At 47.7% G+C, this 57,428-nt stretch carries 57 protein-coding genes and 6 tRNA genes (2 of these 63 running past the window's edge); 34 read left to right on the forward strand and 29 right to left on the reverse strand.

Annotated elements, in window-relative coordinates; genetic code table 11:
* A protein-coding gene (mrcB, locus tag L4D06_RS04345) for a penicillin-binding protein 1B (RefSeq protein ID WP_429737961.1) crosses the window boundary here: on the forward strand, nt 1–1,739 show its 3' portion. The gene continues 604 nt to the left of window position 1, outside the view; 1,739 of the gene's 2,343 nt are visible here — the last part of the coding sequence; the start codon falls outside the window, past its left edge; it ends in the stop codon at nt 1,737–1,739.
* Nucleotides 1,740–1,872: 133 nt separating this feature from the next.
* Here the strand turns inward: mrcB and L4D06_RS04350 are convergent.
* Nucleotides 1,873–1,948, reverse strand: a tRNA-Thr gene (locus L4D06_RS04350).
* A gap of 73 nt (nt 1,949–2,021) precedes the next feature.
* Nucleotides 2,022–2,097, reverse strand: a tRNA-Phe gene (locus tag L4D06_RS04355).
* Nucleotides 2,098–2,466: 369 nt separating this feature from the next.
* Here L4D06_RS04355 and L4D06_RS04360 point away from each other — a divergent pair.
* The 12 genes from L4D06_RS04360 to L4D06_RS04415 are packed head-to-tail and all read left to right on the forward strand — an operon-like array spanning nt 2,467 to nt 14,414.
* Nucleotides 2,467–2,745, forward strand: coding sequence for an STAS domain-containing protein (locus L4D06_RS04360; RefSeq protein WP_274162872.1), 279 nt, complete (start codon nt 2,467–2,469; stop codon nt 2,743–2,745).
* A gap of 29 nt (nt 2,746–2,774) precedes the next feature.
* Nucleotides 2,775–3,134, forward strand: coding sequence for a response regulator (locus L4D06_RS04365; RefSeq protein ID WP_016959640.1), 360 nt, complete (start codon nt 2,775–2,777; stop codon nt 3,132–3,134).
* Nucleotides 3,135–3,154: 20 nt separating this feature from the next.
* Nucleotides 3,155–5,233: a chemotaxis protein CheA gene (locus L4D06_RS04370; RefSeq protein ID WP_429737962.1), complete on the forward strand. Its 2,079-nt coding sequence runs from the start codon at nt 3,155–3,157 to the stop codon at nt 5,231–5,233.
* Between the two features lie 9 nt (nt 5,234–5,242).
* Nucleotides 5,243–5,743, forward strand: coding sequence for a chemotaxis protein CheW (locus tag L4D06_RS04375; protein ID WP_274162870.1), 501 nt, complete (start codon nt 5,243–5,245; stop codon nt 5,741–5,743).
* Between the two features lie 9 nt (nt 5,744–5,752).
* A complete protein-coding gene (locus L4D06_RS04380) occupies nt 5,753–6,226 on the forward strand; it encodes a chemotaxis protein CheW (RefSeq protein ID WP_274162869.1) in 474 nt (157 codons plus the stop codon).
* Nucleotides 6,227–6,231: 5 nt separating this feature from the next.
* Nucleotides 6,232–8,622 (forward strand): aerotaxis transducer Aer2, encoded by a 2,391-nt coding sequence (gene aer2, locus L4D06_RS04385; RefSeq protein WP_429737963.1) that lies wholly within the window; start codon nt 6,232–6,234, stop codon nt 8,620–8,622.
* 2 nt (nt 8,623–8,624) lie between these two features.
* The gene (locus L4D06_RS04390) at nt 8,625–9,476 is read left to right on the forward strand and encodes a CheR family methyltransferase (RefSeq protein ID WP_429737964.1); all 852 of its coding nucleotides are present in this window, start codon (nt 8,625–8,627) and stop codon (nt 9,474–9,476) included.
* Between the two features lie 44 nt (nt 9,477–9,520).
* Complete coding sequence (locus tag L4D06_RS04395) at nt 9,521–10,162, forward strand: chemotaxis protein CheD (protein WP_429737965.1); 642 nt, start codon at nt 9,521–9,523, stop codon at nt 10,160–10,162.
* Nucleotides 10,162–11,205: a protein-glutamate methylesterase/protein-glutamine glutaminase gene (locus tag L4D06_RS04400; RefSeq protein ID WP_429737966.1), complete on the forward strand. Its 1,044-nt coding sequence runs from the start codon at nt 10,162–10,164 to the stop codon at nt 11,203–11,205. The genes L4D06_RS04395 and L4D06_RS04400 overlap by 1 nt, the downstream gene beginning before the upstream one ends.
* Entirely contained in the window at nt 11,198–12,364 is a 1,167-nt protein-coding gene (locus L4D06_RS04405) for a methyl-accepting chemotaxis protein (RefSeq protein WP_429737967.1), read from the forward strand. Before L4D06_RS04400 ends, L4D06_RS04405 begins: the two co-directional genes overlap by 8 nt.
* Before the next feature lie 8 nt (nt 12,365–12,372).
* On the forward strand, nt 12,373–12,672 hold the full coding sequence (locus tag L4D06_RS04410) for an STAS domain-containing protein (protein ID WP_274162863.1): 300 nt from the start codon (nt 12,373–12,375) through the stop codon (nt 12,670–12,672).
* A gap of 44 nt (nt 12,673–12,716) precedes the next feature.
* Nucleotides 12,717–14,414 (forward strand): SpoIIE family protein phosphatase, encoded by a 1,698-nt coding sequence (locus L4D06_RS04415; RefSeq protein WP_429737968.1) that lies wholly within the window; start codon nt 12,717–12,719, stop codon nt 14,412–14,414.
* A 281-nt stretch (nt 14,415–14,695) separates the two neighbouring features.
* On the opposite strand, the gene L4D06_RS04420 is transcribed toward L4D06_RS04415, so the two are convergent.
* From L4D06_RS04420 to mutY, 7 genes are all read right to left on the reverse strand, one after another.
* Nucleotides 14,696–14,771, reverse strand: a tRNA-Asn gene (locus L4D06_RS04420).
* Between the two features lie 53 nt (nt 14,772–14,824).
* A tRNA-Phe gene (locus L4D06_RS04425) sits at nt 14,825–14,900 on the reverse strand.
* A 36-nt stretch (nt 14,901–14,936) separates the two neighbouring features.
* Nucleotides 14,937–15,012, reverse strand: a tRNA-Thr gene (locus tag L4D06_RS04430).
* 47 nt (nt 15,013–15,059) lie between these two features.
* Nucleotides 15,060–15,135 (reverse strand) — tRNA-Phe (locus L4D06_RS04435).
* A gap of 136 nt (nt 15,136–15,271) precedes the next feature.
* A complete protein-coding gene (mltC, locus tag L4D06_RS04440; protein WP_274163010.1) occupies nt 15,272–16,414 on the reverse strand; it encodes a membrane-bound lytic murein transglycosylase MltC in 1,143 nt (380 codons plus the stop codon).
* Between the two features lie 91 nt (nt 16,415–16,505).
* Nucleotides 16,506–16,778, reverse strand: coding sequence for an oxidative damage protection protein (locus L4D06_RS04445; protein WP_028023027.1), 273 nt, complete (start codon nt 16,776–16,778; stop codon nt 16,506–16,508).
* A gap of 16 nt (nt 16,779–16,794) precedes the next feature.
* Nucleotides 16,795–17,886, reverse strand: a complete 1,092-nt coding sequence (mutY, locus tag L4D06_RS04450; protein ID WP_274162861.1) for an A/G-specific adenine glycosylase — start codon at nt 17,884–17,886, stop codon at nt 16,795–16,797.
* Between the two features lie 321 nt (nt 17,887–18,207).
* Here mutY and trmB point away from each other — a divergent pair, with 321 nt between their 5' ends.
* From trmB to L4D06_RS04465, 3 genes are all read left to right on the forward strand, one after another.
* A complete protein-coding gene (gene trmB, locus L4D06_RS04455; RefSeq protein WP_429737969.1) occupies nt 18,208–18,924 on the forward strand; it encodes a tRNA (guanosine(46)-N7)-methyltransferase TrmB in 717 nt (238 codons plus the stop codon).
* A 104-nt stretch (nt 18,925–19,028) separates the two neighbouring features.
* Nucleotides 19,029–19,949 (forward strand): glutaminase B, encoded by a 921-nt coding sequence (gene glsB, locus L4D06_RS04460; protein ID WP_429737970.1) that lies wholly within the window; start codon nt 19,029–19,031, stop codon nt 19,947–19,949.
* Nucleotides 19,950–20,005: 56 nt separating this feature from the next.
* A complete protein-coding gene (locus tag L4D06_RS04465; protein WP_429737971.1) occupies nt 20,006–20,767 on the forward strand; it encodes a DUF2884 family protein in 762 nt (253 codons plus the stop codon).
* Between the two features lie 118 nt (nt 20,768–20,885).
* Here the strand turns inward: L4D06_RS04465 and L4D06_RS04470 are convergent, their stop codons facing one another.
* The 8 genes from L4D06_RS04470 to L4D06_RS04505 all read right to left on the reverse strand — a co-directional run bounded on the left by L4D06_RS04470 (nt 20,886) and on the right by L4D06_RS04505 (nt 27,812).
* Nucleotides 20,886–22,859: a DUF3857 domain-containing transglutaminase family protein gene (locus tag L4D06_RS04470; protein WP_429737972.1), complete on the reverse strand. Its 1,974-nt coding sequence runs from the start codon at nt 22,857–22,859 to the stop codon at nt 20,886–20,888.
* Between the two features lie 68 nt (nt 22,860–22,927).
* Nucleotides 22,928–24,079 (reverse strand): radical SAM family heme chaperone HemW, encoded by a 1,152-nt coding sequence (gene hemW / locus L4D06_RS04475; protein WP_429737973.1) that lies wholly within the window; start codon nt 24,077–24,079, stop codon nt 22,928–22,930.
* A 5-nt stretch (nt 24,080–24,084) separates the two neighbouring features.
* The gene (locus L4D06_RS04480) at nt 24,085–24,684 is read right to left on the reverse strand and encodes an XTP/dITP diphosphatase (protein ID WP_429737974.1); all 600 of its coding nucleotides are present in this window, start codon (nt 24,682–24,684) and stop codon (nt 24,085–24,087) included.
* Between the two features lie 148 nt (nt 24,685–24,832).
* Nucleotides 24,833–25,270: a DUF4426 domain-containing protein gene (locus L4D06_RS04485; protein ID WP_274162855.1), complete on the reverse strand. Its 438-nt coding sequence runs from the start codon at nt 25,268–25,270 to the stop codon at nt 24,833–24,835.
* Between the two features lie 53 nt (nt 25,271–25,323).
* Entirely contained in the window at nt 25,324–25,638 is a 315-nt protein-coding gene (yggU, locus tag L4D06_RS04490) for a DUF167 family protein YggU (RefSeq protein WP_274162854.1), read from the reverse strand.
* Between the two features lie 3 nt (nt 25,639–25,641).
* A complete protein-coding gene (locus L4D06_RS04495; RefSeq protein WP_274162853.1) occupies nt 25,642–26,211 on the reverse strand; it encodes a YggT family protein in 570 nt (189 codons plus the stop codon).
* A gap of 9 nt (nt 26,212–26,220) precedes the next feature.
* Nucleotides 26,221–27,039 carry a pyrroline-5-carboxylate reductase gene (gene proC / locus L4D06_RS04500; RefSeq protein WP_429737975.1) on the reverse strand — a complete coding sequence of 273 codons (819 nt, stop codon included), beginning with the start codon at nt 27,037–27,039 and terminating at the stop codon, nt 26,221–26,223.
* Nucleotides 27,040–27,101: 62 nt separating this feature from the next.
* Nucleotides 27,102–27,812, reverse strand: coding sequence for a YggS family pyridoxal phosphate-dependent enzyme (locus L4D06_RS04505; protein ID WP_429737976.1), 711 nt, complete (start codon nt 27,810–27,812; stop codon nt 27,102–27,104).
* Nucleotides 27,813–27,838: 26 nt separating this feature from the next.
* Here L4D06_RS04505 and L4D06_RS04510 point away from each other — a divergent pair, with 26 nt between their 5' ends.
* Nucleotides 27,839–28,876: a type IV pilus twitching motility protein PilT gene (locus L4D06_RS04510; protein ID WP_274162850.1), complete on the forward strand. Its 1,038-nt coding sequence runs from the start codon at nt 27,839–27,841 to the stop codon at nt 28,874–28,876.
* Between the two features lie 2 nt (nt 28,877–28,878).
* Nucleotides 28,879–29,994, forward strand: coding sequence for a PilT/PilU family type 4a pilus ATPase (locus tag L4D06_RS04515; protein ID WP_274162849.1), 1,116 nt, complete (start codon nt 28,879–28,881; stop codon nt 29,992–29,994).
* Nucleotides 29,995–30,025: 31 nt separating this feature from the next.
* On the opposite strand, the gene ruvX is transcribed toward L4D06_RS04515, so the two are convergent.
* From ruvX to metK, 7 genes are all read right to left on the reverse strand, one after another.
* Complete coding sequence (gene ruvX, locus L4D06_RS04520) at nt 30,026–30,454, reverse strand: Holliday junction resolvase RuvX (RefSeq protein WP_274162848.1); 429 nt, start codon at nt 30,452–30,454, stop codon at nt 30,026–30,028.
* 10 nt (nt 30,455–30,464) lie between these two features.
* Nucleotides 30,465–31,028: a YqgE/AlgH family protein gene (locus tag L4D06_RS04525; protein ID WP_274162847.1), complete on the reverse strand. Its 564-nt coding sequence runs from the start codon at nt 31,026–31,028 to the stop codon at nt 30,465–30,467.
* 216 nt (nt 31,029–31,244) lie between these two features.
* Nucleotides 31,245–32,192 carry a glutathione synthase gene (gene gshB / locus L4D06_RS04530; protein ID WP_028023011.1) on the reverse strand — a complete coding sequence of 316 codons (948 nt, stop codon included), beginning with the start codon at nt 32,190–32,192 and terminating at the stop codon, nt 31,245–31,247.
* Nucleotides 32,193–32,239: 47 nt separating this feature from the next.
* Nucleotides 32,240–32,971, reverse strand: coding sequence for a 16S rRNA (uracil(1498)-N(3))-methyltransferase (gene rsmE / locus L4D06_RS04535; RefSeq protein WP_429737977.1), 732 nt, complete (start codon nt 32,969–32,971; stop codon nt 32,240–32,242).
* A gap of 107 nt (nt 32,972–33,078) precedes the next feature.
* Nucleotides 33,079–33,789, reverse strand: coding sequence for an endonuclease (locus tag L4D06_RS04540; protein WP_429738014.1), 711 nt, complete (start codon nt 33,787–33,789; stop codon nt 33,079–33,081).
* A 127-nt stretch (nt 33,790–33,916) separates the two neighbouring features.
* A complete protein-coding gene (locus tag L4D06_RS04545; RefSeq protein ID WP_429737978.1) occupies nt 33,917–34,408 on the reverse strand; it encodes a SprT family zinc-dependent metalloprotease in 492 nt (163 codons plus the stop codon).
* A gap of 106 nt (nt 34,409–34,514) precedes the next feature.
* Entirely contained in the window at nt 34,515–35,669 is a 1,155-nt protein-coding gene (metK, locus tag L4D06_RS04550; protein WP_429737979.1) for a methionine adenosyltransferase, read from the reverse strand.
* A gap of 357 nt (nt 35,670–36,026) precedes the next feature.
* Here metK and tkt point away from each other — a divergent pair, with 357 nt between their 5' ends.
* The 7 genes from tkt (at nt 36,027) to gcvH (ending at nt 44,624) form a co-directional block, all read left to right on the forward strand.
* On the forward strand, nt 36,027–38,024 hold the full coding sequence (tkt, locus tag L4D06_RS04555; RefSeq protein ID WP_429737980.1) for a transketolase: 1,998 nt from the start codon (nt 36,027–36,029) through the stop codon (nt 38,022–38,024).
* 230 nt (nt 38,025–38,254) lie between these two features.
* Nucleotides 38,255–39,295 (forward strand): erythrose-4-phosphate dehydrogenase, encoded by a 1,041-nt coding sequence (gene epd, locus L4D06_RS04560; protein ID WP_429737981.1) that lies wholly within the window; start codon nt 38,255–38,257, stop codon nt 39,293–39,295.
* Nucleotides 39,296–39,365: 70 nt separating this feature from the next.
* Nucleotides 39,366–40,529 carry a phosphoglycerate kinase gene (locus L4D06_RS04565; RefSeq protein ID WP_429737982.1) on the forward strand — a complete coding sequence of 388 codons (1,164 nt, stop codon included), beginning with the start codon at nt 39,366–39,368 and terminating at the stop codon, nt 40,527–40,529.
* A gap of 226 nt (nt 40,530–40,755) precedes the next feature.
* Complete coding sequence (gene fbaA / locus L4D06_RS04570; RefSeq protein WP_274162840.1) at nt 40,756–41,832, forward strand: class II fructose-bisphosphate aldolase; 1,077 nt, start codon at nt 40,756–40,758, stop codon at nt 41,830–41,832.
* Nucleotides 41,833–41,989: 157 nt separating this feature from the next.
* A complete protein-coding gene (gene mscS, locus L4D06_RS04575; protein ID WP_274162839.1) occupies nt 41,990–42,901 on the forward strand; it encodes a small-conductance mechanosensitive channel MscS in 912 nt (303 codons plus the stop codon).
* A 241-nt stretch (nt 42,902–43,142) separates the two neighbouring features.
* Nucleotides 43,143–43,976, forward strand: a complete 834-nt coding sequence (mscS, locus tag L4D06_RS04580) for a small-conductance mechanosensitive channel MscS (protein WP_274162838.1) — start codon at nt 43,143–43,145, stop codon at nt 43,974–43,976.
* A 255-nt stretch (nt 43,977–44,231) separates the two neighbouring features.
* A complete protein-coding gene (gcvH, locus tag L4D06_RS04585) occupies nt 44,232–44,624 on the forward strand; it encodes a glycine cleavage system protein GcvH (protein ID WP_274162837.1) in 393 nt (130 codons plus the stop codon).
* Between the two features lie 163 nt (nt 44,625–44,787).
* Here the strand turns inward: gcvH and L4D06_RS04590 are convergent, their stop codons facing one another.
* From L4D06_RS04590 to ygfZ, 4 genes are all read right to left on the reverse strand, one after another.
* Nucleotides 44,788–44,991: a DUF1107 family protein gene (locus tag L4D06_RS04590; protein WP_429737983.1), complete on the reverse strand. Its 204-nt coding sequence runs from the start codon at nt 44,989–44,991 to the stop codon at nt 44,788–44,790.
* Between the two features lie 214 nt (nt 44,992–45,205).
* The gene (locus L4D06_RS04595) at nt 45,206–46,132 is read right to left on the reverse strand and encodes a LysR family transcriptional regulator (protein ID WP_429737984.1); all 927 of its coding nucleotides are present in this window, start codon (nt 46,130–46,132) and stop codon (nt 45,206–45,208) included.
* A 5-nt stretch (nt 46,133–46,137) separates the two neighbouring features.
* On the reverse strand, nt 46,138–46,632 hold the full coding sequence (locus L4D06_RS04600) for an aminoacyl-tRNA deacylase (protein WP_274162834.1): 495 nt from the start codon (nt 46,630–46,632) through the stop codon (nt 46,138–46,140).
* Nucleotides 46,622–47,602: a tRNA-modifying protein YgfZ gene (ygfZ, locus tag L4D06_RS04605; protein WP_274162833.1), complete on the reverse strand. Its 981-nt coding sequence runs from the start codon at nt 47,600–47,602 to the stop codon at nt 46,622–46,624. Before ygfZ ends, L4D06_RS04600 begins: the two co-directional genes overlap by 11 nt.
* A 224-nt stretch (nt 47,603–47,826) precedes the next feature.
* Between ygfZ and L4D06_RS04610 the strand changes: the two genes are divergently transcribed.
* From L4D06_RS04610 to L4D06_RS04620, 3 genes are all read left to right on the forward strand, one after another.
* Nucleotides 47,827–48,087: an FAD assembly factor SdhE gene (locus tag L4D06_RS04610; protein WP_274162832.1), complete on the forward strand. Its 261-nt coding sequence runs from the start codon at nt 47,827–47,829 to the stop codon at nt 48,085–48,087.
* A gap of 25 nt (nt 48,088–48,112) precedes the next feature.
* Nucleotides 48,113–48,466 (forward strand): protein YgfX, encoded by a 354-nt coding sequence (locus L4D06_RS04615; protein WP_429738015.1) that lies wholly within the window; start codon nt 48,113–48,115, stop codon nt 48,464–48,466.
* A gap of 136 nt (nt 48,467–48,602) precedes the next feature.
* The gene (locus L4D06_RS04620; RefSeq protein WP_429737985.1) at nt 48,603–50,411 is read left to right on the forward strand and encodes a methyl-accepting chemotaxis protein; all 1,809 of its coding nucleotides are present in this window, start codon (nt 48,603–48,605) and stop codon (nt 50,409–50,411) included.
* 74 nt (nt 50,412–50,485) lie between these two features.
* Here L4D06_RS04620 and nadB read toward each other — a convergent pair whose 3' ends face one another.
* Nucleotides 50,486–52,102, reverse strand: a complete 1,617-nt coding sequence (gene nadB, locus L4D06_RS04625) for an L-aspartate oxidase (RefSeq protein WP_274162829.1) — start codon at nt 52,100–52,102, stop codon at nt 50,486–50,488.
* A 450-nt stretch (nt 52,103–52,552) separates the two neighbouring features.
* Here nadB and rpoE point away from each other — a divergent pair, with 450 nt between their 5' ends.
* The 6 genes from rpoE to lepB all read left to right on the forward strand — a co-directional run.
* Nucleotides 52,553–53,131 (forward strand): RNA polymerase sigma factor RpoE, encoded by a 579-nt coding sequence (rpoE, locus tag L4D06_RS04630; RefSeq protein ID WP_274162828.1) that lies wholly within the window; start codon nt 52,553–52,555, stop codon nt 53,129–53,131.
* 29 nt (nt 53,132–53,160) lie between these two features.
* Nucleotides 53,161–53,787 carry an RseA family anti-sigma factor gene (locus tag L4D06_RS04635; protein WP_274162827.1) on the forward strand — a complete coding sequence of 209 codons (627 nt, stop codon included), beginning with the start codon at nt 53,161–53,163 and terminating at the stop codon, nt 53,785–53,787.
* Between the two features lie 5 nt (nt 53,788–53,792).
* Nucleotides 53,793–54,782, forward strand: a complete 990-nt coding sequence (gene rseB, locus L4D06_RS04640) for a sigma-E factor regulatory protein RseB (RefSeq protein ID WP_429738016.1) — start codon at nt 53,793–53,795, stop codon at nt 54,780–54,782.
* The gene (locus L4D06_RS04645; protein WP_429737986.1) at nt 54,779–55,273 is read left to right on the forward strand and encodes a SoxR reducing system RseC family protein; all 495 of its coding nucleotides are present in this window, start codon (nt 54,779–54,781) and stop codon (nt 55,271–55,273) included. The genes rseB and L4D06_RS04645 overlap by 4 nt, the downstream gene beginning before the upstream one ends.
* 76 nt (nt 55,274–55,349) lie before the next feature.
* A complete protein-coding gene (gene lepA / locus L4D06_RS04650; protein WP_028022990.1) occupies nt 55,350–57,146 on the forward strand; it encodes a translation elongation factor 4 in 1,797 nt (598 codons plus the stop codon).
* 22 nt (nt 57,147–57,168) lie between these two features.
* Nucleotides 57,169–57,428: the start of a signal peptidase I gene (lepB, locus tag L4D06_RS04655; RefSeq protein ID WP_274162824.1), read on the forward strand. Its footprint extends 640 nt past the window's final position; only the first 260 of its 900 coding nucleotides appear in the window; the start codon lies at nt 57,169–57,171; its stop codon lies off the right edge, out of view.

The following is a 57,428-nucleotide window of genomic DNA, read 5'->3' on the forward strand; positions in this document are numbered from 1 at the left end:
CGACGGAAGATCGTGATTTCTACCATCATGATGGTGTCTCTCCGTTAGCGATTGTTCGCGCCATGGTTGTGAACATTAAAGCCGGTCGAACTGTTCAAGGGGGCTCAACCCTCACGCAGCAATTGGCGAAGAACCTATTTCTCACCCGTGACCGCACCTTGTGGCGCAAAGTGCAGGAAGCGTATATCGCGATTATTCTTGATTACCGCTATAGCAAAGACCGTATTCTCGAGGCTTACCTGAATGAAGTCTATTTAGGGCAAGCACGTGGACAGGCTGTGCATGGTTTTCCTTTGGGTGCGAGGCTCTATTTTGGTCGCCCCATTGAAGAGCTTCGCATTGATCAACTGGCGATGTTGGTGGGGATAGTCAAAGGTCCGTCTTATTATAACCCTTGGCGTTATCCTGAACGTGCGCAAACGCGTCGAGACCTCATTCTTCGTATGATGATGGAAAGCGGTGTTCTGACATCCAATCAGTATGCACAAGCGGCAGCGCGTCCATTGGATGTGCAAAAATCACCTAGCCTCAATAGCCGTCAACCCGCTTATTTTGAACAGCTAACGCGTGAGATTCGGGAGCGTGTTGGGAATCAATTCAACCCTGAAAGTGGTTTGCGCGTATTCAGTACCCTCGATCCGTTGTCTCAATCATTGATTGAAAAGACCGTCGTCAACAAAGTGAAAGCGCTGAAGAAAACTGCCGGAAATGAGTTAGAAGCCGCGGTGGTGATAGCTGACCGTAAGAGCGGAGAGATCCGCGCGATGGTGGGAGGAAGTCGTCCCGGTTATGCCGGATTTAACCGCGCCTTGAATGGCAGTCGGCAAATTGGCTCTCTGTCAAAACCTGCTGTCTATTTGGCGGCCTTGTTACAGCCGGAAAAATATAACCTTGCCACGCCACTTGATGACAAGCCCTTGGTACTGAAAGGGGATCAGGGCAGTGAGTGGAAACCAAGAAACTATGACAGGAAATTCAGAGGACAAGTGCCGTTGCTTAAAGCGCTTGCGCACTCTTATAACATTCCAACGGTGAATTTGGGCTTAGCGATCGGGCTCGATAATGTTATCTCGACGTTCGATGATTTGGGCGTCAATCCTGATCAGATCACTCGCGTCCCTTCGCTGCTGTTAGGTGCATTCACCTTAACGCCTATGGAGGTTACGCAAATGTTCCAAACGTTAGGCAGTGGCGGGCGTAAGGCTGAACTAACAGCGCTGCGTGCTGTGGTTACGCGCGAAGGGCAGGTGTTGTATCGCAATTGGCCTAAGGCAAGCCAAACGGTGCCGGAACAAGCCAGCTGGCTAACCATGTATGCCATGAAGCATGTCGTTAAAGAAGGAACCGCGCGTTATCTCAATCCGTCGTTTGCTTGGGCGTCGCTTGCAGGTAAAACGGGTACGACGGATAACAACAGAGACAGTTGGTATGTCGGCATTGATGGGCGCGAAGTCGTAACAGTATGGTTAGGGCGAGATGACAACAAGCCAACCAAGTTAACGGGTTCTTCAGGGGCACTTCGCGTTTATGCTGACTACATAAAAGAAAGACAACCGCAGAAGCTCATCCTTAACTGGCCTTCAGAGGTGACGAGTGTTCCATACCAGGTGAGAGAGGGACAATTTGTCACTGATTGCTTTAGCCAACAGAAACTTCCTATGTGGGATCCAAAAGGTCACTGGCGTGAGCGTTGTGATAAACCCGATCCTGTCGGTTGGCTTAATAGCTTGTTTGACTAATTTGTGAAGAGTGAAAGTGTGGGTTTGAAGGCTGAGGTTCAGTCAGCGTCGAACTCACACTGATTGTTTATTGTCGTTTTCCCAAACGCTAGATACGAAAAAGCCTCGTCCTTGGACGAGGCTCTCGTAAAGATGGTGCCGGCTACCGGAGTCGAACTGGTGACCTACTGATTACAAGTCAGTTGCTCTACCAACTGAGCTAAGCCGGCACACAAACTTTGGAAACGTTGCTTCTTGTTGAAGACCATTTCCTCGTTACCGCTAACAGCGCTAACAAAAATATGGTGCCTCGAGGCGGAATCGAACCACCGACACGGGGATTTTCAATCCCCTGCTCTACCGACTGAGCTATCGAGGCAACGAGCGCTATTAAATAGGAGAGGCGCGTTCTTGTCAAAATAAATTCGCATCAAAATAGTCTGACTGTTGCTTTTTTGCCTAATTCGGCGCTAATCCGACCACCGTGCTTTTTCTTTGAGCAGGCATCTTCACTTTAAATCCTCACAACACGGTTTCACGTCTTCATTTTCATGACGGAGACGAACATTCTCTTAGTTGTCATTGCGATAAGCCTACTTTTTGTACGTGATGTATCAAAAAAACCACACAAAATGTCTCAAATTAAATCTTAGTGACTAAAAAACTTTCATTTTTCGCATTATTGCTACACTTACAGAGACATAAATATTTCCGACATTAGTCATTAGGTACTAGAAGGAATTCTGCGATGGGATTCTCATTGGGAGAACAATTGGACATTACGCAGGTGATGGGGTTGAAAGATCGCTTGCAAGTCGAGTTAGAGCAGTCTGATAGCTTGCTAATTGATGGTAGCGAAGTATCACGCGTTGATGCGCCAGGGTTACAGCTTTTACTGACAGCCAAGTTTTTGTGCCAAAACCAATCCATTACATGGAAATGGGAAGGTGCATCCACTGAGTTAGTGGGGGCAGCTAAGACATTGGGGTTGGTTGAGTCGTTAGGCTTAGACAATTTTACTGAATAGTTTTCGGGTAGTTCAATCAGGGTGACAGTATGCGAAAGATATTAGCGGCAGATGATTCTGTTTCAATTCGTCAAATGGTAAGTCATACGCTCAAAGAAGCGGGTTATCAGGTAGAAACCGCAAACGATGGCGCTGAAGCACTTTCAAAAGCTAAATCGGGTCAATATGACGTCATTATCTCTGACGTGAATATGCCTAACATGGACGGACTTGAGTTTGTGCGTCAAGTTCGTGCCGTCCCACAATACAAATTCACGCCCATTTTGATGCTGACAACAGAAACGTCGGCAGAGAAAAAGAGCATGGGCAAATCTGCAGGAGCAACAGGCTGGATCGTTAAGCCTTTTAACCCAGATACTCTTCTTAAAACGTTGCAACGCGTTATCTAAGTTCAAGCGAGGAGACCACTATGGCTTTGGACATGGACCAACTGCGTCGGATTTTCTATGAGGAGTGTCGTGAGAACCTTGAAATCCTTGAGAGAGAATTGCTTTCACTCGATCCTGATGGTGATATCGATCTCGATATTATTAACACCATCTTTCGGGCTGCTCACTCTATTAAGGGGGGCGGCGCGACCTTCAACCTCAATGAGATAAGTCAGTTCACACATGTCATGGAGACATTGCTTGATGAAGCAAGGGAAGGTAAGCGTCGTTTAGATGCCAGTACTATCGACCTTTTGCTGAAAGGTGGCGATTGCATTAACAGCATGCTGGTTGCTTATGAAACAAATTCTGACTTTGATCACGTCCTAAGAGATGCATTGACGGATGAGCTGAACAAGTTGCTCCAAAACGGGCCGTCGGCCTCTGCTGAAAGTGAATCTGCCGCGCCAGAAAGTGAAGACTCGGTGGCGTCGCTGGATAGCGATGGTGACGGTGATTGGGTTGTACTGTTCAAGCCACATAAAGACATGTTTTTTACGGGCAATGATCCTGTCCGCATTCTTCGAGAGCTTTTTGATCTTGGGGCTCATTGTCAGGTTGAGTGTCTTTATGATGCGCTACCGACATTCAGTGAGCTGGAACCTGAGATGTGTTATCTCAATTGGCGAATCACTCTTGATGCGCACGTCGAAAAGGTTCTGATTGAAGAGATATTTGAATGGGTAGAAGAAGACTGTGATCTCGATGTATCACGGGCTGAAAAAGAAGGAGCCCAAAGTCAGGAAGTTGAAATTGCTGACGATACTCTTTCATCTACGAAAGCAACATCAACGGCGTCACAACCGGCAGCAGCTAACAAACCAGCAGCAAAGCAAGCTGCAACTAAAGCAGATGCGGTTTCTTCTATTCGAGTAGAGATAGACAAAGTCGACAACTTGATCAATCTAGTGGGTGAGTTAGTGATCACTCAATCCATGTTGACCGAACTCAGTCAAAACTTTTCTGAAAGTAAAATTGAGCGTCTTCAAGCTGGGCTTGACCAACTCTTGCAAAACACCAAAGAACTTCAAGAAAGCGTGCTGAATATTCGCATGCTACCAATCAGTTTTGCGTTCAATCGATTCCCTCGCCTGATACGAGATTTGTCTTCTCAGCTGGGTAAAAACGTCGAGCTGGTCATTGAGGGTGAACAAACCGAACTTGATAAAACTGTTTTGGAAAGAATCACCGACCCGCTCGTTCACTTAGTACGTAATGCTGTGGATCATGGCTTGGAACTGCCAGAAACACGCGTCGCAAATGGAAAAAGTGAAACAGGTAAAGTCTCACTGTATGCCTATCACCAAGGTGGTTCCATTGTCATTGAGGTGAAAGATGATGGTGCGGGGCTGAATAAAGAAAGAGTGTGGAAAAAAGCCATCGAAAAAGGCTTATTGCACCAAGATACCTCACTGGATGACCTGTCTAACCATCAGGTGTACAACCTAATCTTTGCTCCAGGATTTTCGACTGCAGAGATCGTGTCTGATGTTTCTGGCCGTGGTGTGGGCATGGATGTGGTGAAGCGCAATATAGAAGACTTGGGCGGCCATATTGAAGTGGATTCAGAGCCTAATGTAGGCAGCGTTTTTCGAATTAGCTTACCGCTTACTTTGGCGATTCTCGATGGGCAGCTGGTCAAGCTCGCTGACCAAGTGTTTGTGGTGCCACTGATTTCAATTATTGAATCCATTCAGATTGAATCTGAGCGTGTGAAAGTGGCGACAGGTGGTGTTGAACTTTATCGTCTTCGTGATGAAAACATTCCCATATTGCGGCTAAAAGAAGAGTTTGGTTTGGGTGAGTCTGGAACGCTGGATAAACAATTGCTTTGTTTGGTGGAGGCCAGTGGAAATCGTGTGGGCTTGCTTTTGGATGAAATGCTAGGCCAGCAGCAAGTGGTCATAAAAAGTCTCGAGTCCAATTATACCCGTGTCAATGGTGTGTCTGGCGCCACGATTCTAGGTGATGGTTCTGTGTCTCTCATATTGGATATACAGGGTTTGATGACGGGATTTTTAAGCCGAGTCGCTGATTCAAACAGCCATGTGGCGGCTTAGGAGAAGAGCATGACGAATCAAGCGCTAGCAGCCTCAAATGACGAACCCAATGAAGGTCAAGACCGCCTGCAAGGGTCGGACTTTCTAAGTTTCGATTTGGCTCATGAACTTTACGGCGTAGATATCCAAGCGGTGGAAGAGATCCGCGTTTGGGAGCCGCCAACAGTGATACCGCGTTCACCTGAGTTTGTTCTCGGTGTTATTAATCTGCGCGGCATGATCGTTCCTATCATGGATTTGAGGGTGCGGTTCAATATCGGCGTCGTTGAGTATCTACCAACAACCGTGGTGTTGATTTTAAAAGCAGGTGAATCCGCAGGAAGCCGAATGATGGGTGTCGTGGTTGATGCCGTTTCAGATGTGATTGATCTGGGTGATAAAAGTTTAATCCCACCAATCGGCGACTCGCAGGTCATGCCATTTGTCAGTGGATTGCTGAACGTGGATGCTCAGGTGATGAGCTTACTGGATGTAGATGCACTGCTCAGCATCGATGGACTGGTTCATTAAGGAGGCACTATGTCAGATGAGGTGATGGAATATCTGAGCTTTTTGATCGATGACGAAGAATATGGCCTGAATATCCTTGATGTGAAAGAGGTCCGTGGTTGGTCAGAAATAAGAAAATTGCCCAACAGTGAAAGTTATCTGTTGGGCGTGCTTGAACTTCGAGGGGAGTACATTCCCATTATCGATCTCAGGCAAAGGTTCAATATGTCACCGTCGATATTGAGTAAAACGACGGTGGTGGTGATTGTGAGAAATGAACAGGGACAATCACTGGGAATAATTGTCGATGCAGTCGCTGAGGTATATCAGTTATCGGCGAGTCAAATTAAAACAGCACCTAGTTTTGTGAAAATTGACGAACGATTCATCGAAGGGATCGCTTCAGTCAGTGGCAATCATGTGGTGTTAATACAATTAGAACGACTATTTGATTTCGACGTGTTGCATGAAGTAACGCAGCCAGATCTGGTTAGCGAGGATTAACAGTTATGTCTTGGTGGAAAAAAGAGAAGGTAACAGACACAGAAAGCACACAAGAAGATCTGGGCTTGAAGGCGCACATTGTCTCTGCGCTAGATACTGCTCAGACCGCATTGATGATGGTTGATAGAGACTTCAAGGTCTTTTATGTCAACAAGAAATCAGTGGAGTTGCTTAAAACGCACGAAGAATTGTTCCGCTCCAAGTGGCCCAGTTTCCGTGCGGAAAAGGATTGGATCGAAGGAACATGTATCGACTTGTTCCACAAAAATCCTGCTCACCAACGACAGATGTTGTCTAACCCAGCTAATTTGCCACACGAAACGGTTATTAAAGTGGGGGATGTTTCTCTACGTTTGGTCGTGGGAGCGGTGATTGATGCAAGTGGCGAGTATGTCGGTAATACATTGGAATGGGACGATGTCACCGAGAAACTGCAGGCGGATAATGAACGTGCTCGTCTTCGTGCCGCTATTGATCAGTCATTGACCGCCATGGTGCTGATTGACCGTGACTTAACCATCACTTATATCAATGAACAGACACTAAGACTGTTCCAGAAACATGAAGGCTCATTCAAGCAAATGTGGCCTGGGTTCACATCAAGCAGCGATTGGTTAATGGGTCGCTGTATTGATGAGTTCCACAAGAACCCCGCTCATCAACGTCAGTTGCTGAATAACCCTGCCAATCTTCCGTATAAAACCGACATTAGCGTCGCGGACCTCACCATTGAGCTCAACGTTGCGGCCATTGTGAATGACCAAGGTCAGTACATTGGCAATAGCTTAGAGTGGCGTGATGTTACCGAGTTGCGTAATCGTGAAATCGAAGTTGGACGTCTTGTGTCGGCGGTCGAGGGTATGACTACCAATATCATGATGGCCGATAAAGATGGCAATATTACCTATTACAATCCAGCACTTAAAAAATTGCTGGGTAAACGCGAAGACGATTTGCGCAAGCATTTCCCTGGTTTTCAAGCTGATAACCTGACAGGGAAAAATGTGGATATTTTCCACAAGAATCCAGCGCACCAGCGTTCGATTATCAGTAACCCTGATCGCCTGCCTTACACCGCAAATATCAAAGTGGGTGGGTTGGAATTTACGCTTACCTGCATTGCTATGTACGACTCTTCAGGAAACTTCATTGGCCCAGCCTTGCAGTGGGAAGACATTACTCAACAAATGGCAGGGCAGCGAGATGTTGAAGGCTTGATTCGAGATGCTTCAGAAGGGCGTTTAGGTTCGCGCATGGACACTAACAAATATAGCGGTTTCATGGCGAATCTTAGTGAAGGTATTAATGGCTTGCTAGACAGTATGGTCGAACCTTTAAACAACTGTCGTGATGTCATGAGCAAAGTGTCTGAGGGTGATCTTAAAGTCAACATGCCTGATAACTATAAAGGCGATTTTGCTGAGCTAAGCAATGCAGTGAATACCTCAATCACCAACTTGCGTGACATGGTTGAGAAGATCACTGCGTCATCAGCTCGAGTCGCGACAGCGTCCGGTGAAATTGCTGAAGGAAATAGCGACCTTAGCGAGCGCACGGAAGAGCAAGCTGCGAGCCTTGAAGAAACCGCAGCGAGCATGGAAGAGATGACCTCGACCGTGAAGCAAAATGCTGAAAGCGCAAATTCTGCCAATCGCCTGTCTCAAGACGCTAGCACCAAGGCACAGAAAGGCGGGGATGTGGTCAAACAAACCGTATCAGCCATGGGTGAAATCAACAAAGCGAGTAAGCGCATTTCAGACATCATTAGTGTGATCGATGAAATCGCGTTCCAAACTAACCTTCTCGCACTTAATGCTGCCGTTGAAGCTGCTCGTGCTGGTGAGCAAGGGCGTGGATTTGCCGTGGTTGCAGGGGAGGTGCGAAATCTCGCCCAGCGAAGCGCAGGAGCGGCGAAAGAAATCAAAGACCTTATTAAAGATAGTGTCGAGAAAGTGTCTGAAGGTTCACGCTTAGTTGATGAGTCTGGCGAGATGCTGAACGAAATCGTTGATGCTGTCGGAGAGGTGTCTACTTTGATTGGCAATATCAACTCGGCCAGTCAGGAGCAGGCAACAGGTATTGATGAAATATCGAAAGCCATCGTCAAAATGGATGAGATGACCCAGCAGAATGCAGCCTTAGTTGAAGAAGCCTCTGCGGCAAGTCAATCTCTTCGCGACGAAGGCAGCGAATTACTTAACTTGATTGGTTTCTTCCGAGTTGACGGTTCGCGTACAGGACTAAACAACCCGAACTCGGTGCCTGTGAAAAGCTTCCAGCAAACGCCGTCTTCACCGAGTCGGTCAACACCCTCTTCCGCCCCTGCAGTGAAAAAAGTGGCCAATGGATCGCCCATGTCCGCCACGGATTCTGACGATGATTGGGAGGAATTCTAACCGTGAGTGCAATTGAGGCGCTGGGTAAAATTGAAGAGCAACGTGAGTTTGAATTCACGGACAATGACTTCAAATATATTCAGGAGTTTATGCTCAGAGAAACGGGTATTTCTCTCTCTGAGCGTAAAACCTCAATGGTGTACGGACGGCTTGCAAGGCGATTGCGTCGTACCGGATTAGACAGCTTTCATGCCTATTTTGCTCTAGTGAATAGTGATTTAGATGAGAGAGTGGCTTTTGTTAATTCCTTAACGACAAACAAAACGCAGTTCTTCAGAGAAAAGCACCATTTTGACTTTATGACCAACACCATGGTTCCGGAATGGCAGAGACAAAAGCAAAAGCGGATTCGCATTTGGTCTGCGGGGTGCTCGACGGGCGAAGAGCCTTATACCATTGCATCGACGTTGGCAGCGAGCGGCTTACTGACCCCAAATCATGATTGCAAGATTTTGGCCACAGACTTAGACACCCAAGTGTTAGAAGTGGCCCAAAATGGGACCTATGGTATTGAAGCAAGCAAAGTTATTCCGTCAGCGATGCTACATCACGGATTCATTCGCGGTAAGGGGAAGAAGCAAGAACTACTGAAAGTGAAGCCTTCTGTGCGTAAGGCCATTACGTTTAAGCAGTTAAACCTAACTGCCGCGTGGCCTCATAAAGGCCCGTTGGACGCAATATTTTGTCGCAATGTAATGATTTACTTTGAGAAAGATATGCAGCAACAACTTATCTATCGTTTCTGGGAAAAGCTGGGCAGTGGCGGCATTTTGTTTATTGGTCACTCTGAAAGCATCGGACAAATGGGCAGTCGATTTGAGAACCTTGGTCAAACCATGTTTCGCAAACCGTAAAAGCGATCACTGCAACTTCGAAATAACAGCGAACAGAGCCTTGTATGCATAAAATTCTCGAGCTTACTGGCTGCCCCATTGGGGCAGGGGCAAGGCGTTTCTTCCACCCCGGTAAGCAAATGATGATGGTGAAAATTCAGCCGGGAGAGGTGTACGTCACCTCAGAACGCGAGCTGATAGCGACAGGTCTGGGTTCCTGTATTTCTGCTTGTGTATGGGATCCGTTTATAGAGTTAGGCGGCATGAACCATTTTATGTTGCCGTTTGGCGACTCAGACAACATAGAAGGGTGGGACCCAACACAGTGGCGTTCGAATGCGGCTCGTTATGGCAACTATGCCATGGAATTACTTATCAACACCATGATCCAGCAAGGCGCGGTAAAAAGCCGACTACGAGTGAAGTTGTTTGGTGGTGGCACTGTCATGGGGAAGCAAGCCAATATTGGTGAAAAGAACATTGCTTTCATTCGTAACTATGTTCAAAGCGAAGGTTTAAACATCGTGGGAGAAGATCTAGGCACTGAATTCCCACGCAAAGTCGTATTTGATCCCATGACAGGAAAAGCATGGGTCAAGAAGCTCAGAGGATACCGCGGTGAAGTTGAAGCGGAAGAAACTAATTATAAACGCCGTCTGGCAAATGAAGCGAAACGTGATGACGGCGATAGTGCGGAGCTATTCTAATGGGAAAACGGGTACATAGAGTACTGATTGTTGACGACTCTGCAGTTTTTAGAGCATTGCTCACTGATGTTATCAATTCAGATCCTCACCTCGAAGTCGTGGGATTAGCAGTCGACCCTTACGAAGCCAGAGAAAAAATTAAGAAACTCAAACCTGATGTCATCACGCTAGATATTGAGATGCCGAAAATGGATGGTGTTCAATTTCTTCGTAATCTGATGCGTCTCCATCCAATGCCAGTCGTCATGATATCAACGCTCACTCAACATGGTGCTGAGGCTACGTTGGCCGCGTTGGAGATTGGTGCTGTCGATTACTTCCCTAAGCCGACAGAAAATGTCGCCTCAGAATTGAGTAACTATCGCCAACTGGTGGTCGAGAAAGTAAAAATGGCGGCCAACGCAAACATAGCTGGCGCAGTGCATAACTTGGCGTCAGAAATCAGCGTATCTGGTCGCAACATGAGTTCGTCTTACGACATTATTGCTATTGGCGCTTCTACGGGGGGGACAGAAGCCATTCGTCACGTCCTTGAAGCTCTACCTGCAAAAATGCCACCTATTGTAATCACCCAACATATTAAAGCCGTGTTCAGTAAATCCTTTGCTGAGCGACTCAATCGAGCCTCCTCTTTACAAGTAGAGGAGTTGTCCACTGATATGGCTCCATTGGTGAGTGGTCGAGTCTATGTCGCGCCTGGTGATTTTCATTTGAAAGTTGTTAAACGCTCTGGTTGCTATTACAGCACACGCTGCGACAGCGACCCTGTTCAACGTCATAAGCCTTCTGTTGATGTGATGTTCTCATCCGTTGCTCAAGCCGCCGGTGGTCGTTCGCTGTCGGTACTTTTAACCGGAATGGGACGAGATGGCGCACAAGGAATGTTGGAAATGCGTCAAACCGGAGCTTTGACTGTTGCGCAAGATGAGAAAAGTTCAGTGGTTTGGGGTATGCCTCGCGCCGCCGTTGAAATTGAAGCCGCCCAACAGGTATTGCCTCTGGATAAAATTGCCACTTACTTAGTGGGTAAAGTTTATGGTTAATACAAAAATTAAAAACGTAGTTGCTCTCTTAGCCCTTACCGCAGGTGCGGTGCTCATTTATTTGCAGCAAACGCTTTCGAGCAGCGTAGCGGTGGCTATTGTCATACTCTGCGTGCTGTATTTGTGGCGATCTAAGCCTGAGGGAAGTCTTTCAAACGATAGGCATGAAACCCTTTTGGACGATGATGTGGTGTCAGTTGAGTCCACGGCGGTCTTGCAAAAAATCCACAACATTTTGAGCATTGAGCTGATCCCAATCAGAGAGCAGTTAGACCGACAACAGGAAGTGATAAACAACTCTGTTCACAACCTTAATTCCAGCTTCTTTGGTATGGAGCGGGCGGTGAGTGAGCAGGCCACATTGGCCAACCATATGGTGGGGGGCTTGCTAAATAACGAAGACAGTGAGTTTAACCTCTCTAAAGTGTTGCCGGAAACCGAGCAGGCAATCGACCAATATATTGACCTCTTGGTGAAAGTCTCAGAAAAAAGCATTACAGCGATTCACTGTATTCACGATATGTCGGAAAAACTAGGGGCTGTATTTAATTTGCTTGATCAGGTTCAAGCGATGTCGGATCAAACCAACCTCTTAGCCCTAAATGCGGCGATTGAAGCGGCGAGAGCCGGAGAATTAGGTCGAGGATTTGGGGTGGTTGCTTCAGAAGTTAGAGAGCTTGCTAACCGAGCATCCACCTTAAATAGCCAAATTCACAAAGACATCAATCTTGCCCAAGACACAGTGAAGCAAACTAACAGTATCGTTGGAGAAATTGCGACGTTAGATATGACCTCTTCCATTGAATCTAAAACCCGAATCGAGCAGTTGTTGAAAGGGGTTCAGGGGGTCAATCAGGAAGTCACACTAGAGATTGGTAAGGTGACAGAAAAAGGTGAAATGGTTCGTGGAGAGGTGGCCAAAAGTATTCAAGGGCTGCAATTCGCAGATATCGTGTCACAGCAAGGGCAACATGTACTCAATAACCTCCATATTTTGGAAGATCTCAATGCTCTGATCACTGAGAGCTTAACTGCGGATGAGGTTGATTGGGTCGCACTGCATGCTGCAGTGGATAAAATTGAAGAACTCGCAGGCTCTGCGGATAGAGCCCCAGCAAAACAAATGTCAGCTGATGAAGGCGACATTGAACTGTTTTAGGAGACGGTATGGCTATCAGTCGTGAAGAAAGAAATGACGGAAAATCTGTTGTTATCCATGTGAACGGACAGTTTGATTTTAGTGTGGTGCAGGAATTTCGCGATGCGTATAAGGACTGCCAAGGAAAAGACATTGAAGTCGATTTCCGCGGGACTGAATACATTGACAGTGCGGGTCTTGGGATGCTGTTAAATATGCAGACCTTCCTGAATAAAAAAGAAGGCGATATTCGATTGACGAACACCATGCCTCAAATTAAACGAGTGCTGGTTATTGCGCGCTTTGAGAAAAAATTCATCATTGAATAAATAGACGTATTCACGTTGATTGGAATCAATCAGGGAGGTCGCGATTGAAAGTCCTTATCGTTGAAGATGAAGTTTCATTGCAATGCTTCCTCGAACATGTGCTCAGAGATGAGTTCGATGAGCTATTGATTGCTGACAACGGTCAAATGGCGCTCGATATGTTGGAATCAATGGAAGAGTTGCCGAATATCGTGATCATGGATGTGTTGATGCCAGTTATGGATGGCTTTGAGGCGGCAAAGCAGATCCGACGACGATATAAAAATGCATACCTTCCAATCGTCTTTCTAACAGGCATAACGGATAACGACGCGTTTAATCGTTGCATGACGTTGGGGGATGATTTTTTAACAAAGCCGATAAGTCGAACCACGATTGTTGCGAAAGTACGTGCTCATTGTCGAAACGTGCGCTTGTACAACGAGGTTGCCGTACAGCGAGATGCACTTAAGCACTTTCAAGCTCATACCCTCTATGAGCACACTATGGCGGAAACCATATTTAGCAACTTAATGCAGGGCTGCTATCAAGATGCTGAGGGGGTGGAGTTCTATACCAGCTCCTACACTAATTTTAACGGTGATGTCGTACTCGTTACACCAAGGCCTCAAGGCGGCATCTATGCGTTACTTGCAGATGCCACCGGTCATGGCTTGCCTGCTGCTATTTCGTCCATTCCCGCTACAAAAGCCTTTTTTGCTATGACAAAGAATGGCTTTGCGTTGGGCGATATCGTGAAAGAAATGAACTCGACATTAAAGACGTTTCTGCCCCCAGGCATGCTAGTCGCCGCTAACTTACTTGAAGTTTCCGCCAATGGATTGGAGATAAAGTGGTGGGGGGGTGGGATGCCTGATGGCTATATTGTCGATCGTCAGGGCGAAATAAAACAACGCTTACCCTCCGCGCACATGGCGCTGGGTGCTATGGATTCTGAAGAGTTTGAAGCCAACCTTGTTGTGTTGAAATTGGAGGATGGCGATAAATTATTTTTCTTTACCGATGGTGTCATTGAAGCACGCAATGCGAAAGGGCAAGAATTGGGAGAAGAGGGCCTCGAGGCCTTGATATCCTCCCCACATGAAAGCGTCATTAAGGCAACACGAGAGCATATTACGCAATTTACCAGCGGTGGCGGGGTAGGTGACGACATGTCGATGTTGGAGTTGACTGCACCTATACAAAGCTGCGTCGAACAGCAACCTGGAGACATTGATTACTATGATCGCCGCTCTCCTGCCCAGCTTAATGTTTACTTTGGCGCATCCGAGTTACGCAAAGTGAACTTGGTTGGGGAAATCCGACGCATGCTGAAAGGCACGCTCGGAAGCAACATTGATGTGGACTTGATGTGTACCATTTTATCTGAATTGACGAATAACGCTCTCGAACACGGATTACTGAGGCTCGAGTCGAGTCTGAAATCTGATGATGATGGATTTTTGGATTATTACATGGAACGTCAATCTCGACTTGAATCGCTCGATCAGTTTGCTTACTTAGAAGCTGGCATCTCGTTTAATCCCGCTAAACGTGAGGTGAGTTTTTATATTACCCATAACGGGGAAGGTTTTTTAATCGAGGATACGGACAGTACGTTGGATGAGTTGCTGGCGACCAGCGGTCGAGGGATTGCTCTAGTCACCGAGCTTTGTGAGTTCTTTTGCTATGAAGACGAAGGCCGCACTGCGAGAGGCACATACAAATTATCTGCGGGAATGGAGAATAGCTTCTCGTGCTAGTGAAAATTTTTTGCGATCTTTGACTAGCAATAAGCCCAATCGAAAGGTTGGGCTTTTTTGATTGGGATGGCGGTGTCATTCGATCTTGCTCGAACGAACGCTGCTGCTCACCGAACAACAGACGAAAAAAAACCAGTCCGAAGACTAGGTTTCTTAAAGTGGCTCCCCTGCAAGACTTAACGGGGACGCCTAGTTGGGCCCGCCTAGGGTTGCGACAATCAGTGCGGAGCACTGAACAACAGACGAAAAAAAACCTAGTCCGAAGACTAGGTTTCTTAAAGTGGCTCCCCCTGCAAGACTTGAACTTGCGACATACGGATTAACAGTCCGCCGTTCTACCAACTGAACTAAGGGGGAATTGCTAGGAACCAATTTAGCCGAAGCTGAATCAATTACCATTCTTGCAATAATGGTGCCTCGAGGCGGAATCGAACCACCGACACGGGGATTTTCAATCCCCTGCTCTACCGACTGAGCTATCGAGGCTTTGATTAGAGAGTCATTAACTCAATATCAAAATAATGGTGCCGGCTACCGGAGTCGAACTGGTGACCTACTGATTACAAGTCAGTTGCTCTACCAACTGAGCTAAGCCGGCACACAAACCTTGGAAACGTTGCGTACTTAACACCATCTCACTAAATATGGTGCCTCGAGGCGGAATCGAACCACCGACACGGGGATTTTCAATCCCCTGCTCTACCGACTGAGCTATCGAGGCAACGGGGTGCATTAAACGGATTTTCAGGGTTTCCGTCAACACCTTTTTATAAAAAAAACGTCAAATAAGACTGTTTGATGTCTTTTTCGCCATTTTGAATTAAAAACGCACTGACTTTATGGTTTTCCCCTCGGTTTTATTGCATGGAACGAAATTCTTTTTGGAAGTTAGTGACCTTCTGAAGATAGCGCCGTGACTCTGAAGACGGGTGTTTATTGGTTAAAGCCCAGTAAACTTGATTGGGTTTTAAGCTATTTAAATCATTCATGGCACGTTTTCGGTCTGAACGATGAAATGTTTTAAGTACATTCCCAGCTCCGCCATTGTACGCAGAGATCATGCTGTAGTGTTTTGACAGCGGATCGCGGACATCTTTTAAGTATCGTGTTTTCAAAATATAGAAATATGCGGTGCCCGCATCAATATTTCGAGCTGGGTCGAATAAGTATTCAGGGCTCGGCTCACCAGAACGTTTTTTCACAAGCTTAAACACATCACGTCCCGCCGTTTTAGGAACGACTTGCATCAAGCCGTAGGCATTCGCCCAACTCACGGCATAAGGGTTGAAACTGCTTTCGGTTTTGATGATGGAATAAATCAACTCCTCCGAGATGCCATATTGACGTGAGGACTTACGAATCAAATCCGCATATTGATAACGTCTTTTGCTGGAGTGGTCAGATACCATAGGGATCTGCACGTAGAAGACTTTTTGAAAACGCAGTGATTTGGTTTTGATGTCAGTATTAATCAAATGCTCTGCATATCGGCTAGCCCGCCACTCCCATGCGATTTCTTTGCCGTCCTGATCAAGGATTTGTCCCTGCAAGAAGGGGCGTCCTTCTTGCGGAACGTCGGCAGCAGAGTACAAATCCACGGAAGCAGGGTCATTCGGTGTCAGCAAGGTGGTGATGATGGCTTGCTTGAGGTGCTGTTTGGGTTCAGTGGTCGCGACCGTTTCAATGGTCACAAGTCCATTCGCAAAATCAACGCGGGCGCGACTGAGGTAGTTATCTGTGTATTTTACATAGTCACTTTTGCCCGCTACGTAAACTTCGTTTTCTCCCCAGCGTACTTGAATATCACCGGTAAAGCCGCTGATCAGCGTGTCGAGTGCAGCAAGATCTTTTTCAAACTGACCTGGAAGTGGCGCAAGGTTTTTGGCAAATCGATTCGTGGTTTCATAATCAACAGAGTAAATGGCTTCCACCATTTCTCGGCTACAACCCGAGAGTGAAAAAACGATCAGTAGACAACTGAGTAGGCGAAGAGGTTTCATGGGTACCATACAGTGAAAAAGCATCCATGATCAGCGTAATCAGGATGCTTTAATTTACAAAGTGTTGATGTGAAATTGTGAGGTAAGAGTCTTACTCAGAAGGCGGGGTGTAGCCCTCGATCACAGTATCGTGACCTTCGAAGAGGTATTTCACCATTTCTTCTTCAAGCAATTTGCGGTGATCGGGTTCCATCATGTTGAGCTTCTTTTCATTGATCAGCATGGTTTGTTTGCTTTGCCATTGGGCCCACGCTTCTTTCGAAATGTTGTCAAAAATACGTTTGCCTAGGTCACCTGGGTACAATTGAAAATCTAACCCTTCCGCGTCTTTCTTTAAACGCTCACAAAAAACAGTACGGCTCATCATTAAGCTCCAAATATTATGATTTCTCGGCACTTGCCGAAGTCTGAAATTCTCGTGTTAGGCTTTCTAGTAACTTCTGCACTGGGGCAGCAAGCCCAACTTTTGCTGGTTGGGATAAGTTATACCAAAGGCCGCCTTGTCCTTCCATGATCCCGTTCTCCCCAATATTACTGGGCTTACTTTGCAATTTAACGCGAATAGGCACGATATCTAAGTGAAAATGGCTAAACGTGTGGCGAAATGCGGTAAGTTGCTCTGGCGTGTCAAATTCACCGCGTTGCAATTTACCGTCAATGAAGGTGTTTGCATCGCTTTCTTTTGTCTCAGGTAGGCACCATAAGCCTCCCCACAATCCTGCTGGTGGGCGTTGTTCTAGCCAAATCTGATCTTCATATTGAAACAACACAAAGCAGGTTTCTTTTTCTGGAATGGTCTTTTTGGGTTTCTTTCCCGGGAAGTCAGATTGGCGGCCTAAGGCATTGGCGTCACAGCTATAATTCACAGGGCAAATCTCGCACTTGGGTTTGCTGCGCGTACAGACCATGGCGCCCATGTCCATCATTGCTTGATTAAAGCGTTGCACGCCTTCCTCCGGAGTATGCTGCTCGGCGAGTGCCCAGAGTTGGTTCTCAACAGGCTTTTTCCCCGGCCAGCCTTCAACGGCGAAATGGCGTGATAATGTGCGCTTCACGTTACCGTCCAAGATCGGATGGTGCTGCCCGAGTGAAAGCGAAAGTACAGCGCCTGCTGTTGAGCGGCCAATACCGGGTAGGGCAAGGACATCTTCAATGTTGGTTGGGAATTCACCTTGGTAAGTATTGGCAATTTCCTGTGCCGCTTTATGGAGATTGCGGGCGCGGGCGTAGTAGCCAAGCCCTGTCCATAAGTGGAGTACCTCATCGAGTTCTGCGTTTGCCAGATCGACAACGGTTGGGAAGCGCGCCATGAAGCGCTCGAAATAAGGAATCACCGTCGCAACTTGGGTTTGCTGCAACATGATTTCGGACAGCCACACCTTATACGGTGTTTTTTCTTGCTGCCACGGTAAGGTTTTGCGGCCGTATTTGTCATACCAGGCCAATATTGCGTCGGAAAAGGACTGACTCACTTTGCTCGCTCTTTTGTTATCTTTATTGGGGGCGTTGCCCACGAGATTGCTCGTGCACTAGTCTATACCCAAATAACCTCAAGATGCAGGATTCAGAGCTTCTCATTTCAGCGCCGCGCCTGCCAGCCAACAAATTCTCGCTGAACAAGCACCTTGAGGTTGTTTGGGTATAACAAGTCTGTGCAGAAAAAGGCCGCAAACTTGTAGGCATCTCAGGTAAGATACGTGCCGCCCAATGATCAGGCTTGCACACTTGCTCGATCTTTGGATAATGCGCGATCCGCTTATCTTTTCTTCGTTACTGAGTTACAGGCATAGAGAATGACTGAAGTTACCAAAACCGAATTGACCGAAGACGGAAAAATTCTTCGCAGAATCAGAAGCTTTGTACGCCGCGAAGGTCGTTTGACCAAAGGCCAAGAGCAAGCAATGAATGATTGCTGGCCAACCATGGGTATTGATTTCGAAGAGAAACAACTAGATTGGGCTGAGGTTTTCGGCAACAACAATCCAGTAGTCCTCGAAATCGGTTTTGGTATGGGTGCCTCGCTGGTTGAAATGGCAAAGAATGCGCCAGAAAAAAACTTTGTGGGCATTGAAGTACACAGCCCAGGTGTGGGTGCATGCTTGATGGCTGCACGTGATGCTGGCGTCACTAACTTGCGCGTGATGTGTCACGATGCGGTAGAAGTGTTCGAGCACATGCTCCCTGTGGCAAGCCTAGAAACCGTCCAACTGTTCTTCCCTGACCCTTGGCATAAAGCGCGTCACCATAAACGCCGTATCGTTCAGTCTGAATTCGTTCAAATGCTGCGTGATAAGCTAAAAATTGGCGGTATTTTCCATATGGCGACTGACTGGGAAAACTATGCAGAGCATATGGTAGAAGTGATGGACGTGGCGCCAGGTTACAAAAACACGGCGACTGACGGTTCGTATATTCCTCGCCCAGATGATCGCCCTTTGACGAAATTCGAAGCGCGTGGTCACCGTTTAGGTCACGGTGTTTGGGACATGAAATACGCCCGCACAGAATAATAAAAAACTCATACCTTTATTCGCGTCGTGACACTGTAAAGTGTCCGTCGAAGAATGACTTGAAGCCAACCTCGCGTTGGCTTTTTTGACCACTGGAGATAGTGATGAAACCAAGCCCAGAGCTGTTGAGCGAGATCCTAGAAGAAGTTCGCCCATTAATTGGACAAGGTCGTGTTGCCAATTATATCCCTGCACTTGAGAGTGTCTCAGCGGATAAATTAGGCATTGCCGTTTGTTATAACGACGGCGAAATCATCACTGCGGGGGATGCGCAAGAAGCGTTCTCTATTCAATCTATCTCTAAGGTGTTAAGCCTCACGTTAGCGCTTCAAAACTATAGCCAAGAAGAGCTGTGGCAACGCGTGGGAAAAGAGCCGTCTGGTCAGGCGTTTAATTCGATGATCCAGTTAGAGATGGAGAAGGGAATTCCCCGTAACCCGTTTATCAATGCGGGCGCTTTGGTGGTGTGCGATATGCTCTATAGCCGTTTATCTGCGCCGCGTCAGCGTATGCTGGAGTTTGTTCGTCGTCTCTCTGGCAACCCTCATATTTGTTACGACAAGATCGTGGCGAACTCGGAAATGGATCACAGTGATCGCAACGCGTCGATAGCCTATTTGATGCGTGCATTTGGTAATTTCGATAACGATGTGATGCCAGTTCTGGCCAATTATTTTCATTACTGCGCACTTCGGATGAGCTGTGTCGATCTGGCAAAGACATTTAACTATCTGGCAAACAAAGGACTTCCTTTAGGCGCAGAAAAAACAATTGTCAGCCAGACTCAGAGTAAGCAGGTTAATGCGCTATTGGCGACCTGTGGTTTGTACGATGGTGCAGGCGAGTTTGCTTACCGAGTTGGTATGCCCGGGAAGTCGGGTGTCGGTGGTGGGATTGTGGCGATAGTACCGGGTGAAATGTCGATTGCGGTATGGTCACCTGAGCTTGATCCCTCTGGCAACTCGCTGGCAGGCACAGCAGCATTAGAAATGCTGTCTGAGCGCATCGGACGTTCAATTTTCTAACGCTTGAATGAGTGGCTGCTTTGTTACTCATTCATCCGGCGAGATGGAGAGCGGATATGGGTAGTCACAACCACACTTACGCAGCACGCGTTTTTTGTTTTATTTTGGCCACGTTGCCATTTTTTGCTTCAGCGGAAACCTGCCAACCAGAACTTCATGGCAACCTTGCTATCGATGCAGATAACGTCGTGTTTGAAAAAAATAACGACATGTTCCGCATTGATGCCACCGGTAACCTTTTCTACGATATTCATCGTATCTCATTGAGTGATGTCCAAAGAGCTTCTCTGACTGAGTACAACCAGATTATCCGTAACGATTTGCCGTTCATTGGGCGCACGTTGACGGAAGAGTTGCACACGTCTTGGCTAGCGTTGGATGGAGTGATCAGTGCTGAGTTAGGTGAAAAGAGCGTGTTGCGCGGGGAGATCGGAAAATTTCATCAGTATCTACAAGACCGCGTCAATACATCGCTGTATTCTCCTGAAAGTTTGCCGGTTCTCAACCACCAAGCATTGACGTTAGTCGTGCGCGAAGTGGAAGCCAGTATCCCACAGTTGATTGCGACTGTAGCCAGCCAAGGCTTGATGGACATTGCCTTGTTGAGCGAGGGAAAAAGCAACAAGATGCAGTTTATTTCTCAAAAAATGGCGACCTTACAAGATAAGCTCGCGGATGAAGTGAAGCTGCAACGCAATCGCACGTTAATCGCGCGGCAAGCAGTCTGTGACCGTTTTGAGCAATGGCAAATGCAAGAGGCGGAAATTGCCTCATTGATCCCTGCATTGTCTGACTGGAAAACGGTGACGATTCGCTAGTTTGACGTCTGCACTTCGGCGGAATTCACACATAAAGAAACGCGAAGGCATGTCCTTCGCGTTTTTTATGTGTTGCGATCGTGAATGCATCAAACGCGGTGGTTACACAGCGCGGTGATTACTGCCGGTAGCTGAACTCGTAATCAACGTTGTCCCACGCATCGTCTACGTGGCGTATGTATTGGCGTAGATTTTTTGCGTCGACATGGCGCTTTTTAGCGCGGTAGTAATAATCTGCTTCCACGTAGGTTTTATCCAGTAAGGCCTCACCCGGGCCGGACACGGTTTTTAGCGAGCTTTTGAACTCAAAATAGGGACTGCTAACAGCATGATCAGATTGATCGATATCCCATGATTCCGGCAGGCTGAGCGTGATTTTCTGATGAATAGCGCCTTCCGAGCCATATCTGAATGGGGTTTTTCGTCGAACAAGATCGGGCTTGATCAGGTAGTCATCAACAATGTCACCAGAGATCACGAAGGAATAGGTATCTTCGTATTTCGACCAGAGTTCATTGATGACGTAGGCTTCGTTGATGATCACTTCATTCGCATCGCGATCGTCTTTCACACTCAAAGGGCGAAGAAAGTCTAGTCCACCAAAGTCTCCGGCATAGTAATTGGCGTACTCTTCCCCCAGTTCTTTCAATGGCTTGGATTCGAGATAACGACGCCATTGCTCTGCTTCAAGGCCACGATAGGTCGTCGTTACCGTGAGGTAGCTCTGTTGATTGGCATGATTAACCACATAGCGCTGCTCAACATCCTGCGTCACGGGCACATTTGATGATGGCATGGCTTCAAGTTCTTGAGTCTGAGGGGCGAGCACTAATGCATAACCTAGATTGGCTTGTGCCAACGTATCAAGACGATTGCCTTGATGAGTACGTGTCGCATCAATCCAGAGCGGTTTGTCTTGGTGTTCTATCTGTACAATTACATGGTTAAAACTGTATGGCGCTGTAGGCTGTTGCGGTAATTGATCGCGCCAGAACGTATCGACTAATGCGGGATAGGCGGTCACACCTAATGCGCCAAGAACAGAGACCAGCAGCAGGGCTTTGTCTTTACAATCCCCATAGCCTTGGGACAGGATTTGTTGCGGTGGACGAGGCTTATGAGAGCCAATGCCATTCTCTATGCCCAAATAACGAATGTTGTTTTGCACGTAATGGATGGCGGCAACCATTTGTTGTTCGAGATCATCTGGGTAGGTTTGCACGATCTTTTGCGCCAGTGCTTGTACATCACTGTCGCTTGGTGATGCTTGATACAGCGGTAATGCCCAGTCCACCACATCTTTCCATGAGTTGTAGCTTGAGACATGCAAATAAGGGTAGGGGTTAAACCAAGGTGGTTGCTCTGACTCGTCAAAGTCATACAAGCTATTGTTTTCCTCGTAACTGTATTCGCGCATTTTACCGCGGGTGGTTTCTTTGAGCGTGCCTTTCCCTTTATTATTCAAATTGGTCACAGAAATGGGGCTCGATTCTGGCACCATAATTCTCGCAGTAACCAATGCTACGCTGGTTGCCCATCCTGTCTTGATGTACCACTCGCGATTACTTCCAAACACGGGGTTGAAACCTGTGATGGTATAGCTGTAATCGAGAATATCACCCACTTGCACATCACTAAGTACTAGGTGCAAGGTTTCATCACCGTTATAAAGTAAGGAATCTAAGTCAGTTTCGCGTTTGAACTGCGATATTTTGGCATGATTTTTATGATCAATAATCTGATCATTACGCACGATCTCTAAGCGATGAATCGCCACTCTCTGATAGCTGGGATCAAAGTCGATAGAGATTTGAGAGCCTGACTCAAGCCCTTCTATAGACACGATTTTGGTCGTGTAACGTTTGTATTCAACGGGTGTGTTCGGGACTAAGTTCAGTTGTCTATCGACCAATAAGAACTCTTGATCGTAATGATAACCGGATGGATCGGACGTTGGGAGTGTCACTATGGGAGTCACCCAATCAGGGAGAGGCGCAAACTGCTCATGTTGTGTTTGAGCAGTGTGCGGTGATCCGAAAGCGGTGTGTGGTAACCATAGAGCGATAGTAAGGGCAAACAGATACGTCTTCATCTACAGCGCTGTCCTTTGCTTTGCCTGACGGCGAATCAATCAGGGATCAGACAGCGACCGTGCTGCCTTCATTCGTTGATGAAGGCGGAAAGAAGATCGTTCAAGAACAGACGGCCTTTGGCGGTAACTTGCCAGTGGGTATCGGTTTCGCTTAGTAGCCCTTGGGCAATAGCGTTCGCAATCGGCTCGGCAATCACATCCAGCGTTAAGCCTGTTCGTGCAGAAAAATCTGCTTTCGGGCAAGCTTCCACTAAGCGGAATCTGTTCATGAAAAACTCAAACGGCATTTCATCTGCTTCCACTATATGCAATTCGCTGAGGTATTCTTTCTCAGGATCGAGATAACCGCGCGGGTGTTTCACTTTTACTGTGCGCCGTACGGTTCCCGATGGTGTTGTGATCTTGCCATGCGCCCCACAACCAATGCCCAAATAATCCCCAAAACGCCAGTAGTTCAGGTTGTGTTGGCATTGATAGCCGGGCTTGCTGTAACCGGACGTTTCGTACTGTACATAACCTGCGTCAGTCAGGAGTTGGTGGCCTTGCTCGAAAATATCCCAGAGATCGTCGTCATCAGGCAGCGTAGGCGGTTTTGAGTAATATTGCGTGTTGGGCTCAATAGTGAGTTGATACCACGAGAGGTGCGGTGGATTGAGCTCAATGGCTTGTTTGAGATCGCTCAACGCACTTTGTAAGGTTTGGTCGGGCAGACCGTGCATCAAATCAAGGTTAAAGCTGTTTAACCCCGCTTCATGTGCCAAGGTTGCCGCGCGCTTGGCTTCTCCTGAGCCATGAATTCGTCCCAGACGCTTGAGTTTTGCGTCGTCAAAGCTTTGCACACCAATAGAGATACGGTTCACACCCACACTGCGATAAGCGATGAATTTGTCAGCTTCCACTGTGCCGGGGTTCGCCTCCATAGTGATTTCAATGCCGTTTTTAAACGGAATTTGTGCATCAATGCCGACCAATAGGCGAGATATCTCTGCTGGCGACATTAGGCTTGGCGTACCGCCACCAATGAAGATGGAATGCAGGTGACGTCCGCTCACTCCCTCAAAACGGGCGAGATCTTGCTTCAAGTCATCCAGCAATGCCGAAATGTAATCTTGCTCTGGGATTTCCCCTTTCAGTGTGTGCGAATTGAAATCGCAATAGGGGCACTTTTGCACGCACCAAGGGATGTGAACATAAAGACTTAATGGGATTTGAGCTGCCATGATGATTATTTCTTCTCGTCACGCATGGCTGCAAACAGCTTCGTCAGTGCTTGGCCACGGTGTGATATTTGTTTTTTGATTACAGGTTCAAGGTTTGCCAAGGTGCAGCCATGTTCTTTGGTGTAGAAAACCGGATCGTAGCCAAAACCATGTGAGCCTGACGCTTCACGCGTGATTTCACCTTCAAACACGCCATGGCACACCAGTGGCGTCGGATCATTAGCGTGGCGCATGTAAACTAATACGCAATGAAAACGCGCACCGCGTTGGCCATCGGGCGCGTTAGCCATGCACTCCAGAAGTTTGTCGATATTGGCTTGGTCGCCTTTGCCTTCGCCTGCATAGCGCGCACTGTAAACGCCGGGTGCGCCGTTAAGGAAGTCGACTTCTAGGCCAGAATCATCAGCAATCGCAGGTAAGCCAGTTTCTTTGGCTGCGTGACGTGCTTTGATGATGGCATTTTCAATGAAGGTGGTTCCTGTTTCATTAGCGTCACTGATGCCGAACTCACTCTGTGCAAGCACATTGAAGCCGAAATCTTGCAGAAGGTCAGCCATTTCTTTGACCTTTCCTGCATTGCCTGTCGCGAGAACCACTTTGCTCATCATTGTACTCCTGAAGGTGTTGCCCGTGCTGATTCCTTTATAAGGGACACTGAAGCAAACGCAATTTGTCGTCTGGTCGCCACCCATAAAAATGGCGCTTCATGTGAGCGCCATCATACCTGAATGTGATGTGGTGTCATCTACCGCGCTATTCGCTATAGAACTGCTGTTGGAAGGAGAGTTTGCCGGAGCGATTGCCTTGCGCTTGAACCTCGATGTCGAAGATAAGCTTTTCTTCGTTAGCGAAGCGAAATTCTGCCAAATAGTAGATAGCTTTGCCTTCACGGACTTCGCGAAAAGTGAGGGGTTTGGTTGTGCCAAGTAGATTGCGTGCCTTACCTGTGATGTTCGCAGTGAGAGCCGGTTTGCCTGCTTGGTTTTTATCGAGGATGGCAATGTTGATCAGTGCATTGGCACTGCTGCGTTTTATGCCATAGCTCTTAGCAACGGCGGGCGGAATGAAGGTGGCATTGAGTGCTGAGTAGTGCACCTCTAACGAGCCAATATTTTTTAACTGTTCCGCGTGGGAGAGCGGCGACATCAGCATCAACACGGTGCTGATAAGGAATAAAATGCGCGACTTCATGACAGGTTCCTTGTCTGATGGAATAAACGCACCACGAGGTGTGCGTTCAATATTTACTTACTGGATAGCGTGGGGATCAGATCACTGATGGCATCAGGGTAGACGGCGGGGCTTTTTACCCTGACTTGCTTGTGCCTGCCTAGCTCGCCTTTTTCTATCGCGATAAGTCCTTTTGCGACTTTGAATTGTTTCGACAGGTACTTGGTGAGGTGGGCGTTGGCTTTACCATCAACAGGCGGGGCGGTAATGGCGAGTTTGATTTCCTCGCCATGTATGCCCATCCACTGGTCACGGCTTGCTTTAGGCTGGATATACAATCTAAGGATTAAATCCTCGTTATCCAGCCATGCAGTGCGTGGTGTGCTCATCAATTACAGTACGAACCACAAGTTTCCGAAGTAAGGGCTCAATAGGTCACCGATAAAGAAGTTCAAGAACTGCAAGACGATGAACAGGACAAGCACGCTTAAATCTAGGCCGCCCATTGATGGCAGAACACGACGGATTGGTGCGACCAAAGGCTCAGTCAACTGGACCATCACAAATTCAATTGGGCTACGACCTTGGCTTACCCAGCTCAAGATAGCACGCAGAATCAATACCCAGAATAACAAGCCACCTGCGGCTTTCACCATAGCAATTAGGCCGATCAGTAAGTAAGTTGCATCAAACGGCGGCATACCGCCAGAACCGACCATCTGCAGGACAAAGAACTTGGCAACACACAGTACATAAGCAAACAGAACCGTCGCTAAGTCAAAGGTACCTATTGAGGGTATAACGCGGCGCAGCGGCGCAACGACCGGTTGGGTCGCTTTAACGACAAACTGACTGAATGGGTTATAAAAATCTGCACGTGCCCACTGCAGCCAAACTCGAAGCAACACTACCATAATGTAAAGGTCGAACAGTGTTGAAACGAGGAAGTTCATTGAGTTCATAAATTAGCCCTAAAATAGCGATTCCATTTCTTCAGCGCGGCGCACAGCGGCCTGCATGGCTTCTGCTACCGTCTCTGACAGTTGGTTGTTATTAAATACGTTCAGTGCCTCAGCCGTTGTCCCGCCTTTGGAGGTCACTTGATCTCTTAAGGTTGCCAGTTCAATGTCTGGGTTGGCAACTACCATTTTAGCTGCGCCAAGTGCAGACTGCTGCACAAGAATACGTGCGGTGTTTTTATCAAAGCCTTGTCGCTCTGCTTCCGCTTGCATGGCCTCCATAAATCGGAAGAAGTAGGCTGGCGCACTGCCTGCAGCAGCAATAATACCATTGATACCTGATTCGTCGCTGACCCAACAAGTTTTACCGACGGCTTGCATTAAATCACCAGCAAACAGGCGATCGTCTTCTGATACTGATTCTGGAGCATAAAGCCCGCTCATACCCTCACCAACCAGTGAAGGTGTGTTAGGCATCACACGAACAAGGTTAAGTGGTGCGCCAGCCATGTCAGACAGGCGTGCAACGGAAATCCCTGCGGCGATTGAAATGGCGAGCTTTTTGCTCCAGTCAACGTCGCTCAGACTGGCGAGCAATTCTTCCATGCCTTGCGGTTTAACGCCTAAAACGACGACATCAGCTTGCTTGGCGCTTTCAATCGCATCTTCATTGGCATTGATGCCAAAGCTATCACGAAAGGCGGCGCTTTTTTCTGGGGTACGGTTAACTGCCGTGAGCAAAGACGCGGGGTATCCAGACTGAATGAGGCCAGCAATGATTGAGCGAGCCATGTTGCCTGCGCCAATAAAGGCAATGGTACGTTGTTCCATCAAATAAATTCCTCGTTGTCGGGTAAGCCATGAAAGGCTTTACCTGAAATGTATCGTCTCGGTTATTTCTCACCGCGTTGGCTGTAATCTCTTGCCCCAAACAGCGCAGTACCAATTCGAACCATGGTACTTTGTGACGCAATGGCGGCATCCATATCACCACTCATACCCATCGATAGCGTATCGAACTGAGAATAACTGGCTTTCATTTCTTCAAATAGGGCTGACAGTGGCGCAAACGCGGCTATTTGCGCGTCGTAACTGTCTTCTGGCTGGGGAATGCACATTAATCCCCTAAGCGTTAGATTCGGCATACATTCGATTTCTTCAGCCAATGCTCTAACGTCATCAAAACCAGTGCCAGATTTAGACGCTTCGCCGCTGGTATTGATTTGGATAAGCACTTGCAGCGGTAACATGTTACTTGGGCGCTGTTCGCTAAGTCTACGCGCCACTTTACTGCGATCAATCGAGTGCACCCAATCGAAGTGTTCAGCGATAGGGCGCGTTTTATTAGACTGGATTGGGCCGATAAAATGCCACTCCAGATCGGGCTGAAGAGGGCGGAAGTGATTAATCTTATCCACCCCTTCTTGCACATAGTTTTCGCCAAACTGACGATGGCCTGCTTCGATAGCTTCGGCGATCGCCTCGATAGGCTTGGTTTTACTTACCGCCAACAATTGCACGCCAGAGGCGTCTCTCCCGCATTTTTGTGCGGCATTGTCTATTTGGCTGGTGACCTGCTCTAGGTTTTGTCTGATACTACACATGGCTAATTCTGCGAGGAAACGTATTAATGGATATTACTGAATTATTGGACTTTAGTGTAAAGCATAATGCCTCAGATCTACATCTTTCTGCGGGTGTGCCGCCAATGGTCCGCGTTGATGGTGATGTCCGTAAGCTGAGCTTACCTGCACTTGAGCACAATGATGTGAATCGCCTTATCTTTGATGTGATGAATGACGCACAGCAGCGAGAGTTTGAACAAAACCTCGAAGTTGATTTCTCGTTTGAGCTTGCGTCAGTGGGCCGCTTTCGCGTGAATGCCTTCCATCAATCCCGTGGCTGTGCGGCAGTTTTTCGAAATATCCCTTCTAAAATCCCGACGTTAGACGCGATTAATGCGCCGTCAGTTTTCGAGCAATTTGTGAACTACCAAAAAGGCTTGGTGTTAGTGACGGGGCCAACAGGTTCAGGGAAGTCCACGACGCTAGCTGCAATGATAGACAAAATTAATCGTGAACAGCATCGACATGTGCTCACGATTGAAGATCCTATTGAGTTTGTTCATGAGCAAAAAAGCTCGTTGATCAACCAACGAGAGGTTCATCGCGATACACATTCATTTAAGAATGCACTTCGTTCCGCACTCCGTGAAGACCCTGATGTCATTTTGGTGGGTGAGCTGCGAGATCAAGAAACCATTAGCTTGGCGTTGACCGCGGCTGAAACAGGACATCTGGTGTTTGGCACGCTACACACCTCCAGTGCAGCGAAGACAGTAGACCGGATCATTGATGTGTTCCCAGGTGCAGACAAACCTATGGTGCGTTCGATGTTGTCAGAATCTTTAAGGGCGGTGGTATCACAGAAACTGTTGAAGCAGGTGACGGGCGGCCGTGTGGCAGCACATGAGGTGATGATCGCCACGCCTGCGATTCGCAACTTGATCCGTGAAGATAAAGTGGCACAGATGTATTCGATGATTCAAACAGGCTCGGGCATGGGCATGCAAACCATGGAGCAAGCACTGCGCAATCTAATGATGCAAGGCGTGATAGACAGTCAAGAAGCTAACAAGGCACTGGATAGTGCAGGGACAGGATTTTAAGGATGACAGCAAAAGCACCGCTCTTTGAATTGCTCGATGAAATGCTCACGCGACGTGCGTCGGATTGTTACATCACGGTTGGGGCATCTTGCATGCTTCGTGTTGATGGCAGTTTGAAGCCAGTGGGCGATAAATTGGATGAGGCTGGCGTTAATGGGCTGATTAAACAAGCCATGGACGCAGACACTTACCAGAAGTTCATCACAGAGCGGGAAGCCAATTTTGCGTTGGTGACAGAGACGGGCCGTTTTCGTGTCAGTGCTTTCTGGCAACGAGATTTACCGGGCATGGTCATGCGTCGTATCGAAACAAATATTCCTGATATCCACTCATTGGGTTTACCGGATGTTATTCAGGATTTGTCGATTGCCAAACGTGGTTTGGTGTTGATTGTTGGGGCAACGGGGTCGGGGAAATCGACGTCGATGGCAGCGATGGTGGGTTTTCGAAATACCCACCGCAGTGGGCACATTCTGACGGTTGAGGACCCTATTGAGTTTATTCACCCACACAATAAGTGCATTGTGACCCAACGTGAGATCGGTATTGATACCGAAAGCTATGACGTGGCGCTGAAAAACTCGCTGCGTCAGGCACCAGACATGATCATGATTGGTGAAATTCGTACCCGAGAAACCATGGAGTACGCGATGCAGTTTGCTGAAACAGGGCATCTGTGTATCGCAACCCTTCACGCTAACAACGCGAACCAAGCGCTAGAGCGTGTGTTGCATTTGGTGCCGAAAGAGCGCCGTGAGCAGTTCTTGTTTGATTTGTCGCTGAACCTTCGTGGTGTACTTGCCCAACAATTGGTGCCAGATATTAGTGGAGTCGGGCGTCATGGCGCTTATGAATTGCTGCTAAACACATCGCATGTATCGGATCTTATTCGTCGCGGAGAGTTGCATGAATTGAAGGCCAGCATTAGCCGAGGTGAAAACGCGGGTATGTGTACCTTCGACCAATCACTGTTTGCGCTGTATCAGGCCGGTAAGGTGTCTCAAGAAGAAGCGCTGCATCATGCTGATTCACGCAATGAATTGAAGCTGATGATGAAAATGGCAGAGCAATCTGACGGTTCTTTATCGCTGGCAGATGTCAGTATTGAAGGACGATAACGAAATAAAAAAAGCGCCATTGGCGCTTTTTTTAGCTGTATTGATGTTCAAACCAACTTTCGACAATGATGACGGCGGATTGGCAGTCAATATTGCCTTTTCCTAGTGCACGATAACCGCCTTGTTCAAACAGTGATGAACGCGCCTCTGTGGTGGTGAGTCGCTCATCGTGCAGTTCGACGTTAACACCAAATCGCCCTTTAAGACGATTCGCAAACTTACGCGCGCGCGGGGTGATGGTTTCCAGTTCGCCGCCTTGTAAGTCTAGGGGTAACCCAACCACCACCACGTCTGGTTTCCATTCTTTCAAAATGGCTTCGATAGCATCCCAGCTCGGGATACCGTCTTTGGCTTTGAGCGCTTTAAGCGGCGTTGCCGTACCTGTGATGGCTTGCCCGATGGCGGTGCCAATACTTTTTGTGCCGTAGTCAAAACCCAGCACGGTTTGGATGTTACTCATGGGATGTCTCTTATGCGTGTCCAATATCGGACGATAGATTGAGCGCACTGATGCCCAAATGCTTCAACGCGGTTTCCCAACGTTCATTGATTGGTGTATCAAAAATCACGGAAGGGTCGGCTTCAATGGTGAGCCAACTGTTTTCGGCCAATTCTTTTTCTAATTGACCCGCATCCCAGCCGGAATAACCGAGAGCAACAATGAACTGCTCTGGTTCGTCATTCGTGCCTAAGATGCTCAGAATATCTTTTGATGTCGTCACGGTCAGTGCGTCTGATAGCTGGATGCTGGATCCAAACGTCTGCCTGTTTTTGTGAAGCACAAAACCACGGTCTTCCGACACGGGGCCACCAAACAACACGGGTTGATCGAGGCTCAATGGTTGAGTGACATGATGATCACGAGCGACTTCGATTTGCTCCAGCATGTTTGCAACAGAAATATTAATAGGCTGGTTTATCACAAGCCCCATCGCGCCGTCTTCATTGTGCTCGCACATATAGATGACACTGTGCTTAAAACGGTCGTCTGCCATGCTAGGCATCGCGACAAGAAAATGGTTTTTAAAATTCATGATGCCCTTCCACTACTAAGTTGCGTTGGCGCAAAGGTGCTTGTTTCAAAAAAGGTGCTTGCTTCAAAAAAGCTGCTTGCTTCAAAAAAGCTGCTTGTTTTATAAGTGCGTAATGAACGGCAGGTGCTAACTTTGCAGAGTGCCTACGTTCAGTATGAGCGGTAAGCGAAAGAAAGTCAGCCTCGTGCAGAGGAAACTGCACAAGGCGGTGTACGGTTACTTTTGCAGACGCGCTTCAATCGCATCCATCAATTTACCACTGATGTTGATGTCGAAAGCGGCTTCAATTTCACGGATACAGGTTGGACTCGTGACATTAATTTCTGTCAGTTTGTCGCCTATGATATCCAGCCCTACGAAGATCAGGCCTTTCTCTTTCAGCGTTGGTGCAACCGCACGGGCGATGGCCCAGTCAGTATCACTCAATGGACGCGCTTCACCGCGACCACCAGCGGCAAGGTTACCGCGTGTTTCGCCTTTGGCTGGAATACGCGCCAAGCAGTATGGCATTGGCTCGCCATCGACCACCAAAATGCGTTTGTCGCCATTGCTGATGTCTGGAACGAACGTCTGCGCCATGCAGTAGTTAGTGCCAAGGCTGGTTAGGGTTTCGATGATCACTGACAGGTTAGGATCGCCCTTCTTCACCCGGAAGATGGATGAACCGCCCATGCCATCAAGTGGCTTCAAAATCACATCACCGTGTTTTTCATGGAACGCTTTAATTTGGTCATCACGACGTGTCACTAAGGTGATGGGCGTGTGCTCTGGGAACCAAGCGGTGAACAGTTTTTCGTTACAATCGCGCAGACTTTGCGGTTTGTTAACGATCAAACAGCCTTCCACTTCGGCGCGCTCCAGAATGTAGGTCGCGTAGATGTATTCTGTGTCGAACGGTGGATCTTTACGCATCAAAACGGCATCAAGATCGGCCAATGCGATCTCTTGTTCGCTTTTTACGTCAAACCACTTCTCAGGGTTTTGTTCTACGCTGATGATCTTAGTGCGAGCAAGGGCTTTGCCTTGCTCCAGCGACAAGTCATTCATCTGCATGTAGTGAATTTCCCAGCCACGCGCTTGTGCTTCTAGCATCATGGCAAAAGAAGAATCTTTCTTGATGTTGATGGACTCAATTGGGTCCATCACGATACCCAGTTTGATCATTCTGTCTTCCTTATCTGGCAAGTTCGTCGCCGTTATCCAAGGTGTGTTTAACCAAGGTCACCAAAGCGAACCTGCAATGCCGTAATTGCGGTTAATGCTGCGGTTTCCGTGCGCAGTACTCGCGGTCCCAAAAGTGTTTCTTCAAACCCGTGCTCGCGGGTCTTTTCAATTTCTTCAGCCGACAAACCGCCTTCAGGGCCAATCAATAAGCGCACGCGATTGACCGGCTGTGGCAGGGTATTGATGGAATATTTGGCGCGAGGGTGAAGGTTTAGCTTTAACCCATCAAACGCTTCCTGACTCCAGGCATCCAGCGCCATCACAGGGCGGATTTCTGGGACGATGTTTCGGCCAGATTGCTCGCAAGCAGCAATCGCAATCTTCTGCCATTGCTGTAATTTTTTGTCGAAGCGCTCGGCGTTGAGTTTGACACCACATCGTTCGGAAATCAGCGGTGTAATCACATTCACACCAAGCTCGACAGACTTTTGAATGGTGAACTCCATTTTGTCGCCGCGACTGATAACTTGACCAAGGTGCAGGTCTAATGGCGATTCAATGCTGCGCTCGACACGTTCAGTGATATCGACATTGACGTTCTTTTTCGATACGTCACAAATCACGGCCGGAAATTCAGCGCCACTGCCATCAAAGAGCAGGACGTCTTGTCCAACTTGCATACGCAATACACGGCCAACATGATTCGCCGCATCATCATCGAGTGCGACACGGCCGCTGTTAGGCAGCAATTCAGGATGGAAAATTCTTGGGATACGCATGGTGGTTTTGGTCTTGGAAATAATGAGCAGCAGTTTAGCATGCTACTGCTCATTGGCTGTAGTATTGGTGAGGTTTTGGTTTGTCTTTCCGTTCAGCTAGGTTGCCTTTATAGACCTGCTTTTTCGCATGCTGCTTTCACGAAAGGGTTGTGATTCCCTTGGTTGAGGGCAATACGACGGTCACGCTCACATTCCCAATCCGTCACAGGGTAGGTTTTATCCCATGCATTCATGAGCTTTTTCTGCGCTGACGCTAAACGAAAATCATACTGTTGATTCATGTACTGGTAGATACGTGCAATTGCGCCACGGCTTTGCGCGGGTGGATCGACTGCACGCTGTTTGAAATCGACCTTCATGTCGCATTGTCCGTAAAATGCGCCTTTGTCTCCGTTCCATTGTGAGAAACGATAGTTAGAGCGGTCGCCGTTCACTTCGCCAATAGCAGGGACCAGATTGTGCAGATCCGCTTCCATTAAACGGAAGGCCGGGTCGGTTCTGCCGCAATTCTTGCGTCCGCCGTCTTGCCAGCATTGGCGCTGGTGGCCGAACTGCCAAGCGGGAACGACATGTTCCCATTCAATGCGGCTAGCGCGTTTTAATTGCTTACGCACTTGGTAACCACATTCATCTAACTGCGGTACGCCCTTCTTCCCTTTCCACTCAATGTCACAGCCACAGTAAAAAGAGGTGGGGTAATCCTGATAGATTTTTTGCGCGATGCGTTTGGCTTTCGAAAAGGATTGTGGATGCTCAGGAGCAGACATCGCCAGTGGCGATATCAACAACGCAGAAAGCAGCAAGAGATACTTTTTCATCATGAAACAAAGTCTTTTTGGAATTAAGTACTTTGATTATTGCAGATGTATGCGAGTTAAATCTCACTAAAATAGTGTTAATTGAAAAACTTGTTAATTGAGAGAAATGGTCGTTAACGCATTCGCGTTAGGGTGTAGAAGGTTTCCACACCAGAGGCTGTTTACAGCGGCGGCACATGTACTGCACTTGCTGGCGTTGCACCTTGTTGTGGCGGCGCACAGACAAAGGGATGACGTCACACTGGCATTGATAAGGAAAGGTTTTGCCTTCCACGGATTTGATGTCAAAGCTGTGCGTGGTTTTAGGTTGAACATCAAATACCTGAGACATAACAGCCTGCCACTCTTTACCGTGCGGGCGAACACGTCCGAATCGTGCAAACACGATTAAATGGCTGACTTCATGGGGAACGACTTCGTTAATAAATGCTTCTGGGTTTTCTGCTAGTAATACGGGATTAAAGCGAAGTTGCCAGCGCTGAAGCAGCGCCATTCCTGCCGTTTTTCCCCGAATATCAAAACGAATAGCTGGCACCGAAAAATCTACATTGAGGATCTGATTCGCATGATAGATGCATTCGCTTACGCGTCGGGTAATACGGTAGTGGAGTTCGTTCATCGCTTTGGCAAAGTAAAATGGTGACAGCGGCTAGGGTAAAGATTGGCATGAAAAAAAGGAAGCCGAAGCTTCCCTTTTCTTAATCTGTGGCGCTGCGTGGTAGCGATTACTTGATGTTAGCGAAGTCGCGCAGTGCTGCCACTTTGTCGGTTTTTTCCCAAGGGAATTCTTCACGACCGAAGTGACCGTATGCTGCTGTCTTCTTGTAGATAGGTTGCAGCAGATCCAGCATTTCTTGTAGGCCGTATGGGCGAAGGTCAAAGTGCTGACGTACCGCTTCGATGATGATTTCTTCAGATACTTTCTGAGTACCAAAGGTTTCAACCATGATAGACGTCGGATCAGCAACACCAATTGCGTAAGACAATTGGATTTCACAGCGATCTGCTAGACCAGCAGCAACGATATTCTTTGCTACATAGCGTGCTGCGTATGCCGCTGAACGGTCAACTTTTGATGGATCTTTACCAGAGAACGCACCACCGCCGTGACGCGCTGCGCCGCCGTAGGTATCAACGATGATCTTACGACCCGTCAAACCACAGTCACCCATTGGGCCACCGATAACGAAACGACCCGTTGGATTGATGAAGAATTTGGTTTCTTTGTTCAGCCATTCTGAAGGCAGTACTGGCTTGATGATTTCTTCCATTACCGCTTCACGTAGGTGCTCAGTGGTCACTGAATCACAGTGTTGGGTAGAAAGAACAACCGCGTCGATACCAACAATTTTGCCTTGGTCGTATTGGAATGTAACTTGTGATTTCGCATCTGGGCGAAGGAAATCTAGCTTACCGCTCTTACGCACTTCTGCTTGTTTCTTAACAAGAAGGTGAGAGTAAGTAATCGGTGCTGGCATTAACACGTCAGTTTCGTTACATGCGTAACCGAACATGATGCCTTGGTCGCCTGCGCCCTGTTCTTTCGGGTCTGCGCGGTCAACACCTTGGTTGATGTCAGGCGATTGCTTACCAATGGTGTTCAATACGGCACAAGAATCAGCATCGAAGCCCATGTCTGAGTGAACATAGCCGATTTCACGAACGGTTTGACGCGTCAGTTCTTCGATATCAACCCAAGCAGAGGTAGTGATCTCACCACCCACCATGACCATGCCGGTTTTCACGTAAGTTTCACAAGCAACGCGGGCTTTAGGGTCCTGCTCCAAAATCGCATCAAGTACGGCATCTGAAATCTGGTCAGCAATTTTGTCTGGGTGACCTTCCGAAACCGATTCTGAAGTAAACAGGTGTTTGGCCATGTCGCGTTCCTTAAAATAAATATTTAACTGGATATAGGTTGATATACGTTTAAATGGTTAGATGTTTTACCATCTGGACGTCTATTCTACGCATGGGCGATAAGAAATCAACCATGCAATTTGTCTGTGTAAATAGAAAACGATTGCGTTCCGTGTCGCAAGATGTCGAATCTAAACGTTTCTTTCGCGTTCAAATCCTAAGAAAGCCGATATATCAGCCATGTAAATCGTTTGCAGACGAACGGCAGTCTTGCGACAATACGACCCCGCCAAGTTCTGCGATCAGGCCTCTCTCAATATTGAGTGTTGCACCTGTTTGCATATAAAACAAAACGTCTATTGATCTCAGGAGCAGACATGTCTTCCCGCAAGGTTTTAGCAAATGCGATTCGTGCACTAAGCATGGACGGTGTACAACAAGCCAACTCTGGTCACCCGGGCGCCCCTATGGGCATGGCTGATATCGCCGAAGTACTGTGGCGAGACCACATGAACCACAACCCGCAAAACCCTGAATGGGCTGACCGCGACCGTTTCATCTTGTCTAACGGCCACGGTTCAATGCTGATTTACTCTCTGCTTCACCTCACTGGTTACGATCTGTCGATTGATGATCTGAAAAACTTCCGCCAACTGCATTCAAAAACCCCAGGTCACCCTGAATACGGTTATGCACCAGGCATTGAAACCACCACTGGCCCGCTAGGCCAAGGCATTACCAACGCTGTTGGTATGGCAATGGCAGAGAAATCTCTGGCGGCGCAATTTAACCGTGAAGGCCACGACGTCGTTGACCACAACACTTTCGTGTTCTTGGGTGACGGTTGTCTAATGGAAGGTATTTCTCATGAAGCCTGTTCACTGGCGGGTACGCTAGGTTTAGGCAAGCTGGTTGCATTCTGGGATGACAACGGTATTTCTATCGATGGTCATGTTGAAGGCTGGTTCACTGACAATACACCTCAGCGTTTTGAAGCTTACGGCTGGCATGTTATTCCTGCTGTTGATGGTCACGATGCTGACGCAATTAATGCCGCTATTGAAGCGGCAAAAGCAGAAACAGGTCGTCCTACCCTGATTTGTACCAAAACCGTGATCGGTTTCGGTTCACCAAACAAAGCGGGCACCCACGATTGTCACGGCGCACCACTAGGCGCAGATGAAATCGCAGCGACCCGTCAACAACTCGGCTGGGAACACGGCCCGTTTGACATCCCTGCTGACGTTTATGGCGCATGGGATGCTAAAGAAGCGGGTGCGGCAAAAGAGGCGTCTTGGAATGAAAAGTTTGCTGCGTATGAAGCGGCTTATCCTGAACTGGCTGCTGAATTCAAGCGCCGCGTAAACGGTGACTTGCCAGCAGAATGGGAAGCAAAGGCAAACGCAATCATTGCTGATCTGCAAGCTAACCCTGCGAACATTGCATCACGTAAAGCATCTCAAAACGCGCTAGAAGCGTTTGGTGCGATGCTCCCTGAATTCATGGGCGGCTCTGCTGATCTTGCGCCTTCAAACCTGACCATGTGGTCGGGTTCGAAAGCCGTGACGGCTGACGACGCATCAGGCAACTACATCCACTACGGTGTGCGTGAGTTCGGTATGACGGCGATCATCAACGGTATCGCACTTCACGGCGGTTTCGTGCCTTACGGTGCAACATTCCTGATGTTCATGGAATACGCACGTAACGCAATGCGCATGGCTGCACTGATGAAAATTCAGAACATCCAAGTGTACACCCATGATTCTATTGGTTTGGGTGAAGATGGCCCAACACACCAACCGGTTGAGCAAATCGCATCTCTACGCCTAACGCCGAACATGAGCACATGGCGTCCGTGTGACCAAGTGGAATCTGCGGTTGCGTGGAAACTGGCTATTGAACGTAGAGATGGCCCAACATCACTGATTTTCTCGCGTCAAAACTTGGCACAGCAAGATCGTTCTGCTGAGCAAGTAGCTGACATCGCGAAGGGCGGCTACGTTCTGAAAGATTGTGCAGGCAAGCCAGATCTAATTTTGATCGCGACAGGTTCTGAAGTGGAACTGGCAGTTGAAGCTGCTGAACAATTAGCGGCTAACGGCACACAGGTTCGTGTTGTGTCTATGCCTGCCACTGACGTTTACGACCAACAAGATGCGGCGTACCGTGAATCTGTATTGCCTTCAGACGTGACTGCTCGTGTTGCAATTGAAGCGGGTATTGCTGACTTCTGGTACAAGTACGTTGGCTTCGACGGTCGTATCATCGGTATGCACACCTTTGGCGAATCTGCACCAGCGGGCGAGCTGTTCAAGATGTTCGGTTTCACCGTTGAAAATGTGGTTGAAACGGCGAAAGAACTTCTCGCGTAATAGCAAGACAGTGACAATGAGAACCGAGCCAGCTGGCTCGGTTTTTTTTTGCTTAAAAAAGATGGAGCACGCCTGCATTGTGTTTGGATTCTAGAGCAGGAACTATTTGGTATGACGAGGTAATGTCGATGAAAGCGCTTGCTTCTAACAGATATGATTCTACGGATGCGATTGTGATCCGTATCATGTAATATCTAGAACAATAAATTCGTGTTAGGACACAGGGTGCGATGCTTAAGGTAGCGATCAATGGATTTGGGCGTATCGGTCGCAATGTTTTGCGTGCCGTTTACGAAAGCGGAAAGAGCCAACACATTAAAGTGGTGGCGGTGAATGAACTTGCACAGCCCGATGCGATGGCTCATCTTCTGCAATATGACACCAGTCATGGGCGATTCCAGAAAAAAATCACCAATAATCAGGAACACCTCTACGTTCATCATGAAGACGGTGATTATGATTCCATTCGCCTTCTACACCTTGCTGACATCGAACTGCTTCCTTGGCGAGATCTAGATATTGATATCGTGCTCGATTGCACAGGCGTTTTCGGTAACCGTGAACATGGCCAAGCACATATTGATGCGGGCGCAAAGAAAGTGCTGTTTTCCCACCCTGGCAGCAACGATCTCGATAACACGATTATCTTTGGTGTAAATGAAGACACTTTAAGAACATCTGACCTCATCGTGTCGAACGGTTCATGTACCACTAACTGTATTGTTCCGGTAATAAAAGTACTGGATGAGAAGTTCGGTATTGAATCCGGCACGATCACAACAATCCACTCTTCCATGAACGATCAGCAGGTGATTGATGCATATCACCCAGATTTGCGACGCACACGTGCTGCCAGTCAGTCTATTATTCCTGTCGACACCAAATTACATTTAGGAATTGGAAGAATATTTCCGAAATTTTCTGACAAATTTGAAGCAATTTCAGTTAGAGTTCCTACCATAAATGTCACAGCGATGGATTTAAGCGTCACAGTTAACACAAAAGTGAAAGTTAATGACGTAAATCAATCACTCGAAGAGGCAGCTCGGTGTACATTGAGTGGCATCGTCGATTATACCGAGGCACCATTAGTCTCAATTGACTTTAACCATGACCCTCACAGTGCCATTGTCGATGGCTCGCAAACACGAGTGAGTAACCACAATTTGGTGAAAATGCTGGTGTGGTGCGATAACGAGTGGGGGTTTGCTAACCGGATGCTAGATACCGCGTTAGCCATGGACGCAGTTTCCAGTGGCTCGAAGGCTTGAGTCACGGCTTTTACTTCGTAAGAGCTAAAGCAAATTTATTAATTTTTGCAACTTTATAGAGAGGACGAAAATGTCTGTAATTAAAATGACCGATCTGGACTTGGCTGGCAAACGTGTATTTATCCGTGCCGATTTGAACGTACCAGTAAAAGACGGCAAAGTAACTTCTGACGCGCGTATCCTAGCGTCAATCCCAACCATCAAAACTTGCCTAGAAGCTGGCGCAAAAGTGATGGTAACTTCTCACCTTGGTCGTCCAACCGAAGGCGAGTACGCGGAAGAGTTCTCTCTACAACCAGTTGTTAACTACCTAAACGACGCGCTTGATTGCGACGTTAAACTAGCAAAAGACTACCTGAACGGCCTAGAGCTGAACGCGGGTGAGCTAGTGGTTCTAGAAAACGTTCGCTTTAACAAAGGCGAGAAAAAGAACGAAGACGAACTGTCTAAGCAATACGCTGCATTGTGTGACGTATTCGTGATGGATGCATTCGGTACTGCTCACCGCGCTCAAGCGTCTACTTACGGCGTAGGCGTATTCGCACCAATCGCATGTGCGGGTCCACTTCTAGCGGCTGAGCTTGAAGCTCTTGGCAAAGCAATGGACAACCCAGAGCGTCCATTGGTTGCTATCGTTGGTGGTTCTAAAGTTTCTACCAAGCTAACTGTTCTTGAGTCTCTATCTAAAATCGCTGACCAATTGGTTGTTGGCGGTGGTATCGCAAACACCTTCATCGCAGCTGAAGGCCACAACGTGGGCAAATCACTGTACGAAGCTGACCTAGTAGACACTGCTAAGAAGCTAATGAAAGAGTGTGCGATTCCAGTAGCAACTGACGTTGCATGTGCAAAAGCATTCGATGAAAACGCAGAAGCTGAAATCAAAAACGTTGCTGACGTTCAAGATGACGACATGATTTTCGACCTTGGTCCTCAATCAACTGCAGCACTTGCTGAAATCATCGGTGCAGCGAAAACTATCCTTTGGAATGGTCCAGTTGGCGTATTCGAATTCAAGAACTTTGAAGCCGGTACTGCAGGCATTTCTAAAGCAATCGCTGAGTCTGCAGGTTTCTCTGTAGCAGGTGGTGGCGACACACTAGCAGCTATCGACAAGTTCGGTATCAAAGCTGATGTTTCTTACATCTCTACTGGCGGTGGCGCTTTCCTTGAGTTCGTTGAAGGTAAAGTACTTCCAGCTGTTGAAATGCTAGAAGCACGCGCTAAAGCGTAATTGATGAAACGGAGGTTGATAGCCTCCGTTTTTTTATGTGTTTCTCACCCAAAATTGCGTGCGGAAATGCATACACCAAAGACAAAAATTAATGTGTTTGGTGAGACGTTTGGGTACAATGCGCAGCGCTGATCGCAAACGTTTGCCGATTTAGCTGAGTTGGTTGGGATATAGCCAGCTTGGTACTGATTCATTCAAAGACTACAGAGTAAATAGGACTATTGTCATGTCTAAGATTTTTGATTTTGTAAAACCTGGCGTTATCTCTGGTGACGACGTACAGAAAGTGTTTGAAATTGCTAAAGAGAACAAGTTCGCTCTTCCAGCGGTAAACGTAGTAAACACAGATTCAATCAACGGTGTTCTAGAAGCTGCTTCTAAAGTTAAAGCGCCAGTTGTTGTTCAGTTCTCTAACGGCGGTGCAGGCTTCTTTGCTGGTAAAGGCGTTAAGCTAGAAGGCCAAGGTGCACAAATCCTTGGTGCTGTTGCTGGTGCTAAATACGTTCACGCTGTAGCTGCTGCTTACGGTGTTCCAGTTATCCTGCACACTGACCACGCTGCGAAGAAACTTCTTCCTTGGATCGACGGCCTACTAGACGCTGGTGAAGCACACTTTGCTGAAACGGGTAAGCCTCTGTTCTCTTCTCACATGATCGACCTTTCTGAAGAGTCTCTAGAAGAAAACATCGAAATCTGTTCTGCATACCTAGCGCGCATGGAAAAGATGGGTATGACGCTAGAAATCGAACTAGGTTGTACTGGTGGTGAAGAAGACGGCGTAGACAACTCTCACATGGACGCGTCTGAGCTATACACTTCTCCAGAAGACGTTGCATACGCATACGAGAAACTGAGCGCAATCAGCCCACGTTTCACTATCGCAGCATCTTTCGGTAACGTACACGGTGTTTACCAAGCAGGTAACGTTGTACTGACTCCAACTATCCTACGTGACTCACAAGCGTACTGTGCAGAGAAATTCGGTATTGCATCTAACGCTCTGAACTTCGTATTCCACGGTGGTTCTGGTTCTTCTGAAGCAGAAATCCAAGAGTCTATCGGTTACGGTGTTATCAAAATGAACATCGATACTGATACTCAGTGGGCAACGTGGGACGGTATCCGCACTTACTCTGCTGATAACTTTGATTACCTACAAGGTCAAATCGGTAACCCAACTGGCGAAGCTGCGCCTAACAAGAAGTACTACGACCCACGCGTATGGCTACGTGCTGGTCAGGCTTCTATGGTTACTCGTCTTGAGAAAGCATTTGCTGACCTGAACGCAATTGACGTTCTGTAAGTTCGTTTTTTAAAAAAACGGATTACAAATCTCTCAAAACCCGCTAAATTTAGCGGGTTTTTTTGTGGCTGAAATTTAGTCATGTAACCAGGCCAATTCTGATTGTTGGAAACGACAGGAGGGGTTGGCTTGTGTGATCTTAAGATGAGAGAAAGAGATGACTGAGCAAAATGCGATTCAAGCTGTAGAAGAAACAGCAAATGAAGCAATGAGTTGGTTGGCGTCAAACCATGAACTGATGATTCAGTATGGCGTGAATATTATTACCGCAATCATGATTATGCTTGTGGGTAATTGGGTTGTTAAGAAAGTCGCTGGCTCTGTAGCCGTTGTTCTTAAAAAGCGTGAATTGGACCAAACGGTTGTCGATTTTATCGAAAACTTGGTTCGCTACGTGATGTTTACCATTGTACTGATTGCCGCTCTAGGCCGCGTTGGCGTTGAAACTGCGTCTATCGTTGCGGTTATCGGTGCGGCAGGTCTTGCTATTGGTTTAGCGCTACAAGGCTCGCTATCGAACTTTGCTGCAGGTGTATTGATTGTTACGTTCCGTCCGTTTAAATCTGGCGACCACGTCGAAGTGGGTGGTGTCTCGGGTTCGGTTGCGTCGATTCAAATCTTCTCAACCATCTTGACTACGCCAGACAACAAAATGGTTGTTGTACCGAATGGCACCGTGATTTCTAGCCCAATCACGAACTACTCACGCCATGAAACACGCCGCATTGATTTCGTTATCGGCGTGTCTTACAAGGCCGATCTTAAAAAGACCAAAGAAGTGCTAACGCGTGTTGTTAAAGCAGACCCGCGTGTTCTGCAAGATCCTGAGCCAACGATCGGTGTGCATGCATTGATGGACTCTTCCGTGAACTTTGTTGTTCGCCCTTGGGTAAACACTGCGGACTACTGGGCAACGTACTTCGATTTGATGCAAGCCATCAAAGAAGGTCTAGACGAAGCGGGTATTGAAATTCCATTCCCACAAATGGATGTGCATTACCACGCAGCGGCTGCTGAAGCGAAAGCAAAAGCCGACGCTGAAAAAAAGCCAGTTGCTGAAGCGGTTTAATCGCTTGGATTGTTGAATAAAGCCCTGCAAATATGCGGGGCTTTTTACTATCTATGGCATAGATGAGTCACAAAAAGATCAGCTCCATTGTTTTAAGTTTGAGACACTCTTCAATGCCGCTTAAACTGTAAACTCACTTCTGATTTTCACCTGTGAGACTTAATAAGGTGATTGGGGTGCGATTACTACCAGACGTATCTCAGGACTATTTACGTACATAAATCTATCAAGGACATTGCAAATGGAAGACGCAACGCAAGGCGCAGTGAGCTGGTTTACAGACAACCAAGATCTCCTGCTTCAATACGCAGTTAATATTATTTCTGCACTCGCTATCATCATCATCGGTAACTGGGTCGTTAAAAAAGTTGCTGGTGGTGTCGCAAAGGTAATGCGCAAAAAGGATCTCGACAATGCGGTTGTCGAATTTGTACATACTTTTGTGCGTTATTTATTGTTCGTGATTGTTCTTATTGCTGCACTCGGTAAGTTAGGTGTCCAAACGGCTTCTGTTGTTGCTGTTATTGGTGCCGCGGGCTTGGCTGTTGGCTTGGCGTTGCAAGGTTCACTGTCTAACTTTGCTGCAGGTGTATTGATCGTTGCGTTTCGTCCGTTCAAATCAGGCGACTATGTGGAAATCGGCGGTGTTGCGGGTTCAGTTGATTCAATTCAAATCTTCTCAACGGTATTGAAAACACCAGACAATAAAATGATTGTCGTGCCAAATGGTGGCGTTATCTCAAGCCCAATCACCAACTACTCTCGTCATGACACGCGTCGTATTGATTTTGAAATTGGCGTGTCGTACAGCGCAGATTTGAAAAAAACGAAAGAGGTATTGGCACGCGTATTGGCAGCAGAGCCTCGCTTGCTGGCTGAGCCAGAACCAACCATTGGTGTCGTGGCGCTTGCTGACTCTTCGGTTAATTTTGTGGTACGTCCTTGGGTTCGCACTGGCGACTATTGGGGTGTTTACTTTGATTTGCTGCAAGCCATCAAAGAAGGGTTGGATGAAGAGGGTATTGAGATTCCATTCCCACAAATGGATGTACACGTGCAAAAAACTAGCGACTAACCGCTGTTAGTTGAACAAAACGCCAATGGTTGAGAGGATCGCCATTGGCGTTTTTGTTTGTCGCAGGTTTAGTTTCTACTGCCTGCTGATACGTGAATGTCGAGGTAAGGATTGATCGAGTTAAAACAATTGCTTTTTGTAAGGTGATTTTACTTGCGATTAGGTGAAGGCTTTCCTAACTTGCGTATCTGACGCTATGTGCATTTTAAGTGACTGACGATTGGTCGCACAAAATTTCTAGAAGGAAGCTGATTTATGAGTGACATCCCATCTGAATTAAAATTTGCTGCTTCCCATGAGTGGGTAAGACCTGAAGGTGATGGCGTATATACCGTGGGTATATCTGATCATGCGCAGGCGATGTTAGGTGATATGGTCTTTGTTGACCTACCTGATGTGGGTGACACGGTTGATGCCGGAGACGATTGCGCCGTGGCTGAATCTGTTAAAGCAGCTTCAGACATATATTCTCCGCTGACCGGTGAAATTGTCGCTATCAATGAAGACCTGGACGGTTCACCAGAATACGTCAACACTGATGCTTATGGTGATGGCTGGTTGTTCCAAATTCGAATTAGTGATGCCACAGAGCTTGATGAGTTACTCGACGCTGCCGCATACCAAGAAACGTTGGAAGAAGAAGAGTAATTGGACATTCGGTACTGACCACATTGGTGGGTAGGACAAATGTTAGACATAAAAAAACACCGCGTAAGGCGCGGTGTTTTTGATCAAGCGAAGTGTTTGAAGCAATAATCCCGTTATCTCTTCACTCTTGCTGAGCAAGTAGCATGAGAATTTTAGGGCAGTATTAGTGCTGTTCTTTCAAGCGACGGATCTCGGCATTAATTTCTTTTACGGTACGATAATGCTCAAAGTCCGCATTTGATTGCGCCTGCACCATTCCCTGATGAAAGTCGAAATTTCCACGACCATCAATGTAAATGCGTCCGGTAAACAAACGGTAGACGTGTTTAGCAATGAGGGTGGGGACATATCGATTAAACATCCGCATTCGCAGTTCCTTTTCATTTTTATTGTTGTGCCTCTCGACACGGCTAGCCAACATCCTTTTTCCAGCGATAAACTCTGGAAATTTGGCGGACGGGATTATAACGACGCAAGCATGACCACAATGTGACAGCTAAGACACTTGGCTTAATAAAATGCGGTTCAATCTAATGAATCTGGGGTAGGTCACATTCTAGATAACTGGACATATCGCCCCATTATCTGGCACGTAAATTTTGTACTTGCTGGCGAACAGTTTGGTGAATGGTTTGTCGGATCCATTGGTTCTTGGCGCTGCTGGCGTGTTTCTTGTGCCAAATCTGACGGATGACAAAATTACTGACATTCACGGGTGTTGGGCTTATTGCCAGCGTGGTGTTGAACATGTCTAGTTTTGCCATCAGCTCTGCCACCGTACAAATCAGGTGGCGTCCTGATAGCAAATGGCGAACGGTCAGAAAACGTTGAGAACCCATCACCACCTGGCGGTCACAGCCCAACGCTTTAAGCGTGTCATCAACAGGACTACTGAGTTGCCCATCTACCGTGACGAGCGCATGGGGCGACGCAATGTAGTCTTGCAGCGTTAATGGCTGAGTAATACCGGTTGCTAGAGGATCATACAAGCAGACATGCTTTTCTGTGTAGAGGTCTTCCATTTCGAGCGCAGGCTCTTGGGGTTCAACGGCGCCTAGCACCACGTCGACGCTATCTGCTTTCAATGCCTCCCGATAGTTGACGCGATCAACAGGGCGACAACTCAACTGACAATAAGGGGCTTGTTGGCGGAACACATCAAACAGGGCAGGAGCGAAAACTAATTCAGCATAGTCAGTTAGACCAATTCTCACCGTTCCTAGGTAATTCTCTGGCTCGAAGGCTGCGGGAGAAAGTACTTCGTGAGTGATGGTCTCTAACAATTGGCTGATCACCGGATCGAGCTCAAGGGCTCGACTGGTGGGTCGCATTTCGTGCCCTTGACGATGAAACAAGGGGTCATCGAGCAAAGTACGAAGGCGAGACAGGTTATGGCTCATTGCAGATTGGCCAATGGATAACTTATTGGCTGCGCGAGTGACGCTGCGCGTCTCCATTAATGCGGAAAAAGCCACAAGCAGGTTTAAGTCAATCCCTCGCCAGTTCAATTGGACTACTCTGCGTTAGGTTGCGCATCGCGAGAAATATCTGCGATGACGGGTTGGCAAAGTGCAACGAGATCTTCATACGCAAGCTCGACCCCTGCTAAGGGTGTGCCGCTGCTGATATTAATGTGCTCGAAGTCACTTAGGGCTGGGTCGAAGACAATCGGCATAGCGCCTAATACGGCGATAGGCGTGATCATGCCTGGAGAGTAGCCAGTAATGCTCTGAACATGCGCGCTGTCGACACACGTCATACGACGGCAGCCCAGTAGCGCACGCACTTTCTTCGGGTCAACTGATGCAGTGCCTGGAAGGCAAGCCAGCGCATATTGACCTCCCATATCTTTAAGAAGCATCGATTTGACCAATTGCCTCGGGTCGACGCCGCGTTGTTCGGCGGCATCTAATATCGTTGTTGCCGCACGGTCATGCGGCAAAATACGGTGCGAGATGTTGCTATCGCGAAGCACCGCAATGATGGGGGTATTCAGATCAAGCATCATCTTCAACACTGTAAGGCAGGGCAACTTTCTGCCATAAAGCCTCTGTTTCAGGAAGACGGAACTGGCTGTCTTCGTCCAAGTTATTCGGTAACACAACCAAGGCGAGTGCTTGTCCGTCATCAAAACGATATCCCGATAGCACGGTGCCACCGGTACGCCAGTTCTGGCCAACACTGCGGTCGAACACATCACCCGCCTTGGGTGCTTGTTCCGCCTCGCCCTGTAGCAAGTACGATGCGCGTTTGTTGATGCCTCGATACTTGGCGCGAGCCACGGTTTCTTGGCCGGTATAGCAGCCTTTTTTGAAGCTAATACCGTCTAGGGCTTGAAGGTTAAGTGCTTGGGGAATGAATTCGTTGGTGGTGACGTCAGCAATAGAAGGTATCGCACTGCGAAGCTCGCAAAGGTCCCATAAGCTGCTGTCACTGAGTACGGCACGTTCACCCATTTCACTAATGATGCTATCAGCTTCTTCCGCATCCACGGCTAGCAACCAGCGGTTTGTTTCGATTCTCACGGCGGTGCCTGTTTGCGTTGGGCGCACATCCCCTTCGCCTAAAAAGCGCGATTGCATGGCGTTATCGGCTTTGTCACCTACAACACCCAGCAATACTTGTTCACTGAGCGAAAACGTCAGCTTTGAAAACACGGCGTACTTTTTTATTTCAGCCAGCTGCTTTTCTGCGATGGATGCAGGTTGGGTATAGGCAATGCCATCTCGATGATGGAAAAGACGCATGGCTGACCAAACTTTCCCTTTTGCGTCACAATGAGCAGCCAGTGTTGATTGCGTCTTGTCTAGTGACACCAAATCGCAGGTTAACTGGCCCTGTAAGTAACTGATGGTGTCGGCGCCTACTGCGGTGATAAGTGCAATATGGTCAAGCGCGATCACTGACAATGCTGGTAGCGCACTGTCTGAAGAAAGTGGAAGTTTGGAAAATGTGTGCGTTTGGTACCAAGTTGTCATGGTGTCTCTCGCTAATAGAACGGATTCGTTATGGTAATGCTGTCTGTCGTGAATGTCAGCATTATACCCAAACAAGCACTGTGAGGTTGTTTGGGTATAACCCTTTATGTATGGGTGAGTTATCTAGATCACAAGGTCAACACCCTTACATCAGCAGTAATAGCACCATAGACGGGGCACTGTTACTATCTGTGCAGATATATTTGGTGTTAAATGAGGTAATCATGCTGACCGCTGAAGATAAACCGCGGATCAAATGGGCGTGCCGTCGTGGCATGTTGGAGTTGGATGTGATCATTATGCCCTTCTTCGAAGAGTGCTTTGATGATCTGACCGAGCAAGAAAAATTAGATTTTGTCGCGCTTTTGGAATGTGATGACCCTGATCTGTTCTCTTGGTTAATGGGACACACTCGCAGTGAAGCACCGGCACTGTCAGCGATGACGGATAAAATCATTGCACATAACCGCAGCAAATTGCGTTAATTCTCGACTCCAGCGCTCTCACTGGTTGCGCTGGGGACTTGTTTGCCTCTATGTTATTCCTGCGGTCATGCTTTTTGTATCTACAGCCGTGCCGCTGGAGCTGAGTGCACTGCTTCTCTCGCTTCTTCTCTCAGAAACTCACCGACGCCTAGCCAGTTTTGCTGCATTCGAAGGTGACCTTCAGTTACATAGTAGCGGTCATTGTCTCTATCACGGTCAGTCCTATCACGTCGCTCGCATTGCCATACTGTCTCGTTATTTGATTGTGCTTGATCTACGGACTTCTGATCATCGGCTTCGTTTGCCAATAACCTGCGACGCGGTTCCTCACGATGTTTTTCGTCACATCAGTCGAGTCAGTGTTTCGCTTAAAAGCTGATCGATGTCTCATATTTTTACAGTTTAGCGTACATCATCCCTAAACCATTCATTAGTTCCGCCGATAAGGGTTTAAGTCGTTATTTGTCTTACCTGCTATCAATTACGGCACCCATGAATTTTAAGGGAAGGATGACATGAAAATCAGAACCAAGTTGTACGCATTGACTGCTTTTTCCGCGGTGTCTTTGGTCTTATTTGGCCTAGTCAGTTTCCAAGCGTCCGAAAGAATGGTCGATCTTAAAACCAAGCTAACACTGGTAGGGGACTTGGAAGTTGGTCTGCTCAACTTACGCCGTAATGAAAAAGATTTTCTTGCACGGCTAGATGACAAATATGTTGATACGTTTGAAGGAAACGTTTCTCAGTTTGAAGGGCTACTTTCTCAATTGGAGCAAGAGGCGAATGCGCTGGATTTGGCATTGCCACAAATTGGCGAAGTGAGAAATGCCATGACAAATTACCATAGTGGCTTTGTTAAATTGGCAAACGGTTATCGTGATTTGGGATTGAACCGCGAGTCTGGTACGTGGGGAGAGCTAACTGCGACGAACAGTGCGTTGCTTGAGCAACAGTCGGGTAACGCTGAAGTTGAGCATTTGATTACTCTGGTTCGATTATTGGTGGCAGATACTTCGACGACACGATTCGATGAGTTCTCAGCAAATTGGTCTGATATTTCCTCTCGTGTAAACTCCCCTCTATTGGATAAGCAAAAATCGCTAGTAGAACGTTACCTGCAATTAAAGCGCATTGTGGGGTTGGACCATAAATCTGGCTTGCTAGGAAATATTCGAGAGCACACGCACCAAGTTGAAGTTGATTTTGATGCCATGCGCGTCCAGTTGCAAGACGAGCTAAAGTCATCAACCGAAGCGCTGATCGTGATGACAGGGCTGGCCCTTGTCATTGTGTCTCTGCTACTGATTGCCATTAGCATTTGGCTCAATCGTGACATTCAGCGTCGATTGAAAACACTGACAAGCACCATGGAGCAAGTTGCTGTTGAACGTGACCTTACATTGCGTGCCCGAACAGAAGGTGACGATGAAATTGCGGTCGTCGCCACTGATTTCAACATGGTGCTCGAACATTGCCAGACGTTGATTGCGGGCGTGAAGATGTCTATCACGACCTTGAACGCCACGGCTTCAGATGTGCAAGAGCGCAGTAACCATGCAGAAGTGGCGCTTGATAAGCAGCACTCAGAAGCAGAAATGGCAGCCACCGCAGTTAACGAGATGGAAGCGACGATCCGTGAAATTGCATCTAACACGGAAGCTGCCGCCGCTAATGCTGACCAAAGCCTGTTGCGCGCGCAAAAAGGCCATCAAACGGTTCAAGCAACGCGCAGCGCGATTGTTACCTTGTCGGAAGGTTTAGGTGTAGCTAACAGTGACATACATAGCTTGGTGTCTCTGTCTCAGCAAATTGGTAGCGTGGTTGATGTCATCAAAGATATCTCTGAGCAAACCAATTTGTTGGCATTGAATGCCGCCATTGAAGCGGCGAGAGCGGGCGAACAAGGGCGTGGTTTTGCTGTGGTAGCCGACGAAGTCCGCACATTGGCAACACGCACACATAAGTCGACAGATGAAATCGCGACCATGATTGGGTCTTTGCAGCAGCAAACAAACCAAGTGGTTGAACGAATCACATCGTGTCAGCATGACAGTGAGCAATCTGTCTCGTATGTTGAAGAAGCGGCTGGAGAGCTGGATAACATCATTATCGATATGCAGCAGATCATGGACATGAGCACACAGATCGCTGCAGCGATAGAAGAGCAAAGCATGGTTGCCAAAGAGGTGAACTTGAACGTTCATTCGATTCAGGACATTACTTCAGCTAACACAGCATCAACCAGTGAGAATGCACGCGCAGCAGCTCGCGTATCAGAGCAAAGCAAGGAGCTAGAAACAGCCATTGCGGCGTTCCGTTCATAGTATCTTGCGTGAACAAATAGCAAATATGAAAAAGCCCTCATGAAGAGGGCTTTTTTACGACACGAATAACGTGTTCAACATGGAAAGTCGGGAACCAGAATGGTCGGGCCGCTATCTTCCTGTTTGTTGGGGTAATCGATAGTGTAATGTAGGCCGCGGCTTTCTTTTCTCGCCATCGCGCAGCGTACCATGAGCTCTGCAACTTGCAGCAAATTACGCAGTTCTAACAAGTTGTTAGATACACGGAAATTACTGTAGTACTCATTGGTTTCTTGCTTGAGTAATTCAATGCGTCGCAATGCGCGTTCAAGGCGCTTGGTTGAGCGAACGATGCCGACGTAATCCCACATAAAGAGGCGCAGTTCGTGCCAGTTATGCTGAATAACGACTTCTTCATCTGAACAGCACACTTGGCTGTCATCCCAATGTGGTAGCGGTGGGGGGATTTCTGCCGATGCGGCATTATCACCAATATGCATTGCTGCTGCCCATGCATACACGACACATTCGAGTAAGGAGTTGGACGCCATGCGATTCGCACCGTGCAAGCCGGTATAACTTACTTCTCCTATTGCATAGAGACCTTCAAGGTCAGTTTGACCATTTAGATCAACCATCACGCCACCGCAGGTATAGTGCGCGGCAGGTACAATAGGAATGGCATCTTTAGTTAAATCAAAACCATAGGTCAGCAGCTTTTCATAAATTGTCGGGAAGTGTTTCATCACAAATTCCGAGTCTTTATGGCTGATGTCGATATACATGCAATCTGCGCCAAGGCGCTTCATTTCGTAATCGATAGCACGAGCGACAACATCGCGTGGCGCTAGCTCGGCGCGTTCGTCAAAGTCGAGCATAAAGCGTGAACCGTCTGGTCTGCGCAAATAAGCCCCTTCGCCGCGAAGTGCTTCGGTGATCAGGAAGTTTCTGGCTTCTGGGTGGAATAAACAGGTCGGGTGAAACTGGTTAAATTCAAGATTGGCTACCCGACATCCTGCACGCCACGCCATCGCAATGCCATCACCGGAAGAAACATCAGGGTTGGACGTATATTGGTATACCTTGGACGCACCACCCGTGGCGAGCACGACAAATTTGGCTCGAACGGTTTCAACGGCTTCTCTGTCACGGTTCCAAATGTATGCCCCAAGCACACGATTTCCGCCTGAAATACCAATCTTTTTACGCGTGATGAGGTCAAGAGCATTGTGGCGCTCAAGCACTGAAATATTAGGATGAAGCATCACGTTTTCTTGCAGCGAGGTTTGCACCGCCATACCTGTTGCATCAGCCGCATGCAAAATGCGTCGGTGGCTGTGTCCACCTTCTCGAGTGAGGTGAAACTTAGGTTCATCACTATTGCTGTTTTCTTCGCGATCAAAAGGAACGCCGCCATCAATCAGCCATTGAACGCACTCTTTGGCATTCTCTGCAATAAAATGGACGATGCTTTCGTCACAAAGGCCATCGCCGGCAATCTGTGTATCTTCAACGTGGGATTCAACAGAATCGTTTTCGTCAAAAACGGCGGCAATACCACCTTGCGCGTAATAGGTTGCCCCTTCACTGCGAGGTCCTTTGCTCAGTACCATCACTTTTTGCGTGGGTGCCAAATGCAGTGCTAGTGATAAACCCGCTGCACCACTGCCAATAACCAGTACGTCACAGATATGTTCGGGGTGATTGCTCATTGATTATGTATTCCTTTCTCTCAAATGAAGCCGCTTAAATCCGCCTGCTTTCATTTGAAACAACGAGATATTCAGGTGGTTTAGTGAGTTTACACTAATCTTACAAGCCGTAGAATGCTTACTGAGTCGACGGTATGCTCTTGATGACCGTGATAAGCTAGTGCTCATTGATTACAGAGTAGTCGTGCAATCTGATAGACTTTGCGATCGGGATCGGATCACGAGATGAATCCCACTATTTTAGGGAACTTTATTTTACGGTGTTACTCATACACTTTGCTCACTCTTTACGACGTGTCATTTTTCCATGTAGTGACAGCAAAGTGACAACGAGCGAAAAGAAATACCAAATGCTGACGGTTTACTGATTTTATACAGTGACAATGTGTGCCGATAGTATGAGCACATCAATAAGCATATTGGTATCAATAATAAGGAGAAGGCGCTCGAATGAGCGAGCAGTTAACTGATCAAGCCCTAATAGAGCGAGTACAAAACGGCGATAAACAGGCATTTAATCTGTTGGTCATCAAATATCAGCATAAGGTAAGCAACCTGATTGCTCGCTATGTTAACAATAGCGGTGATGTCCCAGATGTCGCTCAAGAAGCCTTTATTAAAGCCTATCGTGCTTTGCCCGGCTTTCGAGGTGAAAGTGCCTTTTATACGTGGTTGTACCGCATCGCAGTGAATACCGCGAAAAATTATTTAGTGGCTCAGGGGCGACGCCCGCCATCCAGTGATATTGATGCTGAAGAAGCAGAAAATTATGAAAATGGTGGCGCATTGAAAGAAATTTCGAACCCTGAGAACCTTATGTTGTCTGAACAGTTGAAGCAGGTGGTATTTAGCACGATTGATGCCTTGCCTGACGATCTGAAAACGGCGATTACCCTGCGTGAAATCGACGGCTTGAGTTATGAAGAGATCGCAGAGGTAATGGACTGCCCGGTAGGAACGGTACGCTCGCGTATTTTCCGTGCCAGGGAAGCGGTAGACAAACGTGTTCGTCCACTCATGAACCAATAACAGTATTTCTGTTTAAAACGGTGAAATAAATGGCTGAAAAAGAAAACCTTTCCGCATTGTTTGATGGTAACGAGATAGATCAGGCGCTAATTGATGCGCTAGAAAATGATCCATCGTCGCAAGAAGCATGGAAGAGCTTTGCCGTTACTCGTGATGTAATGCGTGGAGATGCGCCTAAGAATCCAAGTTGGGATATTGCCGCCAGTGTCGCTGCAGCGTTGGACAACGAACCAACTTATGGTTTGCAAACGGCTGCGTCGCAACCTGATGTTGTGCCATTGCGTGAGTCTCAGCCTACGCCAAAAGTGGCGAGATCATCAATGCCTTCTTGGCTGCAACAGTTGACGCAAGTTGGTATGGCTGCCGCCGTATCCCTTGTTGTGATTGTGGGTGTTCAGCAGTACAACGGTGGTTTTGATGCCAACACGACGTTTGCGAGTAGTCAGCCACCCGTGTTGCAAACTATTCCGTTGAGTGGCTCTGCTGAGCCTGTTAGCTTGAGTAGAAACTCGGTGCAAGGTAACCCGTCTGAAGCATTGTTGATGGAGCAACGTCGTCGCGTGAATGCGATGTTCCAAGATTATGAGTTGCAGCTGCGGCTCAATGCTGATGAAATCGACCAAGGCGTTTTGCTATCACCTGACATGAGCAAATAAGATTGATTAAACCATTCCTTATCGGTGTGGTTGCACTGGTTAGCTTGGCCGCCAATGCCTCGACGGAACAGAACCCCGCCGAGGCATTGCTGCATCAGATGAGCCAAGCCACGGAGCAACAGAACTACGAAATATCCTACATTTTGGTGCGTAAAAATAGCATCGAACCTCTTCGTTTCCGTCACGCAGTCGTAGACGGGGAATCTTTTGGTCACATTGCTTATCTGGCGGGGCCGCCAAGAGAAGTGATTCGCCGTGGTAATGAAGTGAGTTACTTCGAACCAGGTACTGATCCTTTCACGATTGAAAGTAGTCAAATGATTGCGCCGCTTCCGGCCATTATGCAGACTGATATCGCGCACTTAGCCACCTTGTATGATTTCGTGCCACTAGGCCGAGCTAGAGAGGCAGGTGTGGCGAGCGATGTGGTGCGCGTCTCTCCTAAAGACGGTGAGCGTTATTCTTACGTATTGTGGATTGACCAAAACAGCAAGCTGTTAGTACGTGCTGATCTTTTGGATCGCGATGGCGACCCCATTGAGCAATATCGCGCCTTGTCCCTAGCGCTTTCTCCTCAAATCAGCGAAGCAATGGGGCAATTGGCGTTGTTGGAGTTGCCACCCGTCGTGCAAGTGCCTAGACAGACGAGCGCCCAACTAAAATGGCAGGTCACGGGTTTGCCAGAAGGTTTTACGCCGATTTATCAAAACCGCCATCGATTGCTTATTACTGAGCGTCCAGTGGAAAGCCAAATGTTCAGCGATGGATTGTTTAGCTTTTCTGTGTATCTCTCTGAAGCCGATAAGATGTCGGTGAGAGAGCAGTTAGTTCGTAAAGGCAGTCGCACGCTTCATAGCCGTGTTGTTGGTAATGCTGAAATCACCGTGGTGGGAGATATTCCTCCGGCAACGGCAAAGAAGGTCGCAGAGTCTGTGAAGCTATCGCCAGCCACTGAATCGCCGTCTTCGCCCGCTATTGAGACACCCACGCAATGATAAAAGCGCTGGCTGAAGTGACAGGCAATGGTGACGGCTATCTGATGGTGCGTTGCCAGCAAAAAACAAGTTGTGGTAGCTGTGCGTCGAAAAGTCATTGCGGTACGGGCATTGTCAGCAACGCTCTTCCGGGGAAGGTGCTCGATATTAGAGTGCCATCATCACAAGCAGTTGCTGTTGGCAGTGTGATTGAGATTGGCCTCGAAGAGCAAACCGTCCTCACATCGGCGCTGCTGGTTTATATTCTGCCGTTATTTTTTGCGATTGCAGGCGCACTGTCAGGCCAATTTTTGGCAACATTATTGTCATTGGGTGAAGGCATTGTCATTTTGTTGTCGCTGCTCGCAGGCGCATTAGGTGTGGCTGTAGCACGCCACTTTTCGCGGAAGCTTGAACAGGATACGCGTTCGACACCGACACTTGTACGTGTCCTTGGCAGTGCTATTCCAAGTGCGGCGGTGATAAATGCCGCAACAGAAGATAGCGAGTAGCCATTAATTTCGGTAGAATCCCGCCACTTGATCTATTGATCGTCCCATTTTCATTAACGAGTTAGTCACACCATCTATGAAGCACATTCGTAACTTTTCGATTATTGCCCACATTGACCACGGTAAGTCGACATTATCAGACCGTTTAATTCAGGTTTGTGGTGGTCTTACAGACCGTGAAATGGCTGCACAGGTTCTGGATTCTATGGATCTAGAGCGTGAACGCGGTATCACCATCAAAGCACAGAGTGTGACGCTGAATTACACAGCCAATGATGGGGAAACCTATCAGCTGAACTTCATCGACACCCCAGGACACGTTGACTTCTCTTACGAAGTATCGCGTTCTCTGGCGGCCTGTGAAGGTGCTTTGCTGGTGGTTGACGCGGGTCAGGGCGTAGAAGCCCAAACACTGGCGAACTGCTATACCGCTATCGAGATGGACCTAGAAGTGGTTCCAATCTTGAACAAAATCGATTTACCAGCAGCCGATCCTGATCGTGTGGCTGAAGAAATTGAAGACATCGTTGGTATCGATGCTACTGAAGCCGTTCGTTGTTCTGCGAAGACAGGCCTAGGCGTTGACTTGGTGCTTGAAGAAATCGTTAAGAGCATTCCTGCGCCAGAAGGTGATCCAGAAGGCCCGCTGCAAGCGCTGATTATTGACTCATGGTTCGATAACTACTTGGGCGTTGTTTCTTTGGTTCGCATTAAAAATGGCGAACTGAAGAAAGGCGAAAAGATCAAAGTGATGAGCACTGGCCAAGTTTGGGGTGTGGATCGCATCGGTATCTTCTCTCCAAAACAAACGGATACCCAAGGTCTTCGTACCGGTGAGGTTGGTTGGGTTGTTTGTGGCATTAAAGACATCCTAGGCGCGCCAGTTGGCGATACACTGACACTGGCCAAACATGGTGCAGAACAAGCGCTGCCAGGCTTCAAGAAAGTGAAGCCGCAGGTTTATGCGGGTCTATTCCCTGTATCGTCTGATGATTACGAGAACTTCCGTGACGCATTGGGCAAGTTGAGCCTTAACGATGCATCTCTGTTCTATGAACCAGAGAACTCAGCAGCACTTGGCTTTGGTTTCCGTTGTGGCTTCCTTGGTATGCTGCACATGGAAATCATCCAAGAGCGTCTAGAGCGCGAATACAATCTTGATTTGATCACCACGGCACCGACCGTAGTGTATGAAGTGAAGAAAACCAACGGTGACGTTATCTACGTTGATAGCCCGGCGAAGCTGCCTGCGACTAACGACGTGGAAATCATGGGTGAGCCAATTGCTCGCTGTCACATCTTGGTACCATCTGAATACCTGGGTAACGTAATTACCTTGTGTGTTGAGAAACGCGGTACACAGGTAGACATGGTTTATCACGGTAACCAAGTGGCGTTAACGTATGATATTCCAATGGCGGAAGTGGTACTCGACTTCTTTGACCGTTTGAAATCAACCTCACGTGGTTATGCGTCACTGGATTACAACTTCCAGTGTTACCAAGAGTCAAACATGGTGCGTGTCGATGTATTGCTTAACGGTGATAACGTGGATGCATTGGCGATCATTACTCACAAAGATCATGCACAGACTCGTGGCCGTGATTTGGTTGAGAAAATGAAGGAATTCATTCCTCGTCAACAGTTTGATATTGCGATTCAAGCGGCGATCGGTACGCACATCATTGCGCGTTCAACCGTGAAACAGCTACGTAAGAACGTAACCGCTAAGTGTTACGGTGGCGATATTAGCCGTAAGAAGAAACTACTGCAGAAACAAAAAGACGGTAAGAAGCGTATGAAGCAGATCGGTAACGTTGAGCTGCCTCAAGAAGCCTTCCTTGCAATTCTGCACGTAGGCAAAGATAAGTAATAAAAGGACTTAAGGGAACATAATGGCTAATACTTTCTCGCTGATTCTGGTGCTTGTCACCCTGTTTACTGGGATTATCTGGGCATTGGATAAATTCAGATGGGCACCTCTGCGTCAGCAAAAAGCGGCGGATACGCTTAATCTGGAAAGCAGCGAGATAAGTGCTGAACAAATCGCTAGCGTCGCCCCTCAGCCTAGCTGGGTGGAGACGGCAGCATCAGTGTTCCCTGTGATTGGCTTGGTATTGGTACTGCGCTCGTTTATTTACGAGCCGTTCCAAAT

It is taken from the genome of Enterovibrio makurazakiensis (genome assembly GCF_050336585.1).
Classification (GTDB): Bacteria; Pseudomonadota; Gammaproteobacteria; order Enterobacterales; family Vibrionaceae; genus Enterovibrio; species Enterovibrio gelatinilyticus.

Excerpts from the sequence above, each read along its gene's own strand:
- L4D06_RS04360 (WP_274162872.1), top strand. The coding sequence starts at position 2,467 with ATGGGATTCTCATTGGGAGAACAATTGGACATTACGCAGGTGATGGGG.
- L4D06_RS04365 (WP_016959640.1), top strand. The coding sequence starts at position 2,775 with ATGCGAAAGATATTAGCGGCAGATGATTCTGTTTCAATTCGTCAAATG.
- L4D06_RS04370 (WP_429737962.1), top strand. The coding sequence starts at position 3,155 with ATGGCTTTGGACATGGACCAACTGCGTCGGATTTTCTATGAGGAGTGT.
- L4D06_RS04375 (WP_274162870.1), top strand. The coding sequence starts at position 5,243 with ATGACGAATCAAGCGCTAGCAGCCTCAAATGACGAACCCAATGAAGGT.
- L4D06_RS04380 (WP_274162869.1), top strand. The coding sequence starts at position 5,753 with ATGTCAGATGAGGTGATGGAATATCTGAGCTTTTTGATCGATGACGAA.
- aer2 (WP_429737963.1), top strand. The coding sequence starts at position 6,232 with ATGTCTTGGTGGAAAAAAGAGAAGGTAACAGACACAGAAAGCACACAA.
- L4D06_RS04395 (WP_429737965.1), top strand. The coding sequence starts at position 9,521 with ATGCATAAAATTCTCGAGCTTACTGGCTGCCCCATTGGGGCAGGGGCA.
- L4D06_RS04400 (WP_429737966.1), top strand. The coding sequence starts at position 10,162 with ATGGGAAAACGGGTACATAGAGTACTGATTGTTGACGACTCTGCAGTT.
- L4D06_RS04405 (WP_429737967.1), top strand. The coding sequence starts at position 11,198 with ATGGTTAATACAAAAATTAAAAACGTAGTTGCTCTCTTAGCCCTTACC.
- L4D06_RS04410 (WP_274162863.1), top strand. The coding sequence starts at position 12,373 with ATGGCTATCAGTCGTGAAGAAAGAAATGACGGAAAATCTGTTGTTATC.
- mltC (WP_274163010.1), bottom strand. The coding sequence starts at position 16,414 with ATGAAACCTCTTCGCCTACTCAGTTGTCTACTGATCGTTTTTTCACTC.
- L4D06_RS04445 (WP_028023027.1), bottom strand. The coding sequence starts at position 16,778 with ATGAGCCGTACTGTTTTTTGTGAGCGTTTAAAGAAAGACGCGGAAGGG.
- trmB (WP_429737969.1), top strand. The coding sequence starts at position 18,208 with ATGACTGAAGTTACCAAAACCGAATTGACCGAAGACGGAAAAATTCTT.
- glsB (WP_429737970.1), top strand. The coding sequence starts at position 19,029 with ATGAAACCAAGCCCAGAGCTGTTGAGCGAGATCCTAGAAGAAGTTCGC.
- L4D06_RS04465 (WP_429737971.1), top strand. The coding sequence starts at position 20,006 with ATGGGTAGTCACAACCACACTTACGCAGCACGCGTTTTTTGTTTTATT.
- L4D06_RS04470 (WP_429737972.1), bottom strand. The coding sequence starts at position 22,859 with ATGAAGACGTATCTGTTTGCCCTTACTATCGCTCTATGGTTACCACAC.
- hemW (WP_429737973.1), bottom strand. The coding sequence starts at position 24,079 with ATGGCAGCTCAAATCCCATTAAGTCTTTATGTTCACATCCCTTGGTGC.
- L4D06_RS04480 (WP_429737974.1), bottom strand. The coding sequence starts at position 24,684 with ATGAGCAAAGTGGTTCTCGCGACAGGCAATGCAGGAAAGGTCAAAGAA.
- L4D06_RS04485 (WP_274162855.1), bottom strand. The coding sequence starts at position 25,270 with ATGAAGTCGCGCATTTTATTCCTTATCAGCACCGTGTTGATGCTGATG.
- yggU (WP_274162854.1), bottom strand. The coding sequence starts at position 25,638 with ATGAGCACACCACGCACTGCATGGCTGGATAACGAGGATTTAATCCTT.
- L4D06_RS04495 (WP_274162853.1), bottom strand. The coding sequence starts at position 26,211 with ATGAACTCAATGAACTTCCTCGTTTCAACACTGTTCGACCTTTACATT.
- proC (WP_429737975.1), bottom strand. The coding sequence starts at position 27,039 with ATGGAACAACGTACCATTGCCTTTATTGGCGCAGGCAACATGGCTCGC.
- L4D06_RS04505 (WP_429737976.1), bottom strand. The coding sequence starts at position 27,812 with ATGTGTAGTATCAGACAAAACCTAGAGCAGGTCACCAGCCAAATAGAC.
- L4D06_RS04510 (WP_274162850.1), top strand. The coding sequence starts at position 27,839 with ATGGATATTACTGAATTATTGGACTTTAGTGTAAAGCATAATGCCTCA.
- L4D06_RS04515 (WP_274162849.1), top strand. The coding sequence starts at position 28,879 with ATGACAGCAAAAGCACCGCTCTTTGAATTGCTCGATGAAATGCTCACG.
- ruvX (WP_274162848.1), bottom strand. The coding sequence starts at position 30,454 with ATGAGTAACATCCAAACCGTGCTGGGTTTTGACTACGGCACAAAAAGT.
- L4D06_RS04525 (WP_274162847.1), bottom strand. The coding sequence starts at position 31,028 with ATGAATTTTAAAAACCATTTTCTTGTCGCGATGCCTAGCATGGCAGAC.
- gshB (WP_028023011.1), bottom strand. The coding sequence starts at position 32,192 with ATGATCAAACTGGGTATCGTGATGGACCCAATTGAGTCCATCAACATC.
- rsmE (WP_429737977.1), bottom strand. The coding sequence starts at position 32,971 with ATGCGTATCCCAAGAATTTTCCATCCTGAATTGCTGCCTAACAGCGGC.
- L4D06_RS04540 (WP_429738014.1), bottom strand. The coding sequence starts at position 33,789 with ATGAAAAAGTATCTCTTGCTGCTTTCTGCGTTGTTGATATCGCCACTG.
- L4D06_RS04545 (WP_429737978.1), bottom strand. The coding sequence starts at position 34,408 with ATGAACGAACTCCACTACCGTATTACCCGACGCGTAAGCGAATGCATC.
- metK (WP_429737979.1), bottom strand. The coding sequence starts at position 35,669 with ATGGCCAAACACCTGTTTACTTCAGAATCGGTTTCGGAAGGTCACCCA.
- tkt (WP_429737980.1), top strand. The coding sequence starts at position 36,027 with ATGTCTTCCCGCAAGGTTTTAGCAAATGCGATTCGTGCACTAAGCATG.
- epd (WP_429737981.1), top strand. The coding sequence starts at position 38,255 with ATGCTTAAGGTAGCGATCAATGGATTTGGGCGTATCGGTCGCAATGTT.
- L4D06_RS04565 (WP_429737982.1), top strand. The coding sequence starts at position 39,366 with ATGTCTGTAATTAAAATGACCGATCTGGACTTGGCTGGCAAACGTGTA.
- fbaA (WP_274162840.1), top strand. The coding sequence starts at position 40,756 with ATGTCTAAGATTTTTGATTTTGTAAAACCTGGCGTTATCTCTGGTGAC.
- mscS (WP_274162839.1), top strand. The coding sequence starts at position 41,990 with ATGACTGAGCAAAATGCGATTCAAGCTGTAGAAGAAACAGCAAATGAA.
- mscS (WP_274162838.1), top strand. The coding sequence starts at position 43,143 with ATGGAAGACGCAACGCAAGGCGCAGTGAGCTGGTTTACAGACAACCAA.
- gcvH (WP_274162837.1), top strand. The coding sequence starts at position 44,232 with ATGAGTGACATCCCATCTGAATTAAAATTTGCTGCTTCCCATGAGTGG.
- L4D06_RS04590 (WP_429737983.1), bottom strand. The coding sequence starts at position 44,991 with ATGCGGATGTTTAATCGATATGTCCCCACCCTCATTGCTAAACACGTC.
- L4D06_RS04600 (WP_274162834.1), bottom strand. The coding sequence starts at position 46,632 with ATGATGCTTGATCTGAATACCCCCATCATTGCGGTGCTTCGCGATAGC.
- ygfZ (WP_274162833.1), bottom strand. The coding sequence starts at position 47,602 with ATGACAACTTGGTACCAAACGCACACATTTTCCAAACTTCCACTTTCT.
- L4D06_RS04610 (WP_274162832.1), top strand. The coding sequence starts at position 47,827 with ATGCTGACCGCTGAAGATAAACCGCGGATCAAATGGGCGTGCCGTCGT.
- L4D06_RS04620 (WP_429737985.1), top strand. The coding sequence starts at position 48,603 with ATGAAAATCAGAACCAAGTTGTACGCATTGACTGCTTTTTCCGCGGTG.
- nadB (WP_274162829.1), bottom strand. The coding sequence starts at position 52,102 with ATGAGCAATCACCCCGAACATATCTGTGACGTACTGGTTATTGGCAGT.
- rpoE (WP_274162828.1), top strand. The coding sequence starts at position 52,553 with ATGAGCGAGCAGTTAACTGATCAAGCCCTAATAGAGCGAGTACAAAAC.
- L4D06_RS04635 (WP_274162827.1), top strand. The coding sequence starts at position 53,161 with ATGGCTGAAAAAGAAAACCTTTCCGCATTGTTTGATGGTAACGAGATA.
- L4D06_RS04645 (WP_429737986.1), top strand. The coding sequence starts at position 54,779 with ATGATAAAAGCGCTGGCTGAAGTGACAGGCAATGGTGACGGCTATCTG.
- lepA (WP_028022990.1), top strand. The coding sequence starts at position 55,350 with ATGAAGCACATTCGTAACTTTTCGATTATTGCCCACATTGACCACGGT.